Annotated in this window: 37 protein-coding genes and 1 pseudogene; 21 read left to right on the forward strand and 17 right to left on the reverse strand. The window is 42.9% G+C overall.

Features of this window, described 5'->3' with window-relative positions:
- Window positions 1-166 precede the first annotated feature (166 nt).
- The 4 genes from BHV72_RS13505 to BHV72_RS13520 all read right to left on the reverse strand — a co-directional run bounded on the left by BHV72_RS13505 (window position 167) and on the right by BHV72_RS13520 (window position 4,761).
- Window positions 167-1,399: a phage integrase SAM-like domain-containing protein gene (locus BHV72_RS13505; protein ID WP_286856165.1), complete on the reverse strand. Its 1,233-nt coding sequence runs from the start codon at window positions 1,397-1,399 to the stop codon at window positions 167-169.
- A 330-nt stretch (window positions 1,400-1,729) separates the two neighbouring features.
- Window positions 1,730-2,731, reverse strand: coding sequence for a uroporphyrinogen decarboxylase family protein (locus BHV72_RS13510; RefSeq protein ID WP_087413665.1), 1,002 nt, complete (start codon window positions 2,729-2,731; stop codon window positions 1,730-1,732).
- Window positions 2,732-2,949: 218 nt separating this feature from the next.
- Window positions 2,950-3,423 carry a copper resistance protein NlpE N-terminal domain-containing protein gene (locus tag BHV72_RS13515; RefSeq protein ID WP_009120466.1) on the reverse strand — a complete coding sequence of 158 codons (474 nt, stop codon included), beginning with the start codon at window positions 3,421-3,423 and terminating at the stop codon, window positions 2,950-2,952.
- 42 nt (window positions 3,424-3,465) lie between these two features.
- Complete coding sequence (locus BHV72_RS13520) at window positions 3,466-4,761, reverse strand: hemolysin family protein (RefSeq protein ID WP_087413664.1); 1,296 nt, start codon at window positions 4,759-4,761, stop codon at window positions 3,466-3,468.
- 93 nt (window positions 4,762-4,854) lie between these two features.
- Here BHV72_RS13520 and BHV72_RS13525 point away from each other — a divergent pair, with 93 nt between their 5' ends.
- On the forward strand, window positions 4,855-5,673 hold the full coding sequence (locus tag BHV72_RS13525) for an alpha/beta hydrolase (protein ID WP_087413663.1): 819 nt from the start codon (window positions 4,855-4,857) through the stop codon (window positions 5,671-5,673).
- Here the strand turns inward: BHV72_RS13525 and BHV72_RS13530 are convergent, their stop codons facing one another.
- Together BHV72_RS13530 and BHV72_RS13535 are read right to left on the reverse strand one after the other, a co-directional pair.
- Window positions 5,674-6,513, reverse strand: coding sequence for a DUF4595 domain-containing protein (locus BHV72_RS13530; RefSeq protein ID WP_087413662.1), 840 nt, complete (start codon window positions 6,511-6,513; stop codon window positions 5,674-5,676).
- Between the two features lie 8 nt (window positions 6,514-6,521).
- Complete coding sequence (locus BHV72_RS13535; protein WP_087413661.1) at window positions 6,522-7,952, reverse strand: S41 family peptidase; 1,431 nt, start codon at window positions 7,950-7,952, stop codon at window positions 6,522-6,524.
- 171 nt (window positions 7,953-8,123) lie between these two features.
- On the opposite strand from BHV72_RS13535, the gene BHV72_RS13540 reads away from it, so the two are divergent.
- Together BHV72_RS13540 and mnmA are read left to right on the forward strand one after the other, a co-directional pair.
- Window positions 8,124-9,410 carry an O-acetylhomoserine aminocarboxypropyltransferase/cysteine synthase family protein gene (locus BHV72_RS13540; protein WP_087413660.1) on the forward strand — a complete coding sequence of 429 codons (1,287 nt, stop codon included), beginning with the start codon at window positions 8,124-8,126 and terminating at the stop codon, window positions 9,408-9,410.
- 74 nt (window positions 9,411-9,484) lie between these two features.
- The gene (gene mnmA / locus BHV72_RS13545; protein ID WP_087413659.1) at window positions 9,485-10,582 is read left to right on the forward strand and encodes a tRNA 2-thiouridine(34) synthase MnmA; all 1,098 of its coding nucleotides are present in this window, start codon (window positions 9,485-9,487) and stop codon (window positions 10,580-10,582) included.
- Here mnmA and BHV72_RS13550 read toward each other — a convergent pair.
- The 3 genes from BHV72_RS13550 to nhaC form a co-directional block, all read right to left on the reverse strand.
- The gene (locus BHV72_RS13550; RefSeq protein WP_039950174.1) at window positions 10,539-11,201 is read right to left on the reverse strand and encodes a response regulator transcription factor; all 663 of its coding nucleotides are present in this window, start codon (window positions 11,199-11,201) and stop codon (window positions 10,539-10,541) included. The genes mnmA and BHV72_RS13550 overlap by 44 nt on opposite strands.
- 87 nt (window positions 11,202-11,288) lie before the next feature.
- On the reverse strand, window positions 11,289-11,879 hold the full coding sequence (locus BHV72_RS13555; protein WP_195622030.1) for a DUF4251 domain-containing protein: 591 nt from the start codon (window positions 11,877-11,879) through the stop codon (window positions 11,289-11,291).
- 62 nt (window positions 11,880-11,941) lie between these two features.
- On the reverse strand, window positions 11,942-13,378 hold the full coding sequence (gene nhaC, locus BHV72_RS13560) for a Na+/H+ antiporter NhaC (RefSeq protein WP_195622032.1): 1,437 nt from the start codon (window positions 13,376-13,378) through the stop codon (window positions 11,942-11,944).
- A 163-nt stretch (window positions 13,379-13,541) separates the two neighbouring features.
- Between nhaC and BHV72_RS13565 the strand changes: the two genes are divergently transcribed.
- Entirely contained in the window at window positions 13,542-14,615 is a 1,074-nt protein-coding gene (locus BHV72_RS13565; protein ID WP_286856159.1) for a sugar kinase, read from the forward strand.
- 105 nt (window positions 14,616-14,720) lie between these two features.
- On the opposite strand, the gene BHV72_RS13570 is transcribed toward BHV72_RS13565, so the two are convergent.
- From BHV72_RS13570 to BHV72_RS13590, 5 genes are all read right to left on the reverse strand, one after another.
- The gene (locus tag BHV72_RS13570; protein ID WP_009120477.1) at window positions 14,721-15,353 is read right to left on the reverse strand and encodes a hypothetical protein; all 633 of its coding nucleotides are present in this window, start codon (window positions 15,351-15,353) and stop codon (window positions 14,721-14,723) included.
- Between the two features lie 177 nt (window positions 15,354-15,530).
- Window positions 15,531-17,513, reverse strand: a complete 1,983-nt coding sequence (locus tag BHV72_RS13575) for an LruC domain-containing protein (protein ID WP_087413657.1) — start codon at window positions 17,511-17,513, stop codon at window positions 15,531-15,533.
- 138 nt (window positions 17,514-17,651) lie between these two features.
- Window positions 17,652-18,830 carry an MFS transporter gene (locus BHV72_RS13580; RefSeq protein WP_087425232.1) on the reverse strand — a complete coding sequence of 393 codons (1,179 nt, stop codon included), beginning with the start codon at window positions 18,828-18,830 and terminating at the stop codon, window positions 17,652-17,654.
- Window positions 18,831-19,173: 343 nt separating this feature from the next.
- Window positions 19,174-20,184, reverse strand: a complete 1,011-nt coding sequence (locus tag BHV72_RS13585) for a GGGtGRT protein (protein ID WP_004290316.1) — start codon at window positions 20,182-20,184, stop codon at window positions 19,174-19,176.
- A gap of 19 nt (window positions 20,185-20,203) precedes the next feature.
- A complete protein-coding gene (locus BHV72_RS13590) occupies window positions 20,204-20,905 on the reverse strand; it encodes an iron-sulfur cluster assembly scaffold protein (protein ID WP_004290317.1) in 702 nt (233 codons plus the stop codon).
- Between the two features lie 211 nt (window positions 20,906-21,116).
- On the opposite strand from BHV72_RS13590, the gene BHV72_RS13595 reads away from it, so the two are divergent.
- The 6 genes from BHV72_RS13595 to metH all read left to right on the forward strand — a co-directional run bounded on the left by BHV72_RS13595 (window position 21,117) and on the right by metH (window position 26,325).
- Window positions 21,117-21,617, forward strand: a complete 501-nt coding sequence (locus BHV72_RS13595; RefSeq protein WP_009120482.1) for a DMP19 family protein — start codon at window positions 21,117-21,119, stop codon at window positions 21,615-21,617.
- Between the two features lie 83 nt (window positions 21,618-21,700).
- Window positions 21,701-22,126: a hypothetical protein gene (locus BHV72_RS13600; protein ID WP_286856160.1), complete on the forward strand. Its 426-nt coding sequence runs from the start codon at window positions 21,701-21,703 to the stop codon at window positions 22,124-22,126.
- The gene (locus tag BHV72_RS13605; protein ID WP_286856161.1) at window positions 22,071-22,514 is read left to right on the forward strand and encodes a hypothetical protein; all 444 of its coding nucleotides are present in this window, start codon (window positions 22,071-22,073) and stop codon (window positions 22,512-22,514) included. The genes BHV72_RS13600 and BHV72_RS13605 overlap by 56 nt, the downstream gene beginning before the upstream one ends.
- The gene (locus BHV72_RS13610) at window positions 22,515-23,090 is read left to right on the forward strand and encodes a Yip1 family protein (RefSeq protein WP_009120484.1); all 576 of its coding nucleotides are present in this window, start codon (window positions 22,515-22,517) and stop codon (window positions 23,088-23,090) included.
- Between the two features lie 8 nt (window positions 23,091-23,098).
- Window positions 23,099-23,551 carry an SsrA-binding protein gene (smpB, locus tag BHV72_RS13615; RefSeq protein WP_009120485.1) on the forward strand — a complete coding sequence of 151 codons (453 nt, stop codon included), beginning with the start codon at window positions 23,099-23,101 and terminating at the stop codon, window positions 23,549-23,551.
- Between the two features lie 2 nt (window positions 23,552-23,553).
- Window positions 23,554-26,325 carry a methionine synthase gene (gene metH, locus BHV72_RS13620; protein ID WP_286856162.1) on the forward strand — a complete coding sequence of 924 codons (2,772 nt, stop codon included), beginning with the start codon at window positions 23,554-23,556 and terminating at the stop codon, window positions 26,323-26,325.
- Window positions 26,326-26,428: 103 nt separating this feature from the next.
- Here metH and BHV72_RS13625 read toward each other — a convergent pair whose 3' ends face one another.
- On the reverse strand, window positions 26,429-27,766 hold the full coding sequence (locus BHV72_RS13625; RefSeq protein WP_039950177.1) for an MltF family protein: 1,338 nt from the start codon (window positions 27,764-27,766) through the stop codon (window positions 26,429-26,431).
- A 105-nt stretch (window positions 27,767-27,871) separates the two neighbouring features.
- The gene (udk, locus tag BHV72_RS13630) at window positions 27,872-28,477 is read right to left on the reverse strand and encodes a uridine kinase (protein WP_009120488.1); all 606 of its coding nucleotides are present in this window, start codon (window positions 28,475-28,477) and stop codon (window positions 27,872-27,874) included.
- A 104-nt stretch (window positions 28,478-28,581) separates the two neighbouring features.
- Between udk and BHV72_RS13635 the strand changes: the two genes are divergently transcribed.
- From BHV72_RS13635 to BHV72_RS13655, 5 genes are all read left to right on the forward strand, one after another.
- Window positions 28,582-28,881, forward strand: a complete 300-nt coding sequence (locus BHV72_RS13635) for a Dabb family protein (RefSeq protein ID WP_087426934.1) — start codon at window positions 28,582-28,584, stop codon at window positions 28,879-28,881.
- A gap of 24 nt (window positions 28,882-28,905) precedes the next feature.
- Window positions 28,906-30,948, forward strand: a complete 2,043-nt coding sequence (locus tag BHV72_RS13640) for a protein-disulfide reductase DsbD family protein (RefSeq protein WP_009120490.1) — start codon at window positions 28,906-28,908, stop codon at window positions 30,946-30,948.
- Between the two features lie 62 nt (window positions 30,949-31,010).
- Window positions 31,011-31,670 (forward strand): chloramphenicol acetyltransferase, encoded by a 660-nt coding sequence (locus tag BHV72_RS13645; RefSeq protein WP_286856163.1) that lies wholly within the window; start codon window positions 31,011-31,013, stop codon window positions 31,668-31,670.
- Between the two features lie 19 nt (window positions 31,671-31,689).
- Window positions 31,690-32,964, forward strand: coding sequence for a histidine-type phosphatase (locus tag BHV72_RS13650; protein ID WP_087413653.1), 1,275 nt, complete (start codon window positions 31,690-31,692; stop codon window positions 32,962-32,964).
- A 105-nt stretch (window positions 32,965-33,069) separates the two neighbouring features.
- Window positions 33,070-33,753: a DUF2490 domain-containing protein gene (locus tag BHV72_RS13655; RefSeq protein ID WP_373129960.1), complete on the forward strand. Its 684-nt coding sequence runs from the start codon at window positions 33,070-33,072 to the stop codon at window positions 33,751-33,753.
- Between the two features lie 13 nt (window positions 33,754-33,766).
- Here BHV72_RS13655 and BHV72_RS13660 read toward each other — a convergent pair whose 3' ends face one another.
- Window positions 33,767-34,834 carry a DUF4421 domain-containing protein gene (locus tag BHV72_RS13660; RefSeq protein WP_373129962.1) on the reverse strand — a complete coding sequence of 356 codons (1,068 nt, stop codon included), beginning with the start codon at window positions 34,832-34,834 and terminating at the stop codon, window positions 33,767-33,769.
- 174 nt (window positions 34,835-35,008) lie between these two features.
- Between BHV72_RS13660 and BHV72_RS13665 the strand changes: the two genes are divergently transcribed.
- The 6 genes and pseudogenes from BHV72_RS13665 to BHV72_RS13690 all read left to right on the forward strand — a co-directional run.
- Window positions 35,009-35,611 (forward strand): RNA polymerase sigma-70 factor, encoded by a 603-nt coding sequence (locus BHV72_RS13665; RefSeq protein WP_087413651.1) that lies wholly within the window; start codon window positions 35,009-35,011, stop codon window positions 35,609-35,611.
- A gap of 245 nt (window positions 35,612-35,856) precedes the next feature.
- Window positions 35,857-36,843, forward strand: coding sequence for a FecR family protein (locus tag BHV72_RS13670; protein WP_087413650.1), 987 nt, complete (start codon window positions 35,857-35,859; stop codon window positions 36,841-36,843).
- A gap of 261 nt (window positions 36,844-37,104) precedes the next feature.
- Window positions 37,105-40,665 carry a TonB-dependent receptor gene (locus tag BHV72_RS13675; protein WP_087413649.1) on the forward strand — a complete coding sequence of 1,187 codons (3,561 nt, stop codon included), beginning with the start codon at window positions 37,105-37,107 and terminating at the stop codon, window positions 40,663-40,665.
- 18 nt (window positions 40,666-40,683) lie between these two features.
- The gene (locus BHV72_RS13680; RefSeq protein WP_087413648.1) at window positions 40,684-42,054 is read left to right on the forward strand and encodes a RagB/SusD family nutrient uptake outer membrane protein; all 1,371 of its coding nucleotides are present in this window, start codon (window positions 40,684-40,686) and stop codon (window positions 42,052-42,054) included.
- Window positions 42,055-42,106: 52 nt separating this feature from the next.
- On the forward strand, window positions 42,107-43,003 hold the full coding sequence (locus BHV72_RS13685) for a glycerophosphodiester phosphodiesterase family protein (RefSeq protein WP_022219672.1): 897 nt from the start codon (window positions 42,107-42,109) through the stop codon (window positions 43,001-43,003).
- Between the two features lie 21 nt (window positions 43,004-43,024).
- Window positions 43,025-43,213 (forward strand): annotated as a pseudogene (locus tag BHV72_RS13690) (MFS transporter); the annotation flags it as partial.

Below are 43,213 nucleotides of genomic sequence, written 5' to 3' on the forward strand. Positions count from 1 at the left end.
ACGTCATTTTTAAAGTTAAACATCGTGTTATTTCATAATGCAAACAAAGTGGAATTTTCATAAACGGAATTTAAGAATTGTATCAAATGCTATCAAAAACATTTCAAGATACATCTACATTAATGTGTCTGTTTTTAGGTTAGGAACATACAATTTGCATATACTATTATGGAAGGAATTTTGTTAGGAGAGCCGAGTTCTTCCTTCTTTCATCTACTTCGAAACTGGCAAGATAATTTTCTGTAATGGTAATATTTGAATGTCCAAGGCTTTCAGATATATAGGCTATATTGACACCACTGCGTTTTAATACTGTTGCATATGAGTGGCGGGCTGAATAAGTTGTTATTCGAGGAATACCAGTAGCATTCGTTATTTTCCGAAGTATTTGATTACATTCAGTGACGATTTCTCTAATTAATTTCACTTTTTCGAAAGGATCTTCCGTTCCTTTGGCAAAAGGAAAAATGTAGTTATTTGGGGAGATGTCGGTGTTTCCCCATTTATTAATAATAGTTTGCATTTCTGGAGTAATTACCGCATGTATGATTTTACCATATTTAGTGTTTCTTGCGGTTTTGGCACGTATAAAGCATATTTCTCCATTTATAATATTGGAATACTGTAGAAAAACCATGTCTCTGAAGTTGATGCCATTACATAAATAAGAGAAGAACCATAGATCACGATACATTTCAGTTGCTTTTGTTCCGTCTGTATATGTTATTAATTTCTTGATCTGTTCTAAAGTAAGAGCTAATTTTCGTCCGCTGCCACTTGGTACTTCATACTTGCCTTTTCCGAAGGGATATTGGCTTTCTTTAATAATACCATCTTTACGCGCCATGTTCATGATACATTTTAAATTTCGGAAATAGAAACTCATGCTGGAATAACTGCTGCCTGTTGATAACCAGAAATGTTCACATCGATTAAGCCAGTTTATGCTGATTTCTTGGAATGATATTTGTTTGCCTGCAAATTGTTCTATTTTGTGCAAAGTTCCTTTGTAAGAGAAATAGGTGTTAGCCTGCCCATTGCTCTTTAGTTCTTCCATTTTTTTGAGAAACACAGAGTTAACTGATATTCCTGAATATCTGCCGAGTCTGGCATTTAAGATATCAAAGCTGAATTCACCACGAAATGCCAAAGTTTCAACTTGCTGCCTGACAAGAGAAAAGCTGTTTTCTACATTATGGCGTATAGATGACAACTTACGGGTTTTACAGCGAGGTAACTGTTCCCACTCTCTGATAGATACTTCTTGGCCAGTAGAATAGTATTTTTGCTTACGATTATAAATGACTTGTACTTTGATTGGAAATAATCCACTCTTTTTTACTTTTCTTTTGTCTAATACGGTGAGTACGGATATACCGTCTTTTGAATATTTGTACATAGCTAATGAATTTTGATAGTTAATATGATTTTGTGAAGTAGTATGCAGTAACATACAATTTGCATACAAAGTTGGAAAATGTAGGGAAAGCAAAATGCTTTTTATATGAAAAGCAATAACGATTGAATTTTAATTAACTATCGGAGTTTTTTAGCTTTGATATATTTCTTTCTTTTTAGAGATCATAGGATATGTATGTCTAGATGAAACTATATGATACATAAAAAGCGAATGTCTCACAACATTCGCTTTTCTAAAACAATCTAATCCAAATAATCATCTATGAGATAATACCTATTAACCTTACTATGAATTTAAAAAGCCTATGAATTATTCGTGAGTATGATGTGATGATTGTATTGCAGCTCTGACGTTATCCATTGGTGTTTTAGGTAAAATTGTGCAATCGGCTCCTAAAATGAAGCGTTTGCCACCTAAATCATGTTTTAATGCATTAACTTCGTTTATAACCTGTTCTGTCGTCCCCTCTAAAATTGTTCCTTTTCGATACAGTCCACCCATCGCCGGACGTTTAAATAATCGTTCGCAATCTTTGAGGCTAAATGGCTTACCATTTACTTCTATGGGGGCATTAACGATTTGTCCCGGATATGAAATAAAGCGAGTCAAATCATCATAGCTACCCTCATAGTCGCAAATGTGAAGAATATTTAGTTTTGTGTTTGTGTTGCATTCTTGCATAACTTTCAAATCGTATGGCTTTACAAATGTCTCAAAAAAATTAGGTACTTCATAGAATTTTTGTTCTCCGCCTTGAGTTGGGGTATAGAAGCCATCTACACCTATTTGCTTACACGCTTTCACATATCCAATGAGAGCATCTGTGAAGTACCCTAATGCTTGTTTAATACGTTCCGGCCCTTTTTGGGCATAAGCTATTACAGTTTTTGCCCCTACTGTTTGTACCAACATTTGGAAAGGAGAGTAGACTGTCGGAAGTATCATGGTATTTGCTCCGGCTATATCATAAATACCTTTCACGATATGTAAAGTAGGAGTAAAAAAATCATTAGGAAGTGGTCTGATTTTATCCCAATCTTCAGGCTTTTCAATTTGAATACGTCCATAACCTTGCTCAAATTGAATTTTTACAAAATCCATTCCTGTTGAAAGGAAATAACGAAGGTGGGCGTTAATTGCATTTTCTCCTACTTTAGCATCTTTTCCAAAATGCATAAAGAAAGCACTGGGTACATAGGATTTATCTAATGTTCCATCAAGAAACTGCTGCATTATTTCCCTTTTGTTAGTTGGCTTTTGTGCTTGAACCAAGGTCGTGATACATAATAATATAAAAAATAAATTTCTCATATGTGTTTTTCATTTATAAGTTTGATGTTACAAAGATAGCCGGAAGGGTAATGTGAGGCTTTCAATATCGTTTCAATACTTTTCTATTTTGTATCAAACTGTATTTTATAGCTTATTTTTGCCAAAATACTATTGCCGATGTCTCAATGCTGTTAGGATAAAAAAGGAACTAACCTCTCAGATTAGTTCCTTTATGTTTAGCGAATATATACTATTGTTTATTTCACCTGAATAATATCATAATTCAAATCGCTTACAGCCTCTTGCAGACTATCGTTTACCAATCTTAAAGTAGTGTCATTTACAACAACGAAATATACGGGCGCCTCTCCGTCATTAGGCGTCAACTTATATGCGGTTTTCTTGTTGTTATTAACATCTTTCTGAATAACCTGGCGTTTTCCTGTAGAAGTGAAGGATTTATTCTTTCCTTGTCCTTCCGCATCCAGGTAAGTCGTAACTAATGTATAACCGCTTTCACCGTCCGGACCTATACTGTCTACACTCAGCACATACTGAATACCCGGGCCGTCGGCTGCCGGAAGTATACCTTCGTAAACGGCTACTGCAGAGGAATCGTTTGCTGCAACAGTCATGACACCTTCACTCATGGTATCGTTGTTTTGATTTCCTTTTGATTGGCAGGATACCAATGCAGCGGCAATCGCTGCAATCATCATTACTTTTTTCATTGCTTTAATGGTTTAAGTTAATATTAAGAAACGCCAATAGCGTTATTCTTCATTATCATCTCGTTTAATAACGAGCAGTTTATCTACTCTTCCACGATCCATATCCACTATTTCAAACTCCAGGTTTTTATAGCTGAATATGTCACCGGCTTTGGGAACTCGTCCGATGAGGAACATTGCAAGTCCGCTTAAAGTGGTAAAGTCCTCTTCTTTCAAATCATCATAATTCAGTATTCCCATTGCTTCCATAAAGTCATCCAAATTCATTGACGCCTCTACCAGCATGGAACCGTCTGCTCTGGTGATTATATCTTCTTCTTCCGTTTCATTCTCTTCCAAGATATCGCCGAAGATACTTTCCGTCAAATCGTGCAAAGTGATAATACCTTCCGTATTTCCATACTCGTCTACAACAACTCCGAACTTGTTTTTGTTCTTCTTAAAGAGCTCTAAAACTTTTTTTGCATATAAACTTTCAGGAATAAACAGAGGCGGGCGTGCAATTGTACGAAGATTGAACGGCTCTTCGCCACCCAACATCAGAATAATATCTTTGACGGAAACCACTCCTACAATCTCGTCCTTACCGCTTTCCACCAACAGGTACTTGCTGAAATGTTCTTCGTGGATAATCCGCAGAACCTCTTCTTGCGTATCTGTAGGGTGTAATACGATCACATCGCGTCGGTGCGTCATCAGGTCGTTGGCTCTTTTATCCGAGAAGCGGAAAACATCCCGCAGCATTTCGGTTTCGTCTTTGTCGATAACACCTTGTTCAGAGCTTTGGTGTAAGATCATTTTCAGTTCCTCTTGCGTCATTTGCCGTTCTTCTCCGTCTTTCATGCCGATAAGTTTGTTTGTCAGTTTGGTTGAGGCACTGAGCAAGCATACAAACGGGTAGGACACCTTAGTAAGAACAATCATAAACGGACTGAGTAAAGTGGCATAGCGTTCCGGATTGTTTAAAGCCATGGATTTGGGAACCAACTCTCCGATAATCAGTGACAAGTAAGTAATAACAGCTACGGTGGTAATCATGGCCAAGTCTTTGGCATAAGATTCCAAACCGGGTATCATGGCAAATAGCGGAGCAACATCGTCGGCTATGGCCACACCGCCGTATGCACCCGATATGATACCGATCAGCGTAATACCGATTTGAATGGTGGAGAGAAACTTTTCAGGTTCTTCCAATTGTTTCAGAACCCCCTTTGCACTTTTGTTTCCCTTACTTACAAGGGTCTCTAAGCGTGCTTTACTTGAAGATACTAATGCGATTTCATACATGGCAAAGATGCCATTCAAGATAAGTAAAAATAGAATAATAATAAATTCCATGTTTGGATTACAAATAGTTTGTGCGCAAAGATAACGTTTTTCAAATATTTATTGTTAATATTGTCGTCTCTTAAGAAGATTAAACATTTTAACATGAAAAGCAGACATTTTCTATTGGTATTCTTGCTGCAAGTGGTAGCGATAAGTGTACAGGCTGCACGTGTAGATACAGTGTTCGTAAAAAGCCCTTCGATGAACAAGGACATAAAGGTGGTTTATATTCTTCCGGACAAAACTATGGCAGAGCATCCTCAGGCCTGTCCGGTGATATATTTATTGCATGGATATAGCGGTAATGCACGTTCATGGATCGGGTTGAAGCCGGAGTTGCCTCAAATAGCCGATGAAAAGGGTATTATATTTGTATGCCCTGACGGGAAGAACAGTTGGTATTGGGATAGTCCTAAGAACCCCGCTTATCGTTATGAAACTTTTATCTCTTCGGAATTGGTGAATTATACCGATACGCATTATGCTACGATTCCTGAAAAAAGGGCGCGTGCTATCAGTGGCTTGAGTATGGGCGGACATGGCGCGTTATGGAATGCTATCCGTCATAAAGATATATTCGGCGCGGCGGGGAGTATGAGCGGTGGGGTAGATATCCGGCCGTTTCCCAATAATTGGGAAATGAAAAAACAATTGGGGGAGCTTACTGCGAATGAGGCGGTATGGAATAGTCACACAGTAATCAATCAGGTTGATAAACTGGCAAATGGGGATTTGGCTTTGATTATAGATTGCGGTGAGAGCGATTTCTTTCTTGAGGTAAATAAGGAATTGCACAAACGGCTATTGGCATACAAAATAGACCATGACTTCATAACACGTCCCGGAGGTCATACCGGTACGTATTGGAATAACTCTCTGGATTATCACATATTGTTCTTCTGTAAATTCTTCAATAGATAATTATTCAATTACATAGTGTACGGTGCGGATATAATCCGTGCCGTAACTGTTTATAACTTCTTTGCAGGAAGTTATGATATTACGTTTATCAAAAGAATAGGTATACTTTGTAACTTCTTTACTTGCTGTATTTCCGTCAGGGATAATCCGGTCTATTAGAATATTGAAAGGTTCTCCCAGTAATTTCCCATACAAAGCGGCAGAATGTAGAGACAGCGGATACAAGCCGGTAAAGAACAGACAAGGAACTTCTGATACATTATTGGTTTCGTTAGTAGCCTGAGTAGTAGCCGTATACGCTTGCTCGTAAGTATCTACTTTTTGTGTAATGCGCAATGCCTGATAGTTGCTGTAATCTATATCGATGGATGCGTATATTTCGCCGTTTACATTTTCTGTTATGTTTTCCAAATAGTATTCGCCTTCCGGAGCAACGAAGTATGAGAAAATATAGGTACGCGTTGTACCTGTTTCCTGTCGTGTACATGAGGTGGCATATCCGTTGTCATCTAAAAGGTAAGTGGATACATTGCCAAAATTATCTGTTACTACGGCTTGATGCTCATTATAGGTCACCGATGCCGTATTTTCTATTTTCATCGGTTCTCCTTGAACGGAATAGCTTTGTACGGTAGTGAAGTCAGTCAGTTTCCCTTGGCTATATGAGTAGGTCTGGGTGGTAGTAACCGTAGGTGTTCCCGCTTCGTAAGGGCTGTCTTCCGACAATTGTATTTTAGAAAAAGCCATGGCAGGGTTGCTACTGTTGGCGGAATCATTATTGTCTTCACAAGCTGTTAGTACTGTGAACGCAACCAATAATGTAAAGACAATTTTCTTCATTACTTTTATTATTTAATAATCAACCCCTTGCGAATATTCTTTTTGGTAGTAAAACTCTTCACTGCGGTTTCGGTCGTTTGAGATTTCGGTAATTCAATAACCCCTGCTATAACCCCCAGGGCTGTATTGAGCAATATCTCATTGGGATCGCCTAAGGGAAGATAATATTGCAAATAAGATGTTTCGTTGATGGAAATGTCCGGTTTGAAGCCTGTACTGTAATTTGCTTCTCCATTGGAGTTGAATACTTCACATACTACCGGACGTAATGCCCAGGGATATTTCGGATTGATGAAAGTTTCCGTGGCTACATATTCTCCTTTGGTTGTTTGTCCGATAAGGACTATTGTCATATAGGGCTTCAGGCAGTTGATAAGCATTTCCGCAGCACCGGCTGTAGTTCCGCTCGTGATGATATAGACTTTGGGCAGATTCAGATTGGCTCCGCCTTGCAAGAGTTGGGAATCCAATATCAGGTCACGGTTCTTGGAACTTTGCTTGTCATTGTATTGCAGGAAAGCGAAAGGACTTTCCAGTCTATCGGCAGGTACGAGAATGTCTGCGAGAAGTTGCACGCACTCCATTTCTCCACCGGAGTTGTAGCGAAGGTCTAATATAAAATTATTAATGTTAAGCTGTTTGCACTGTTGGGAGAAAGTCCGTAATTCATTGTTATACTTTTCATTGCTTTCTGCAGTACCGGCAGTGAAAGAGTTATATGCTAAATAGGCTATTTTATAGTCAGTACCTTCCAATGCTATAACCCCATTTACATAAACAGGACTTTCCGTCACCGGACGCACGGCCGGTAGCGTAACATCTCCTATTTCCTGTATGACGCCTACTCCCTTATCATCCTCATCATCTTCCGTATCCTCACTGTCTCCGCCTTCGGTTTCCGTATCTCCCTCTGTGTCTTCGTTATTTTCATCTTTTACTATCACATACTTTCCGATGTGCAATGTTCGCACGCCACCATCCATCAGTCTTTCTTCTGTCTTTTTAGTGATGGAGTCGCCGTCCACAAGCATAATCCAACTGCCACGTTCCAGTCCGGCTTCCTCTGCGGGTGAATTCTTGGCTACATACGAAACAAGTGCATTATAAGTCGTATCGCTGGTAGCTATTTTATATAATGTATAATCAAAACCGTAACTTGGCAGAGGGGTATCCATTATCGTGTCAACGGTGGAAAAGCCTTTATCATTCTTCGATAAGATACTTTTTAAGAAAGCCTCCGGACTCTGAAAATAGTTCAGACCTTTGGAAGCAGGAATGTCCTCATACCATAAGTAGACTTCCCGCATCAGGCTGTCCATCCACAGATCGCGTCCTGTCAGCGGATAGTATTCCTTCCAGCGATCTTCCCCGCAGGAAAACAGGCTTGTCAGTACGAGGAGTCCCGGTAATGGGAAAAGTAACAGTTTCCTTAGCTTCATCAGTCTCTATATCATTTGGTTTTCGCCCACAAAAATAGCGAATAGTTCTTTTATCTACCACAAATATGGTATAAAATTCCCTATCATGTGTCATAGGCGGCCTGCTTTTATCCCTCTATCTTTGCAACATTCAACCAAGAGGAATCATTTCACCTATAAATACAAATGACGATGGAAACAAAGAAATTACATTTTGAAACGCTGCAGCTTCATGTGGGACAAGAACAACCTGACCCGGCCACGGATGCGCGTGCCGTACCTATTTATCAGACTACCTCGTATGTGTTTCGTAACTCGGCTCATGCAGCCGCCCGTTTTGGTTTGCAAGAACCTGGCAATATTTACGGCAGGCTGACCAATTCCACACAAGGAGTGTTTGAGCAACGTGTTGCCGCCCTTGAAGGCGGTGTTGCCGGGTTGGCGGTCGCGTCCGGTGCGGCGGCTGTAACCTATGCTTTCGAGAATATCACGCGTGCGGGTGATCATATCGTGGCAGCTAAAACCATTTATGGCGGAACATACAATCTGCTGGCGCATACATTACCGGCTTACGGTGTCACGGCCACTTTTGTTGATCCGGGTGATTTGTCCAACTTCGAGAAAGCTATCCGGGAAAATACGAAAGCCGTCTTTATCGAGACATTGGGAAATCCTAATTCCAATATCATTGATATTGACGCCGTTGCCGAGATTGCCCATCGTCATAAAATCCCTTTGATTATCGACAATACCTTCGGTACTCCTTATTTGATTCGTCCTATCGAGCATGGCGCTGATATTGTGGTGCATTCCGCCACGAAGTTTATAGGCGGACATGGTACTTCTTTAGGCGGTGTTATTGTAGATGGTGGCAAGTTCGACTGGGTGGCTTCCGGTAAATTCCCGCAACTGACCAAACCCGATCCGAGCTATCATGGCGTACGTTTTGTCGACGCGGCGGGCGCGGCTGCATACGCCGTTCGTATCCGTGCCGTTTTATTGCGCGATACCGGCGCCGCCATCAGTCCTTTCAATGCTTTTATTCTTTTGCAGGGTTTGGAAACCCTCTCTCTGCGTGTGGAACGCCATGTGGAGAATGCGCTGAAAGTTGTGGAATTCTTGAGGAGCCATCCAAAAGTGGCGGCTGTGAACCATCCATCTTTACCAAATCATCCGGACCACGCGCTATATCAAAAGTATTTTCCCAAAGGCGCAGGTTCCATCTTTACCTTTGAGGTAAAGGGTGGAGAGAAAGAGGCTCAGACGTTTATTGACAGTCTGCAGATATTCTCATTATTAGCCAATGTGGCAGATGTAAAGTCACTTGTTATACATCCCGCTACTACCACTCATTCGCAGTTGAACGAACAGGAGTTGGCGGAGCAGGGTATCAAGCCGGGAACGGTACGCCTTTCCATCGGGACGGAGCATATAGATGATTTGTTGGATGATTTGTCGCAGGCGTTGGAGAGAATTTAAGCTCGGAACAAAAGAACATTTCGTCCGATGAAACCATTTATTCATCGGATGAAAACTTCAGATACAGTATAAATATGAATATTGCCGTTTTATTATCCGGAGGTGTCGACAGTTCTGTTGTCGTACACCTTCTTTGCGAACAAGGCTACCGTCCTTCCCTGTTTTATATAAAGATAGGGAAGGATGATGCCGATTATATGGACTGTTCGGCAGAGGAAGACCTGGAGATGGCTTCTGCCGTAGCGCGCCGTTACGGCCTTTCGCTGGAAGTCGTTGATTTACATCGGGAGTACTGGGATAATGTAGCCGCTTATGCTATTGAAAAAGTTCGCCGCGGGTTCACTCCGAATCCGGATGTGATGTGCAACAAGCTGATTAAGTTCGGCTGCTTTGAACAGCAAGTCGGCAAGGATTTCGACTTTACGGCAACCGGGCATTACGCCACTACTGTCCTGCGGAATGGAAAGACCTGGTTGGGAACAGCCCTCGATCCGATAAAAGACCAGACGGACTTTCTTGCGCAGATAGACTACCTGCAAGTTTCCAAACTGATGTTTCCGTTGGGCGGACTGATGAAACGGGAAGTGCGTGACATTGCTCTGAGAGCCAAGCTACCCAGCGCCCGAAGACGGGACAGCCAGGGAATCTGTTTCTTGGGGAAGATTAATTATAATGACTTTGTCCGCCGTTTTTTGGGAGAAAAGGAAGGCCGGATTGTTGAGCTGGAAACGGGAAAGATATTGGGTGCGCATCGTGGTTATTGGTTTCATACTATCGGCCAGCGTAAAGGTTTGGGGCTGAGCGGCGGGCCTTGGTTTGTGGTGCGTAAAGATACGGATGGGAATGTAATTTATGTATCGCGCGGATATGATACGGAATTGCAATACGGACACGAGTTCGGTATGCAGGATTTCCATTTTATTACGGAAAATCCGTGGGAAGGTGTCAAAGAAGCGATTCCGGTTACGTTCAAGATACGCCATACTCCCGAGTTTATCAGAGGCAAGCTGTTACGGGATGAAACAGGCTGTCTTATTGTTTCCGAGGAGAAGTTGCAGGGTATAGCTCCCGGGCAATTTGGCGTTGTATATGATGAGGCTGCCAAACTTTGTATCGGAAGCGGGGAAATCAGATATAGTACTCCACCAAATCCACAATGCCCGCTTTCATAGCATATTTCGTAGCTTCGTGGGCGTTGTTCACACTCAGTTTTCTGAAGATATTCTTCCGGTGGCTGTTCACGGTATGGAAACTGAGGTTTCTTTCGGCTGCTATTTCTTTGGTAGTTTTTCCTAATGCAATCTCTTTCAGAATGCTTCTTTCGGCGGGTGTCAGTAGCGCGTCTTGCAGAGCGGGGTGGGGAGCGGCCGGCTGATTATTTCCCGATAGTAATAAGTTGCTGACGTGGTTGCATATGAAACGTTCCTTGCGTGATGCGCATTGCAGTGCGGTGAGTATCTCTTCTCTGGAATTGTCCTTCAACACTACTCCGAACGCCATGCTGCTGAACAAAACCTGTCGCAGAAAGCTGACGCTCAGCTCGTCGGAAAACAGTAACCAGTCCGCCGTCTTGAAGCGTTCGTGCAATACAATCAGTTCATCGGCGCCGGTGAAGTCAAACAGTGTATAGTCCAATATTACCACCGCCTCGGGATGTAACCTCAACTGTTGTATAAGCTCCGCTTTATTGTCGGCTTCCAGCAGCAAGGCGGTGTCCTTCTGTTTGCTCAACAGAAACATCATGCCTGCTTTGGTTATATCTTGATTGTCCGCGATGATAAATTCTCTCATGATGCATACATATAAAAAAACTCCGCTGCAAATGTACACTTTTTAAGTGATTTGCAGCGGAGTTGAGAATATATATTGTAACAGGCTTTACCAAGAACGTCCCTTGAAGATATTTGATTGGTTCAACGGCAACAGGTTGCCACTTAAAGTCATAGTGTTGGAGTTGAAGTTCGGGCTGATGGTAACGGTTGCATTATTGCCGCCGTTGGTCAGCGTAAGGAATATCTGCGCGGAGATGCCGATACCCTGGATGCTGAAATTACAATTGATGTTACCGCGTTTGTCGGTAGACATTTTCATTTCCGATACGGTACCGTCTACTGTTACGCCGCCAATACCGTTAGGACCGGGATAGACAGTGTTGAAAGCCACCTGTACCGTACCGCGTCCCTGATTCACCAATACGAAATTCGTGTTGGAGGTGACGAAAGCCGTTTGTCCGTTGCGGAACATTACCTGATTGGCTTCCAATACAAACTTTTGCGCTTTCAGCGCTGCTACGGCATCATCGTAGGAAACGGCGTCGGATGCCTGTTGTTCCGCTTTCAGGCGGGCGCGTTCCGCGTCTCTCTGGGCTTTACGATCTGCACGGCGTTGCGCGCTACTCTCTTGTGCATACACGGTAGTTGTTACCATGCTTACCAATACTAATGCTGCTAATGCAATAAACTTTTTCATACTTAATTTTTGTTTAGGTTTAAATTATATTGTTCGTTATAAGTTTATTGCAAGAACAATGCCTACCCGGGATTGTTCACTGTTTTTTTAATTATTTTATATCCCGTGGCTGCAACAAGTATACTCATTAGCGGACTGATAAGGTTGAAAAAGCAGTAAGGAAGGTAGGTCAGCGTGGATATGTTTAGGATGGTGGCTTGCGTCATTCCGCACGTGTTCCACGGAATGAGAACCGAGGTTACGGTAACGGCGTCTTCCGTGGTGCGGCTTAGCAAACGGCTTTCATATCCTTTCTTCTCATATATATTGCTGAACATGTTTCCGGTGAGGATAATGCTGATGTATTGGTCTGCCGTAGCAAGATTAAGGAATATTCCCGAACCGACGGTGGATGCCACTACGCTGACGGTGCTTTTCATGAACCGGACAAATACGGAAGTAATGCTTCCCAGCATCCCGCTTGCCGTCATTGCTCCGCCAAAACACATGGCGCAAAGAATCAGCCATATCGTATTCATCATTCCCGCCATGCCTCGTGTGGCAATCAACTCTGTCAACATGGCACTGTCACTTTGGAGGCCGGTACTGCCATATAGGCTCATCATCGTTCCCTCAAACAGATTATTATTCCCGGAAATCTCATGTAGCAGTTCGGGTTGGAATATGACGGCAAAAGCGGCAGCCAGCAAAGTGGATAAGAACAGGGTGATGATAGAGGGTATTTTACGCGCAATCAGTACTCCCGTCAGCACCGGAACAACCAGCAGCCATGGAGTAATGTGGAATTTGGCATCCAGCGATGCGGCAAACTCGGCTATCTGTTCCGTACCGCTGGTTTCGTATGTGAATCCCATTATCGTAAATATAACCAGCGTGATAACGAGTGACGGAATGGTGGTAATCATCATATAGCGGATGTGGCGGAACAACGGAGTCTCTGTGACCGATGCGGCAAGTACCGTAGTATCCGACAGGGGAGATACCTTATCGCCGAAGTAAGCTCCTGAAATGATGGCGCCTGCAATCCAACCTTCCTCAAATCCTTGCGCCTTGCCTATTCCCAACAGGGCGATGCCGATGGTGGCGATGGTAGTCCATGAGCTCCCCGTCATGATGGATACCAGTGCGCAGATAATACAGGTAGAGGCAAGGAAGAAGTCCGGATGTATTATCTGCATTCCGTAGTAGATGAGGGTAGGGACTACGCCGCTAATCATCCATGCACCGCTCAGCGCACCGATAATCAGCAATATGATAATGGCGGAAGATACTCCCGCGATGTTATTGGTAATGGCTATCTCATAATCCTTCCAGGGAATCCGGTAAAAAGCCACTCCTATAAATACGCAAGCGGCCGTAGTAGTAAGTAAGGACACCTGACTTCCGCCGTTCAGCGCGTCACTGCCAAAAGTGCGGATGGTAGCGAACAGCATTCCTATTAAGATAAGGATAGGGAGAAGGGATACGAGAGGAGAAGGTATTTTCTTTGTTGAACTCATGCGATATGTTACTGTAAATATGATGTGACAAAAGTATAACAAAACCATCGAATATCTTTCCTTTTCCCTTTTCTGCAAATAAATATTATTAATTCTTTGCGTTTACTTGGAAATTTGATAGTATATTTGACTTTCCATTGATGCTTTTGAATATATAAGACTTATGAAGAAGAAATCCCTTTCCACCGATAAGAAAGTCGTTACTTTCGGTGAGGTTATGCTGCGGCTTACTACCCCCGGATTCCGCCGCTTTTCGCAGACCAATGAATTTGTTGCTACGTATGGCGGTAGCGAGGCTAATGTGGCGGTGTCCTTGGCTCATTTCGGCATCCCTACGGAATTTGTAACCCGTCTGCCCGATAATGCAGTGTCACGGGCATGTATCGCTTCGCTTCGTGCCGGCGGGTTGGGAACGGACGGCATAGTGTTCGGCGGTAAGCGTTTGGGATTGTATTATTTGGAATGCGGAGCGGCTTTCCGAAATTCCAATGTAGTGTACGACCGGGAAGGGTCATCTTTCGCAACGCTCCGTCCGGGTATGATTGATTGGGAAACTATATTTGCCGATGCCGGCTGGTTTCATTGGTCGGGCATCGCTGCAGCCCTTTCGCAGGAGGGAGCTGACGCCTGCCGTGAGGCTCTTGAAATAGCCGACCGCATGGGACTCACTATTTCCTGCGACTTGAATTTCCGCAGGAAACTTTGGAGTTATGGACGTACGGCCTCCGAAGTGATGCAGCCGTTGGTGCAATACAGCGATGTGATTTTCGGTGCCGAGCCGGAATATCAGGAGATTCTCGGCATACAGCCCGTCGGTTTTAAAGCCGTTGATGCCGGCGATACTTCTTTTGTATCCGACTTACCTGCTTTCGAGGAGTTCGGGCAGACAGTGTCCCGGCTTGTTCCGCGCTGCCGAAAGATATTTCTGGAGTTACGTAATTCTATCACGTCCAATCATAACTTGCTTGCTGCCGTTCTTTATTCTGACGGCGCTTTGAAGCATACAGGCATCTATGATATTGAACATGAAATAGACCGGGTAGGTGCGGGTGATGCCTTTGTAGGAGGCATGATATACGGTTTAATCACTTATCCGGATAATGACCAAAAGGCATTGGAATATGCCCTCGCCGCTTCCGCGCTAAAGAACACTGTTTATGGAGACTTCAACCTGGTAACGGTGGATGAGGTGGAAAGTCTGATGAGCGGCAACACATCGGGACGGGTATCAAGGTAAAAAGAGAAACTTTCAATAAACGACAGCCCCCCTTCACCATTCCGTACTCCCTTGTGACAGGGGGATTAAGGGTGAAGGGGGGCTTTGGTGTTTTTCAATAGTGGTTTATACTTCTACTACGGTTTCCATTGTTTCCGGTTTGGGCTCTGCTGTCAGGTTACGATAAATAACAGCGCTGCATCCAAGTGCTGCCACGGTGTAGACGATGCTGACAATAAACAGAAGAAGCATTGCGAATCCGCCGCTCGCAATGGCATTTATAATCCAGAGAAGGATATAGAACACCAGAACCAACAGGAATGATACTCCGAAGATAGTCCATTTGTATCCATAGGTAGCTTTATTGCTTTGAATCATGGCTTCGCCCGGAGCCACGCCTTTATCCAGTAAGATATAGATGGCAAGTGACCATCCTATGGATATGATGATACCCGGTACTATCATGAAAAATAAGGCGGGAATAATGGCGAGATACATCAAGCCTATCAATGTGAAGTATTCTCCCATGAATTTACGGTATTTTCCGTCGAAGATGAATAGGGGAGAAATAACTTTTCCTTTACTCAATTCAATGGGAATGGTTGCCATGGCGATAGTAGTACCGACATTTAAATAGGGAATCCAGATTGTAAGCAGCCAAAGAACAGTAGCTCCCAGCATAGATACTGCATTTTTGATACCTAAACCGATACCTTCGGAGAGAACTCCTGTCACTGTGATTTTCTTTTGTGTGTCCATGATTAGATGAATTTTGATGAATATTTATTAAATTATACCTGTTTTGACAAATGTATAACATTTATGCAGAAAATCAAAGCATATTGAAATTTCTTTTCTATAAAAGAAGAATACATTACCGGCTGAAAACCGGGTAATGTATTCTTCTTAAATTGCGTTATTTTTTCGGGGAGGTATTTACTTCTTGTACCAGTCTTGTTTTTCCTTGCCGTTGCTGGTTACCCATCCGGAGTATCCGCTATATAATTGGTCGATAGGCGTTTTTTCGTTCTTGATATCCAGCAGTTTGCTAATGTCTGTTTCATTGGCTCCGCTTAGGAAGAACGCGAAAGGATAGTTGCCGGGGCGCACGTAGTAGATGTTTTGCTCCGGATTGGAAGCGTCATCTCTTATTTGGAAATAGGACATATCCATTTTGGAGGTCGGATGTTCTTTCGGAATATGCACTTCCCAACGTTTGCCGTCCGCTTCATTCTTGAAGATGAAAGGCCGGGCTTCCGATGCTGCGCCGGCAGGGGAGTCGTATTTTAAGGTCACCTTATATTCGGTTCCCATATTCTCCTTTACGTCTTCTGTGAGAATGTAAACATGGTCGTCTTCTTCGTAAACAAAGTTGGTTTCACTGAATTCCGTTTCTCCCGGCCTGCGGATGAAACCGGTGACGGAAGAGGTATTTCCGCTTCCGACGAGTTGAAATGCCAGTCCGTTCGTATTTCCCGCATAGTTCTGGAATGTTTTGAAGATGAAGGACTCGGCGTAGATTTGATTGTCCTTGTCGAAAGTCTTTTCGTAGTTATAACGGACGATGACGTCGTTCATATCGTAGTCTCCCTTATTAGGCCAGAGATCTTCAAAAGCATAAATGCCTTTCAGTATTTCCGTTGTAGTCCGGTTATTGTCCGGGTCTACATCGGGATCTACCTCGATAGCGCCTACCGGATTGGATTTTAAGGCCACAACGATGTCGCTGAAGTTATTGTCGTTTATATGGTCTTCAAAAGAAACCATGACAAAACCGTTATATGAGTAGGCGGCGGTACGCGGGGCGTCAAAGGCATTCCCGGAATTGTCAACGCTTAATCCCTGGGAAGTGGCGGCACGGTAGCGCTTGTCGTCATCGAATCCGCTCACTCGGTTGCTCCATGCGTTGTTGGCAATGACAAGTCCCACCTTATAACCTGCGGGAAAAACAGTTGTGGCATCCTCTCGGCTACCGTCGGCTATGTGCGGGTAATACATTAATTTGACGGCTGTGAGGCGGTCTACACCGGCTGTACGGCGTGCGGCGCTCGGATTGTTAATCCAATAACCGTCTTGTGTATTCGGGAAAAGCATGATAACGTCGGCATCTTCCAGACTTGCCGGAGGTGTTTCCGTCGCTTTATAGTAGTAATAGCCCATAGAGCAGTTCCAGCAGGTATTTTGTCCCAAGAATGTTAATGCAATCTCTGCGTCTTTGTCGATGGATATGTCCGAATAGCATTTGAGTTCCTCCGGACAATCTTTGTTGACATTGATAACTTGAGAATGTATTGTGTATAAGCCATCCCGCCAAGTTGCGGCTAAATCGCCTTGATACTGATAGTCGATTTCTCCGTTTCTTCTTCGGTTGTATTCTCCTAACCACGTTTTCCAGCGGTTACCTTGATATTTACCGGGAGTTTCCCGGAAGGAAGTCGCCATGTAGCTGTCATACTCCCGGAGAGTAGGTGTGGTCCGGGTTTCCGCTTCTTTTGCAGGGGCGCTGTCCGATGCCTGGATGCTTCCGTTCGTCACATCTGCTTCAATAAGGGTTTGCGCAAAGAATGCCGGAGTATAGATATATACTTTTTGCAAATAGGCCGGCAGGTCGATAGTACCTTTATAAACGCTGTTATCGGCAGTATATGCTGCAAAGAGCGGGGTGACATTTGTCTTTTTGGTATATGTATATTCATCTTGTTCGACAGGTATCTCATCGTACACTTCAAAATACACATTGGCTTTTACCCCACTGTTGGCATAGCTCACTTCAAGACTCGTCGCTGATTGAACAGTGGAAAAGTCAAAGTCATTAAATTCTTTTTCATCCTCTTCGGGCCCTTGATAAACTTCTTTTTCAAGGCAGCTGCTTAATGCGAATATTGCGATAAAGGCAGCGATAATCCACTTCTTGTCCATATTGCAGAGTTCTTTTTGGGGTTATATGTCTAATACACCGCAAAAATACGATATGAAAACAGAATATACAACTATTTTTCAAGTTATTTGCAAATTAATGGATGATATATACAAGTTTGTGAAGTGGTAATACTTGTTTTATTTCTCTTTGTTGTAAATAGTAATCAGGAGAGACAGCATGGTTAAGGCAGTTCCTATACCGGCTACACCGGCCCAGCCCCACGCTTGCCAACAACTGCCGGCGAGGAAAGTCCCCAATGAACCGCCTATGAAGTAGGTCGTCATGAAAATTGTGTTTACCCGGTTGGACGCTGAAGGGCAAATATCGAATATGCTGGTTTGATTACTGAGCTGGATACACTGCATGCCGATGTCAATCAGTACAACGCCCGCGATGATACCTGCGTAGGTGCTGCCGCAGAAATAGAGTGAAGCCCATGCCAGCAGGATTAGCCCGCAGCCTATGAAGTTGAAGTTACGTATTCCGACCTTCTTCACATATTTTCCTACGAAGGATGCGGTTAATGCACCGGCTATTCCGCACAGCCCCAAAATTCCGATAACATCACTGTTGGCATAAAAAGGGGCTTCTCCCATTTTGAAAGCGAGGCACGACCACATTGCGAGGAAAGAGCCGAATGCAACGCCTGCGCGTACGGAGTAGATGCGTAAGGCCGGATAATCTTTGATAAGGGAAAACAAGGATTTCATCAGGTCGCTGTACTTTCCCTGAAATGTAGGCCGTATATCCGGCAGCACTTTCAGTACGGCAATGGCACATAACAGCATCATGCCTGCTGCGATGAAATACATTTCGCGCCATCCCAATACTTCGCCGACAAAGCCGCTGATAACGCGTGAGGCGAGTATGCCGGTAAGCAGACCGGATATGACAACGCCTACGTTACGCCCTTTATTCTCCGGACGGGAGAATTGCGAGGCTATCGGTACGAAGATTTGCGGTATCATGGAGCAGACGCCGGTAACGAACGACGCTCCCCATATTATGTAGATGTTGGGTGCGGCGGCTATGGCGATGAGCGAAAATATCAGTAGAGTGAAGTTCGTCAGAATAATCTTCTTCCGGTGGTACAGGTCGCCTAACGGTACAATGAACAGCAAGCCGAGGGCATAACCTATTTGCGTTATCATGGCAATGAGGTTGGTCTTGAATTCTGATACGCCCAACTCGTGGCGTATTACGTTCAGCAAGGGCTGGTTGTAGTACAAATTGGCTACCGAGATACCTGCTACGATAGCAAGCGTCCAAAGTATACGCGCCGGTAATCCACCGTTTTCTTTTAATTCTGCTTTCATGCAGCAAAGATAGGAAAAAGCGGGAGAATTTGAATATCATTCTGCCTTTCATGATTTGGAGAGCGGGTTTTTAGGGAAGTTCCCAGGGTGGAACTTAAAGTACCATCAAGTGAAACTGTCTGTTCCACCGTATGAAAACTATTCGTTTCAACCGTTGAAACATATTGTTCCTCACTGGCGAACACTTTGTTTCGCTATGCGGAACTTTTTGTTTTCATGCCTTGAAACAAAGTGTTCAAATGCATAAAAAACACTTTGTTTCATAAGATAGGCAGGGGTATGAAACAAAAGTCCCCATAACCGTAAAGTTATAGGGACTTAAATAATGCGTTATGTAATTAAATTACTTGCTGAGTGCCTGAGCCACGTCAACCGCGCAAGCTACCGTACATCCTACCATCGGGTTGTTACCGATACCGAGGAAGCCCATCATTTCTACGTGAGCGGGAACGGATGAAGAACCGGCGAACTGAGCGTCTGAGTGCATACGGCCCATCGTGTCGGTCATACCGTAAGAAGCAGGACCGGCAGCCATGTTGTCCGGGTGAAGCGTACGACCTGTACCACCGCCTGATGCTACTGAGAAGTAAGGCTTACCGGCAAGAACGCGTTCTTTCTTGTAAGTACCTGCAACAGGATGTTGGAAACGGGTCGGGTTGGTAGAGTTACCTGTGATGGATACGTCTACGCCTTCTTTCCACATGATGGCTACACCTTCGCGAACGTCGTCGGCGCCATAGCATTTTACTTTGGCACGGGGACCGTCGCTGTATGCGATTTCACGAACTACTTTCAGTTCACCCGTATAGTAGTCGAATTGAGTTTGAACATAAGTAAAGCCGTTAATACGGGAGATGATTTGTGCGGCATCCTTACCCAAACCGTTCAGGATACAACGCAGAGGTTCTTTACGTACCTTGTCGGCCTTAGCGGCGATTTTGATTGCGCCTTCTGCGGCAGCGAATGATTCGTGACCGGCCAGGAAAGCGAAGCACTTGGTTTCTTCGCGGAGCAACATGGCGGCCAGGTTACCATGACCGATACCTACTTTACGGTCGTCAGCCACAGAGCCCGGAATACAGAATGCCTGCAAACCGATACCGATGGCTTCGGCAGCATCGGCAGCATTCTTGCAGCCCTTCTTGATAGCGATGGCGCAACCTACGACATAAGCCCATTTCGCATTCTCGAAACAGATGGGCTGAGTTTCTTCACACGTCTTATAAGGATCGAGTCCGGCAGCTTCGCAGATGGCGTTGGCTTCCTCGATGTCTTTGATGCCGTTAGCGTTCAAGGCTTCGATGATACCTTTGATACGACGGTCTTGACTTTCAAATTTTACTTCTCTAATCATAGTTTCTTTCCTCCTTATATTATTCGTGACGTGGATCAATGTGTTTAACAGCTCCCTGTTCGGCAGTGAAGCGTCCGTAAGTACCGGTAACTTTCTTCAATGCTTCGTTGGCATCGGTACCTTTCTTGATTTCATCCATGAATTTACCCATGTGAACGAATTCGTATCCGCAGATTTCGTCGTTTTTGTCAAGAGCGATAGTCTTGATATAACCTTCTGCCATTTCCAGGTAACGGGGACCCTTTGCCAAAGTACCGTACAAAGTACCTACCTGGCTACGCAAACCTTTACCTAAATCTTCCAAACCGGCACCGATAATCAAACCGCCTTCAGAGAAAGCAGACTGAGTACGTCCGTAAACGATTTGCAGGAAGAGTTCACGCATTGCTGTATTGATAGCGTCGCAAACGAGGTCGGTATTCAATGCTTCGAGTACTGTCTTGCCCGGAAGGATTTCAGCTGCCATGGCTGCTGAGTGGGTCATACCGGAGCAACCGATTGTTTCAACCAATGCTTCCTGGATGATACCCTCTTTTACGTTCAATGTCAGTTTACAAGCGCCTTGCTGAGGAGCACACCAACCTACACCATGTGTCAGACCTGAAATATCAACTATTTCTTTTGATTTTACCCATTTGCCTTCTTCGGGTATGGGAGCCGGTCCGTGGTTAGGACCTTTCTTTACAACACACATGTGTTCCACTTCGTGTGAATAAGTCATAATTAGCTCTTTTTTAAGTTATAATTAAAAAAAACGTAGTTCTATGTTTTATTAAACGGTCACAAAGGTAGTCGTTTTCTTGGTTTCTGCCAACCGTTCAATTTGACTTTTTTATTAAAAATAGGTAATAATAAGTTGTAACTCTGTGGAATGTAAAGTGGACTTTGCAGTTTTTGTATTAACTTTGTAGCCTAATCCAATACATATTATTATGGTAGAAGTTACTGATACCGCTCTACAACAGGCTGCGGGCGAAGGAATGGATGCTTTCATCCAAGTATTTACAGATACATATAAGGAAGTAATAGGCGGCGGGCTGACCGCTGAAACGATGCCTCTGCTTACGGGAGAGCAGCATTCGTTGCTGGCGTATCAGATATTCCGTGACGAACTCATGGAAGGAGGCTTCTGCCAGTTGATACAAAACGGGTACGGCGGCTATATTTTCGCTAATCCGTTTGCCAAAGTTATGCGTTTGTGGGGGGTGGGCGATTTAAGTAAGCTGGTGTATGCCGCCAAGAAGATATATGATGCCCATCGTGAAGATTTGGAACGTGAGCGTACCGACGACGAATTTATGGCTATGTACGAACAGTATGAGGCTTTTGATGAACTGGAAGATGAGTTTCTGGAAAAAGAAGAGGAATATACGGCATTGGTTGCCAGTTATGTAGATGAACATTTGGATTTATTTGCGAAAATAATAAAGTAACGGTTGCAGTATTTTTTAAGTTGCTGCATTTACATTATGTGAATTGAATTTTATATCTTTGCAAACTCTAAAAAATAATGTTTATGAAACAATTGAAATTCTTAATGGTTGCCTTTACCTTATTAATGGGCGTTTCTCTGACTTCGTGCCTTAGTGATGATGCGGGCGAAAGCATGTATGACGGAATAGGATATGTACGTACTAAAGGGAACTATTTTGCTGATCCTGATGGAAATATGTATTATCCGACACCTGCTTCTGTTACAGAGATGGAAGCCCAAGGATTTAATATGTTAGGGACTGATTTAGCCTATATTGCTTTTAAAAAAGTAGAAGATACTCCTACGACTAAAACTGTTGATAATATTACTCCCCAAACTTATCGTATAAAGTTAGTTAGCGCAGCTGCTGTTGATTCTTATTATGCAGAAACGGCAACCTCTGTGGAAGGATATGGAGTCAAGTGTATTGGAAAATGCTCCTATTGTTACTTTGGAGCCGACAGATAACTATGGACAGACTTATAAGCCATGGATGTACGGTACGGAGATGCTGGTTTTACCGGTTTCCTGGAAAATGGAGAACAAAGAAGAAATGCTGAAACAGCATACTATGAAGTTGGTTTATATAAATGATGATGAGAATGAAAGCGGTACGGAACTCGTTTTTTATTTGATACATGACAAAGGTACCGATACGAAAACAGATGTTTTTGCTGTTAGAAATAAAGCTTATGATATAGAAAATATCATGGAAAGCTTTAAAGCTAAAAACGGTAGTTATCCTACAACAATTACTATTAAGGCAAAAACGGATGTAGACGGTGCCACTTTACCGGAAAATTATACGGATTATTCTATTTCGTTGAATTGGAGTACACAATCTAAAAGTAACTAATTGAATTACAAAGAACTATTTCATATAGCAATGCAACTGATTTCCTCTCCGGCACGTGCCTGGGAGGAAATTCGTTTGGAAGAGGATAGGCGAAAAGTATTTACGGCTTTTGTCTATCCTATGATTGGTTTATGCGGATTATCCGTCTTTATCGGCTCTTTGGTAGCTAAGGGGTGGGGCGGGCCGCAAAGTTTTCAATATGCCATGACGCAATGTTGCGCGGTGGCGGTATCCTTGTTCGGAGGATATTTTTTGGCGGCCTATCTCATCAATGGGTTGCGTGTCCGTATGTTTGCCATGGGCAATGATATTCCTTTGGTGCAACAGTTTGCCGGCTATGCGCTGGTAGTGCCTTTTCTGCTGAAAATCATAATCGGCATATTGCCCGATTTCAGTATCATAGCCCTGTTGCTTCAGTTTTATATTGTATATGTGGTGTGGGAAGGAAGCGCTATTCTGATGAAAATAGCGGAAAAAGACCGTTTGAGGTTCACCATTCTTTCTTCCATTTTGTTAATAGCTTGTCCGGCAGTGATAGAATTCGTATTCAATAAACTGACGGTAGTGCTGAACTGATTGATTTTATGAAACAAGCTCCTGTAAATATTAAGAATAAACGTGCTACATTCGATTACGAGTTGGTAGATACCTATACTGCGGGCATTGTGCTCACCGGTACGGAGATTAAATCTATCCGTTTGGGAAAGGCGAGCCTGGTGGATACGTTCTGCTACTTTGCCAATGGTGAACTATGGGTGAAGAATATGCATATCGCCGAATATTTTTATGGTTCGTACAATAACCATAATGCACGCAGGGAGCGCAAACTGCTGTTGACAAAGAAAGAACTGGATAAGTTGCAGCGCGGTTCGAAGGACCCCGGTTTTACCATGATACCCGTCCGTATGTTCATCAATGAAAAAGGATTGGCAAAGGTAGTAGTTGCTCTTGCAAAGGGTAAGAAACAATATGACAAGCGCGAGGCTTTAAAGGAAAAAGATGATAAACGCGATATGGCGCGTATGTTCAAGAGATAATTATGGCTTCTATTGAAACGCTGGTGCGTGAGCGCATCCTTGTTTTGGATGGTGCTATGGGCACCATGATACAACAATACAACTTGACGGAGGAAGATTTCCGCGGAGAACGTTTTGCGCAGATTCCCGGACAGTTGAAAGGCAATAATGATATACTTTGCTTGACACGTCCGGATGTAATACAGGATATTCACCGTAAATATCTTGTAGCGGGTGCAGACATTATCGAAACCAATACGTTTAGTTCTACAAGTGTCAGCATGGCCGATTATCACGTACAGGAATATGTGCGTGAGATAAATCTTGCTGCCGTGAGACTGGCGCGTGAAGTTGCCGATGAGTTTACGGCTTTAACTCCCGATAAACCGCGATTTGTGGCAGGATCCATCGGGCCTACCAACAAGACTTGCTCCATGAGCTCGGATGTCAACAATCCTGCTTTTCGCGCATTGACCTACGATGAACTGGCTGCCGCTTATCGCGAACAGATGGAGGCGATGCTCGAAGCCGGTGTAGACGCGTTGCTGATTGAAACCATATTCGATACATTGAATGCCAAGGCTGCGATATACGCTGCGGAGCAGGCGATGGAGGCTATCGGCGTCCGGGTGCCGTTAATGCTTTCCGTAACGGTTTCCGACATAGGCGGACGTACTTTGTCCGGACAGACGCTGGAAGCATTTCTGGCTTCGGTGCAGCATGCGGATATTTTTTCTGTCGGGCTTAACTGTTCTTTCGGGGCTCGTCAATTGAAACCCTTTCTGGAGCAATTAGCCGCTCGCGCTCCTTATTATATCAGCGCCTATCCTAATGCGGGATTGCCTAACAGCCTGGGTACGTACGACCAAACTCCGGCCGAAATGGCGGATGAGATTAGGGAGTATGTCCACGAAGGGCTGGTAAATATAATAGGCGGTTGCTGCGGTACTACGGATGAATATATAGCTGCATACTCGTCTTTGATAGCAGGAGCCGTGCCGCGTATACCGGCTTTGGCGCCCGATAATCTTTGGCTTTCCGGTTTGGAGCTGCTGGAGGTAAAACCCGAAAATAACTTTATCAACGTGGGCGAGCGTTGCAACGTTGCCGGCTCACGCAAGTTTCTGCGCTTAATCAATGAGAAGAAGTATGATGAAGCGCTGAGTATCGCCCGTCAGCAGGTAGAAGACGGAGCGCAGATTATCGACATAAATATGGACGACGGTTTGCTGGATGCGGAAAAGGAAATGACCACTTTCCTCAATCTGATAGCTTCCGAGCCGGAAATAGCCCGTGTTCCTGTAATGATAGACTCTTCCAAGTGGGATGTGATAGTCGCAGGGTTAAAATGTGCACAGGGAAAGTCCATTGTCAATTCCATATCCTTGAAAGAGGGTGAGGAGAAGTTTCTTGAACATGCCCGCACTATAAAACGGTATGGTGCTGCTGCAGTCGTAATGGCTTTTGATGAACAAGGGCAGGCGGATACGTACGAACGCAGAATTGAAGTGTGCGAACGTGCTTATCGTCTGTTGGTAGATAAGGTCGGCTTTAATCCGCAAGATATAATTTTTGACCCGAATGTACTTGCTGTGGCTACGGGTATGGACGAGCATGATAACTATGCGGTCGATTTTATCCGCGCTACCGGTTGGATACGGAAGAATCTGCCCGGCGCTCATGTCAGCGGTGGAGTTAGCAATCTTTCGTTTTCATTTCGGGGTAATAATTATATTCGTGAAGCGATGCATGCGGTGTTCCTTTATCATGCCATTCGCGAGGGAATGGATATGGGCATCGTAAACCCTGCCACTTCCGTACTCTACACCGATATACCCGTTGATATACTGGAACGCATCGAAGATGTCGTCCTCAATCGTCGCCCGGATGCCGCCGAACGGTTGATTGAGACTGCCGAACGCTTGAAAGCCGAGGCGGAAGCCGCCAAGAGCTCTCTTTCTGACGGTCGTTCCCAGCTTCCAGCTCCCAACTCTCAGCTTGCCTGGCGTGAAGATACCGTAGAGGAGCGTTTGAAGTACGCTTTGACAAAAGGTATAGGGGACTATTTGGAAGAAGACCTTGCCGAAGCCTTGAAAGTCTATCCCAAAGCTGTGGATATTATTGAAGGTCCGTTAATGGCCGGAATGAACCATGTTGGCGATTTGTTCGGTGCAGGTAAGATGTTCCTTCCGCAAGTGGTTAAGACGGCGCGTACCATGAAGAAAGCGGTGGCCGTTCTTCAGCCTGTCATTGAATCGGAGAAGCAGGAAGGAACTGCCTCTGCCGGTAGGGTACTGCTTGCTACGGTGAAAGGCGATGTGCACGACATTGGAAAAAATATTGTTTCCGTGGTAATGGCTTGTAACGGATATGAGATAATCGACCTGGGGGTAATGGTTCCTGCTGAAACGATTGTGCAGCGAGCCATAGAGGAAAAGGTTAATATGATTGGACTGAGCGGTCTTATCACTCCTTCGCTGGATGAAATGGTGCACGTTGCCATTGAGCTGGAGAAGGCGGGACTTGATATACCGTTGTTGATAGGTGGCGCCACTACCTCTTCTTTGCACACGGCATTAAAGATTGCTCCTGTTTATCATGCTCCGGTTATCCATCTGAAAGATGCTTCGCAGAATGCGACGGTAGCAGCCCGTTTGATGAATCCTACTCAAAAGGAAGAGTTGGTTAAGAAGCTTTCTAACGAATATCAGCGGTTGCGCGAGAAAAATCAGGAGAAGCAGCTTGAAACAGTCTCTCTCGAAGAGGCAAAAGCCAATCGGCTGAAATTATTTTGAGGTTTTCACCGCAGGGGAAGCTGCATTGTAATCTATTCTCAGGCGGAAGAATAAACTGTTATGTCTAAAAAACGCTGTACTTCCGTTTATCCTTTGCTGTGAATCAGCTTTTTATCTTTTTCTTATACTGTTCAAACCTTGCCGTTATATCCCGAACGAAGTTGTAAGTTTCTATACCGCGGAAATAACCATTCTTACAAACCGGGTCTGTGAAGTATTCCTCGTTACTTTTCAAGAGGATAAAGTTCTCCACATTATCCCGCCATACGTATTTATTCTTGCCGTATTTTTCGGCTAATGCCATGGCATCGAACACGTGTCCGATACCGGAGTTATACGACGCCAGGACAAAATTTATCCGTTCTTCTTGGGGAATTGCCGAGAAGCTCTTGGTGGTAGCGGCGATATATTTCGTGGCAGCCTTGATACTCTCTTCCGCGTCTTGCTCCTTTCCAGGGGGAAGCCCCATGGCACGGGCGGTGGCGGGCATCAACTGCATCAATCCTTTTGCACCCGCCCACGAAACGGCGGTAGTATCGAAGTTGGATTCCGTATAGGCCAGCGATGCCAGCAAACGCCAATCCCAATTGATGTCGGGTGCGTATTTCTTAAAAAGATGGTCAAAATGAGATATTTTTCCTTCCCGCAGAGACAGGATAGGAGAGTGCGGAATGGCTTTGCTGATTTCAAAATACCGCTTCATACTTGCTGTATAAGCCGGCGATGTCATGTTCTCCTCATGCCATTTATCGGCGGCTTCCGCAAGCTGCGGACAATCTTTGCGTACGGCCCACGAAGCCCGTTGGTCGAAACTGATGGACAGTCCGATATTCAGGTTGGGATAGTAGGTGGTGTTGAGACGGGCTACATCATTGTCCGCTACGGTATACGGTATCTTACCTTGCGAAACCTGCATAATCAGGTCTTCTATCGTGATGCTGTCATTACTTACCTTGTGGATATGGATGCCGCCACCCAGTTCTTTGTCCAGATTGACAAGGCGTTCATAGTACTTTCCGGGTTTTACGTATACATCCTTTCCGATGAGTTCCGTTACATCTTTCAACGGTTTGGTACGTCCGCCTGCACGTTGTACAATGACTTGATGGGTAATCACTTCCTCACCGCAATATATCAGACTGTCTTTCCATTCTTTGGTGATGGGCAGGTTATAGGCTATGAGGTCGCCTTCGCCTGCAAGAAGCTTTTCAATCAGGTCATGTACGCTTCCGGCCACTTTAATCGTCAGCTTGACGCCGAGACTTTTGGCAAACTGTTCGCTCAATTCATATTGAAAACCCATGTCCTGACCGCGATAGATAAAGTAGGACGTGGAGCTGTATAAAGTCAATACCACCAGCTCTCCGCTGTCTTTTATCTGCTGCAAATCTCCGATTTCCTCTTGTTCTTTTACCGCATTATGATTGCCGCGGCATCCCATAACGCTGCAAAGCAATATGATTGCAATCAGCAATTGGCAATGGAGAGCTGACAATTTACGCTTGGCTGGGGAAGTATGCTCGGCCATATCTGCAGAATCGGTTGTTTATAAATGCTTTTTGATATACATCGTAAGAATATCAATCGCTATCCGGTTGTTTCCGCCTTCCGGTATGATAAGATCGGCGTATCGCTTGCTGGGTTCTATAAACTGCAGATGCATGGGTTTCAGAATACGGGTGTAACGTTCCATCACAGCCTCGGCCGTACGTCCGCGTTCGATGACGTCGCGCTGAATGACACGGATGAGGCGTTCGTCCGGATCTGCGTCTACAAAAATCTTGAGGTCCATCATGCTGCGCAGCTTTTTGTCGCATAAGGCGAGGATGCCTTCAATAATGACGACTTGTCTCGGCTCGATATGGATTGTTTCAGGCTGACGGGTGCAGGTCAGATAGGAGTAGGTGGGTTGCTCGATGCTTTCACCCTCATGCAACATGGATACGTGCTTGGACAAAAGTCCCCAGTCGAAAGCGTCCGGGTGGTCGAAATTAATATTCTGCCGCTCTTCTACGGGCACATGACTGCTGTCTTTGTAGTAAGAGTCCTGAGGTAATAATACCACTTCACCAGCCGGCAGGCTTTCAACAATTTTACGTACGACGGTGGTCTTTCCCGACCCGGTTCCGCCTGCAATTCCTATTATTAACATCCGTTTAAGTGTATATTTGAAACAAAACGAGTATTTTTGCGGTTTTAAAAAAGCAACCGTTTCAATTGACAAATATAGATATAAATCATTTAAATAACAAAGTTATGGTAAAGCATATTGTATTATTTAAGCTGAAAGACGAAGCTCCCGCTGACGAAAAGTTAGCTGCGATGAATAATTTTAAGAAAGCCATTGAAGCGCTTCCTGCTAAAATATCCGTTATACGTAAGATTGAAGTCGGATTGAACGTCAATCCTGCCGAGACTTGGAACATCGCCCTTTACAGCGAATTCGATACGTTGGACGATGTGAAATTCTACGCTGCGCATCCCGACCATGTAGCTGCCGGCAAACTCATTGCCGGGGTTAAAGAGAGCCGTGCTTGCGTAGACTATGAAGTATAAATTAAAAAACAGAAAGAAAATCAAATGAAGAAAAGTATATTCTCCATTCTTCTGCTGCTCTTCACCGTGGTGGTGCAGGCGCAGATACAAGAACCTGTCAAGTTTAAGTCGGAATTAAAGACTTTACAGGCGGGTGAAGCAGAGGTCGTATTTACCGGAACTATTGATAAAGGCTGGCATGTGTACTCGACGGATTTGGGTGACGGCGGCCCTATCTCGGCAACATTCAATGTCGAGGAGATTACCGGTGCGGAGCTTGTCGGCAAGCTGAAACCGGTAGGAAAAGAGATTGCCGCATTCGACAAGCTGTTTGAAATGAAAGTGCGCTATTTTGCAAATTCGGTTCAGTTTGTACAGAAGTTGAAGCTGACCGGCGGCACATATAAGGTAGAAGGTTATCTGGAATATGGCGCATGTAATGACGAAAACTGTTTGCCGCCTACACAGGTACCGTTCAAGTTCTCGGGTAAGGCGGAAGGCATAGCCGTTAAAGAACCGGCAACAGATGCAACAACCGATACCCGGTCTGCGCAAAAGGACGCTTCTTCCGAAACCGCTCGAGCCGCAGATACGGCTGTTATTGGCGGAGCTGAAGGAACTACCGGAATAAATGTTTCCGATAATGGAACCATAGACCTCTGGAAACCGGTTATCAATGAACTGAAAGCATTGGGCGAAACTACTTCGCAGGAAGATATGTCCTGGATTTATATCTTTATCACCGGATTTGTCGGCGGACTGTTGGCTTTGTTTACGCCTTGCGTATGGCCTATTATCCCGATGACTGTCAGTTTCTTCCTGAAACGCAGTAAAGATAAGAAGAAAGGTATTCGAGATGCCTGGACGTACGGTGCATCTATCGTAGTGATTTATGTGGGTTTAGGATTATTGGTTACCGGACTTTTCGGCGCTAATGCATTGAACTCGCTATCAACGAATGCCGTCTTCAATATCTTCTTCTTCCTGATGCTGGTGGTTTTCGCGGCTTCTTTCTTCGGAGCTTTTGAAATAACGCTTCCTTCCAAGTGGAGCAATGCGGTAGATTCTAAAGCGGAAAAGACCGGCGGCTTGCTTAGTATATTCTTAATGGCATTTACGCTGTCATTGGTATCATTCTCATGCACAGGTCCTATTATCGGTTTCTTGTTGGTGCAAGTGTCTACTACCGGCAATATGATAGCTCCGGCTATCGGGATGCTTGGGTTTGCCATCGCTTTGGCATTGCCGTTCACTTTGTTTGCACTGTTCCCGTCTTGGTTGAAGTCGATGCCCAAATCAGGCGGTTGGATGAATGTAATCAAGGTGACGCTCGGATTCCTGGAATTGGCGTTTGCACTGAAGTTCCTTTCCGTGGCGGATTTGGCGTACGGATGGCGCATACTCGACCGTGAAACGTTCCTTGCCTTATGGATTGTGTTATTTGCTTTGCTTGGCTTCTATCTGTTGGGTAAAATCAAGTTCCCGCACGATGATGACGATACAAAGGTCAGTGTGCCCCGTTTCTTTATGGCATTGGCTTCATTGGCATTTGCCGTATATATGCTTCCCGGTTTGTGGGGAGCGCCGTTGAAGGCTGTCAGCGCTTTCGCGCCGCCTATGCAGACACAGGACTTCAATCTTTATAATAATGAAGTACATGCCAAGTTTGATGATTATGACCTCGGTATGGAGTATGCCCGTCAGCATGGCAAACCTGTGATGCTGGACTTTACCGGTTACGGTTGCGTGAACTGTCGTAAAATGGAGCTTGCCGTATGGACAGACCCGAAAGTCAGTGATATTATCAATAACGACTATGTACTTATAACACTCTATGTAGATAATAAAACTCCGCTTCCCTCACCGGTGAAAATCGTGGAGAACGGAACGGAACGTACATTGCGTACGGTGGGTGATAAGTGGAGCTACTTGCAACGCGTTAAGTTCGGCGCAAATGCGCAGCCTTTCTATGTGTTGATTAACAATGAGGGGGAACCGTTGAACAAGTCGTATTCATACGATGAAAGTATTCCGAAGTACATCGAGTTCTTGCAGACGGGATTGGAAAATTATAGAAAAGAAAAATAATAGACTGAATCGAAGAAAGGATGCTGTATAAGCGTCCTTTTTTCATAATCTTTTTTTTATTTATGAAACACATTATCGACATTGACACTTGGGAACGTCGCGACAATTACGGTTTCTTCCGTACGTTTTTAAATTCATGGTATTCGGTAACGACCGAAATAGATTGTACGGAGGCCAGTACTGCGGCAAAACAATCAAAACACTCTTTTTTTCTTTATTACTTGTATGCGGTTCTTCGTTCGGCCAACGAAGTGAACGAACTCCGTTATCGCATAGACAAGGACGGACAGGTAATTTTTCATGACCGGGTTGATGTCATTTCCCCGATTGCGGTTCCGGGAAAGACTTTTTATACGGTTCGTATCCCTTATCACGAAGACTTCAAACGTTTTTATGCCGAAGCGTATGCTCTGATTACTAATATCCCAGAAGATGGTGACCCTTACGGTGCGGAAAAAACACTGATGCAGCAAGGCGATTACGATGTGGTGCATTTGAGTGCGGTGCCTAAGATGTACTTTACGTCGACTACTTATACCGTTGCCGAAGCCGGTAACGGTTGTAGCCATCCGCTAATGACCGCCGGTAAGGTGGTGCCCCGTGGAGAACGTCTGGTCTTTCCGCTTTCCATATATGTGAATCACGCTTTTGTAGATGGTTCGCATCTGGCTTCCTTTTTTGAAAAGATAGAGAAGTACTTGAAAGAAATCTCACACGAGTAAATTACTAAAATAAACAATTATGAAACGCCTGTTTTTATTGTCAGTCCTTTGTCTTCTGGTGCTTGGCATAAGCGCCCAGACTGCTAAAGAAGAGATTTTCGCGGATGTCCATCGTTCTGCCGCCAATTACTATGCTTATCCGGCGGTTACTGCCGTACAGACTGTTCCGCCTGCCGGTTACAAGCCTTTTTATTTAAGCCACTACGCCCGTCACGGTTCCCGTTTTCTTATTGACCCCGATGATTATGAGCAACCATTGGAAGTAATGCGTGAAGCCGACCGTAACGGGGTACTTACCGGGCTTGGCAAAAAAACGCTTTGTGTACTTGACAGCATGTCACGTATGGCAAAAGGAAGATATGGTGAACTTACTCCGTTGGGTGCACGTCAGCACAGGGGAATTGCCGAAAGGATGTACAAGAATTTTCCCGAAATCTTTAAAGGACAGGTTGAGATTGATGCACGTTCCACAGTGGTTATACGCTGTATTTTATCCATGATGGCCGAATGTAATCAATTACAGGCGTTGAATCCGAAGCTACGGTTCAAAAACGATGCCAGCTATCATGATATGTACTATATGAACTTTAGCGGTGATCCGCATATCAAGGAAATGCGTAAGTCACCGGAAGTGAAAGCTGCAAAAGAGTCTATCAGAAAGGAGCATATACATCCTGAACGTTTGATGAAAACATTGTTTGCCAATACGGACTATTTGAAATGGAAAGTGGATGCAGGCGAACTGATGATTTCGCTTTTCGATGTGGCAAGTAATATGCAGAGTCATGACATCGGTTTGGAACTTTATTCTCTTTTTACAAAAGAAGAGTGCTACGATTTGTGGCAGTTGAGTAACAGAGGATGGTATATCTCTTTCGGACCGTCTCCTTTGACCAAGGGAGAAATGCCGTCTGTGGAAGCCAATCTGTTGGAAAATATATTGAATACGGCAGATACCTGTGTTGTAAGGAAAGGCAGTTATGCCACTTTGCGTTTCGGACATGAATCCTGCCTTCTTCCTTTGGCATGCCTGTTGGAACTGGACGATTGCGGATACCAAACAGACGACCTTGATAAACTTGATGCGATATGGCGTAATTATAAGATTTTCCCGATGGCCGGTAACATACAGTTTGTATTCTATAGAAAAAAGGGAAGTGATGATATTTTAGTCAAAGTCCTGCTCAATGAACGTGAAACGAAACTTCCTGTTAAAAGTGATGTTGCTCCCTATTATCATTGGAAAGATGTGGAGCTTTATTACAGAAATAAACTTGAGGCTTTGAGGAAATAGTCGTTTTTTTCGGTTATAAACGACAGTCTTTAGGTAAAGAAGTCTGATATTACAGAATTATTACAGAATTAATCTTTAGCTTTGCAAGCGTGAGACTAATCTTAAATGATATATTTTGAAGTAATTATGATAAAGAAGACTTCTTGTGTATGGAATTTCTATAAATTATTGGTGGCGGTATTATTTATTGCGCCGGTTTCTCTGTATGCGCAGGATAGAGATTTTACCACCTGGGCAAGTACCGGTTTTAAATATAAAGTAAAACCGGCATTTACCCTGTCCGGAAAGTTGGAGTGGCGTACAAAAGATGATCTCAATAAGACAGACCGTTGGGGATTGGATGTAGGAGGGTCATATTCGGTACTCCCTTTTCTGAAAGTAGCGGCAGGCTACGAAATTCATTATCGTAATCGTGGAGAATCCGGTTGGAAATTTCGTCACCGTTACCATTTTGACGGAACGCTTTCCACCCGCGTACAAAGACTGAAACTTTCACTTCGTGAGCGTTTTCAACATACTTTCGATAGAGGTGGCGATGAGTTTCTTTGGCGTTCACGCGCTAAACTGGCTTATGATATTCCAAAATGCAAAATAGAGCCTTATGCTTCTGTTGAAATGTATAACGGGTTGAATCGCGGGGAGCGGTTTGATGTACAACGTATGCGTTATCGTGGTGGAGTGGTTCTTCCGTTGTCTTCCGATTGGGAGGCGGATGTCTTTTATTGCCGTCAATGGGAGAGTAAAGCACGAAAGGATATAGTAGGAGTGGCTTGTACTTATTCTTTCTGATAAAATCGGATTATCATTGTTTTTTCTTGCGGTGTTCTTTTTTCAGGCAGAAATTGAATCCCGCGTACACTTGTAATGTTCCGAAGCCGTTGTTCAGTGAGAAATTGTTCCGGTAGTAATCGTATGTTCTCCCCACAAATGAAGTACCTATAAAATATTTACTGTTATTATATACCACACCTGCACGCAGGATGAAGTCGATATTGAAATTTTTATACCAATCGTCTGTTTCTCCTTCCGCTTTTCTGATGCGTGAAGTTTTGTAAGCTACAGCCGGATTAAGCGATAAACAGGCAAGGCAGTTACGTGCAAACACCCAATTATAGGCGTAACCGAAGTTGAGGCTGATATTGGTATATTTTATATGGTTTACTTTCATACCCGGGTTCATTGTTTCCTGAATGATGTCGGGTAATTTAGTGTAATCAAAATCCAGATTGTGCGTAGATACGGAGAACCCGGCAATGAAAGAACCTGCATTACGTCGTTGGTTGGTAGACTGGCTGAAAGCGGCGGGATAAGAAAAACGTCTGTTGTTAAAGATATAATATAGATTCAATCCTTTCATTTTTACTTTCAGTCCGTTGAAATCTTCCGAATAATAGGCAGGTATGCGGTCGGAAAACCCTGTTACGTTATGTATCTTGTAGGAGTTTCCCGTACGTTTATAAAGAATATCTACTCCGAATTTGGAGCTGTAAAGGCTGAGGTCGAATTCAGTTCCTCGTTTTTTCCCGCTTTTCTTTCCGTAAAGGCCGTCTGCATCAACAGCCCATCCCAGGAAAATCCAGCGCCAGCCAAAGTAAACGCCTATTTTGTTATGTGGTTTTGGTGAGAAACGTAAACGCTGTGGTTCCGGAGTACCGCTTCCTACGGAATAGTATTCGTAATTGGTGAAATGGTCGAGCATTAGAGCGTAATTATAACGATTAGGACTGATATATGCTGTGTCGAAATCGTTGAAGTTGAGGAGTTTCTTTATAATCCTTTTGAAATTTCCCGTACGTTTGTTGCCTAAACTGTCGGATACAATCAAATTACTTTCTTCGTTTTGAGCGAACAAAGAAAGTGCCAATAACATACATATGCAAAAGCTAATCCCTCTTAGCATCCTATCATTGCTTTATTATACGAAGATATAAAATTTCCGTATAATAAAGAACGGAATATGTTCTTTTCCTTTTTTATTTCCCGGAATTTACATACGTTTGTAATATCATAACGATACCTTTGTACTTAAAATTCAGAAATGTGTATGCACGCAGCAGATATTTTGATTGATGAACATACTCTTGTCCTTCGTTTGATTGAGGGGGATGAAAATGCTTTTTGTGAACTTTATGCTGCCTATAAGAATCGTTTGATATATTTTGCCATGCGTTTTTTGAAGTCGCGTGAATATGCAGAAGATGTTTTTCAGGATGCTTTTGCGGTTGTTTGGCAAACTCGTCGTTTTATTAATCCGGATACTTCATTTTCGTCCTATTTGTATACTATTGTGCGTAATCGTATATTGAATCAGTTGCGTGATTTAGCGAATCAGGATAAGCTGCGAGAACAAATTTTTTCACAAGCGGTGGATTATACCAATGAAACAAAAGATGAGATTCTCGTTAATGATTTGCGACAGTTTATAACTCGTGCATTACAGCAGTTAACGCCCCGGCAGCGTGAAATTTTTGAGATGAGCAGAGAACAACAAATGTCTCATCGTGAAATTGCAGAGAGTTTGGGTATTTCTGTTAATACAGTACAGGAATCTATTTCTACATCATTAAGGACACTACGCACATATTTAAAAAAGAATTCTATTGTTGGTGCCGATCTTATTTTACTTTTTATATGCTTGAATTTATAGAAAGTTGTGAGACAGTTAACATCATCCTCAATAATAAGTTAACAGAATAGTACTAATGATGTTAATAGATTGTAATATAATGAGTTAATATCTTGTGGATATGGAGTTAACTTTCTATCGATGATTTTCAGAAAATCTCTATTCTTAAAAAATATTAATCAGACCCCAGCTCTTTTCTTTTAATGTGTATACTCATATATAAAAGACATAATTTTGACAAACCTTATGTCCTAAAACCATGAGTTATGGAAAATAAAGAAAATAATAAATCTCTGTTTCGCCGTTATCTGGATGATCTATATACTAAGGAAGATGCCCGTAACTTGATGAACGAGCTACAGACTTCAGAATATAATACTGAGATATTTCAAGAACTGGCAGATGATGTATGGGAAGAAGCGGCCCGACAACAATCACAAACCGATCTTGAACGAGAGCAATATAAAAAAGAGGCTCAATTATTACTAAAACATATTGAGCATAAGAAGCGTATGTGGTTGCGGCGCGTTACCCTAATGGTGGCAAGTACGGCTGCGGTGGTTTGTCTTGTTTGGGGTAGTATCAGTTATTTGAATTATATAAATAAACAACAAATAACTTATTGGGAAGCTTCTACTTCTTATGGTGAATGTAAACAAGTTCAGCTGCCGGACGGTACACAATTAACTTTGAATTCTTGCTCGCGTGTTCGTTATCCGGACCATTTTATAGGTAAAGAGCGTAGGGTGGAATTGGAAGGTGAGGGGTATTTCCGAGTGTTTCATAATGAAAAACAACCTTTTGTTGTAAATACTCATCGTTTTGATGTACGTGTATTAGGTACATGTTTCAACGTGAAGTCTTATTCTTCAGATGAAGTTGTTTCGGTAGATGTGGAAAGCGGTAAGGTACAAGTCGATTTACCTGAGGCGATGATGCGGCTGAAGGCTAAAGAACAAGTGCTGATAAATACTGTTTCGGGGGAATATAACAAAAGACATGAAGAGCGCGGTGTAGCTGTTTGGCGGAAAAGAGGTTTGCGATTTAATAGTACTCCGATATGTGATGTAGCCAAAGAACTGGAACGTATGTATAATTGCCGTATTACTTTTGCCGAAGGTCAAGATTTTAAAAATCTTATATCAGGGGAACATGACAATAAGAGCTTGGATGCTGTATTGCAATCTATTGAATATACGAGTGGCATTCATTATAAAAAGAAAGAAAATGAGGTCCTGTTATATAAAGAGTGAAAATATATTAATAAGACCCCAGCTGCTTGAAGTGAGAGTGTATTATATATAAGTTTCGTGAATATTAACCTTTAATCCTCAATAAAAATGATAATATCAACTTAAGCTATCTATTCAAAAAAATAGGAGCTGTCTCTCAGAGAAGCCCCTATTCTGTAATCCGGACAAATATTCATTCGTTTCGACCCGTGTGAATAACGTATCGCGTATTACAAACCTTTGTTTTAAATAATTTATTTAATTACTAAAACGCACAAATTTATGAATAATCTTCCTAATATTAAAAGGAAATCTGGAAATGTACATTCATTTTTAGCTTTTTTACTTTTCATATGCTTTTCATTTACAAGTTATTATATACAAGCGCAAGAAATGAAGAGTATAACATTAAACGTTCAGAACGAAACGGCAGAAAATGTTTTTAATCAATTGGGTATGCAAACAGGCCTGAAGTTCTTCTATGATCAGGAAATCGTTAATGCAGCTCCTCGTATTACCCTCAAAGTATCAAATGTTTCTTTACAGGATGTTTTGGAACGTATTACTTTGCAGACAAAATTGTATTTCAATAGGGATAATCATACAATATCTGTTGGTAAACAGAAAATCGGACAAGATACTTCGAAAGATATAAAACTGAGAAATCTCAAGGGAAGAGTTGTTGACCAAAATGGTGAGCCTATTATTGGTGCCAGTGTCTTGGTAAAAGGTACCGCTAATGGTGTAATTACTGATATGGATGGAAACTATAATTTGATAAACGTACCGGAAAATGCACTACTTGCCTTTTCATATATCGGTTATCAGACGGTAGAGCTGAAAGCAAATGGCAAAGGACTTGATAAAATTATGATGAAGGAGGATAATGAATTATTGGATGAGGTTGTAGTAGTAGGATATGGTGTACAGAAGAAACGTGATGTGACAACAGCTATTGCCAGTATACGTGCCAGTGATTTAAAAGGACAACCTGTAACTTCTATGGCTGAAGCAATGGTTGGCAAAATGCCGGGTGTGCAAGTTTCACAATCTACGGGTGCACCGGGTTCTTCTTTACAAATTAAGGTACGTGGTACGGGCACTATTACTGCAGGAACTTCCCCCTTGTATGTAGTAGACGGGGTACCTCTTGCCCAAGAGCAGCTGAACACCTTCAATATGAATGATGTAGAGTCTATTGAGGTATTGAAAGATGCTTCTTCTGCTGCCATTTATGGTTCGAGAGGATCTAATGGTGTAGTATTGATTACTACTAAGAAAGGCCAGGAAGGACGTGCTACGGTTTCTTATAATGGATATTATGGCTGGCAGACTGTTTCTAAGAAAATAGATATGCTGAATGCTTACGAATATGCCGATTTGGTAAACGATGCCCGAAATAATACCTATGTGGATAAAATGGAGTCTGTAAACCGTAAACGTATCGCTCAAAATCAACAGCCTTTAGGTTTTAGTATTACTGATAACAATGCCATACGTTTACAAAATACAGGTAATGATTATAATACGATTGTTCCGGTTGAAATCTTACCCTATCTGAGAGGTGAAAAGGGATTGGTGGATACTGATTGGCAAGACGAGATTTTCCGTACGGCGGGTATGCAGAACCATTCTGTTTCCGTATCCGGTGGAAGCCAGAAGGTAAAATATTACGCTTCTGTGGATTATTTATCACAAGATGGTGTGATTATTAACAGTGATTTTACGAGATATAGCTCCCGTTTTAATTTGGATGTAACTGAAGGAATTTTTAAGTTCGGGCTTTCTTTAAATCCGTCTGTAACGATAGAGAATGCAGTGAATGCTGATGGTGCTTATAATAAGGATGGCGGTGGTATTATTGCTTCAGCTTTACACAGTGCTCCTATATTTCCTGTTTATAATGCTGACGGTTCTTTCTGTTTTGCACAGAATGCTTGGAGTCCGGATACGCAGACAACGCTCGAAGACGGATCTATTAAAAAAGGAAATAGCCAGACCCAGGTATGGAATCCGGTAGCATTGGCGTTGTTACAAAAGGATGAGACGAAAGCATCTCGTATCTTTGGTAATGTGTATGGAGAAGTGGCTTTTATGCCAGAATTGAGGTATCGTGCCAATTTCGGTATAGATATTTATAATAGTTCGCAAGACACATTTCGTCCATCTACGATTCCTGTTGCCAATACAGAAGGTAACCCGGAGTCAGAACCTGAAGCAACGGCAAAAACTGCTAAGATGTATAATTGGTTGTTTGAGCAAACGATGACCTATAATAAGGATATTAAAGGACACTCTATTTCTGCATTGGCTGGATGGACTATGCAATATCAGCGTGACGAGAGTACATATGCTTTTGCCAACGGATTTATAACAAACAATATTCCTACCCTGAATGCCGGCACTGTAACGCGCGGAAACACGAACGCTTCTGAATGGGCTTTGCTTTCTGGTCTTGCCAGAGTTCAATACAATTATAAAGGTAAATATATGCTTACCGGAGCGCTTCGTGCAGATGGTGCCTCTCGTTTTGGTAAAGAAAACCGTTGGGGGTGGTTCCCTTCAGTATCAGCGGGCTGGCGTCTGACGGAAGAATCTTTTATGAAGTCATTGACCTTTATTGATGATTTGAAACTTCGTGCAAGTTATGGTTTGACGGGTAATTTCCGCATTCCTAATTATGGAGCGCAGGGAGAAGTAGCTTATTATAGTTATGTGTTGGGTGGAAGCAGTGCGGATGTTGTTAAGGGAGCTGCACCCAAGAGCATGCCTAACCCTGAATTACATTGGGAGAAAACAGCCCAGGTCAATGTCGGCTTTGATGCATCATTATTTAAAAATCGTCTGACTTTAGGATTGGATTTATACAATAGTAATACTTATGATTTATTGCTGGATGTTCCGGTACCGATGATGACAGGTTATCAGACTCGTTTGGAAAATATAGGAAAAGTCAATAACAAAGGTGTGGAATTCAATATCGCAACCAATCAGAAGATGGGTGATTTTAATTGGAGTGTATATTTTAATATTTCGAAAAATATCAACGAAGTGAAAGAACTTGGTCCGGGCAATGCGGATATAATATCTTCCGGTTCTGTGAGCAATGCTTATTTTATTACCCGTGTAGGTGAGCCTATCGGTAGTTACTACTTACCCGTAGTAGAGGGAGTCTTTAAGAATCAAGAAGAAGTAGATGCAACTTTGCACTATCTGGATTCTCCGACAAATTACGGTTTGGCAGATACCAAACCGGGAGATTTTAAGTTTAAGGATGTCAATGGTGACGGAGTGCTTGATATTTCTGATACAGACCGTGCTATTGTAGGTAATTATATGCCGGACTTTACTTATGGCTTTGGCGCAACGTTGGCATGGAAAGGCATTGATTTTGGCATTGTATTTCAGGGAGTTCAAGGAAATGAAATCTTAAATCTTTCCCGTCGCTATTTTTATAATCACGAGGGAAATATGAATAATTATAAAGGAGCTTTGAACCGTTGGAAGTCGGAAGATAATCCGGGTAGTGGAATGAATGTACGCGCTAATCGCGTAAGTAAAGGACAGAATGGGACGACATCTACTTGGCATGTAGAGGATGGTTCGTATTTGCGTATCAAGAATATTTCATTAGGATATACATTACCTGAAAATTGGATAAAGAAGGTTTATTTAAAATCGGCTCGTATCTACTGTTCACTCCAAAATCCATTTACATTCACTCACTATGAAGGTTATAATCCTGAAGTTTCTAATCGTAGTGCAGTGACTACCAATGGTGAGGACTATGGAGTTTATCCGTTGGCAAGAACTACATCTATAGGTGTTAACCTCACGTTTTAATCTTAAAAATACTATAATATGAAAAAAATAATAATATCTGTTTTTACAGCGATTGCTCTTTCCGGTTGTAATGATTTTATAGATTTGAAACCTATTGATTTTCCTACAGAAGAGACATTTTATACGGATGTAAAGGGATTAGAAGGAGCTATTATCGGTATTTATGATGAGTTGCAATCAAGTGACCAATATGGTTCTAAATTCATGACTTTAATGGAAGTCCGGGGTGATAATGTTAAGAATGACAATTCAGGTGCCAGTGGTGGTATTACTTATCAAATAGAGGTATTTACAGAGACTCCGGCTAATTCCAATTTGTCGGGCGCATGGCTTTCTTTATATAAAACAATTTATCGTTGTAATCTTGTACTCCAAAACACGAAAGAAGTGCAAATGACTGAAGAACAGAGGACGCAAATAGCAGGACAGGCTTCTTTTATACGTGCATTGTGTTACTTTAACTTGATACGTTTATGGGGAGAGGTTCCTATTATTACAAAAACGCAGACTGTAGCTGAAGCGCGTAATAACAAGCGTTCTCCTGTTAGCGAGGTTTATGACTTGATAATCAAAGACCTGATTGTTGCTAAAGGTTTGCCGGAAGTGTGGGATGAATCAGAACGGGGGCGTGCTACATCTTATGCAGCACATGCTTTGTTGGCAAAAGTATATTTGTATTCCAAAAATTATCAAGAAGTTGTCAATGAATTGACCCCAGTGGTTGCTGATATTAATGCCAAGCGAAACTTGTCTTTGGTACCTATGCCTCAAACTTTTCCTAATAACTTAAAGACTAGTAAAGATATAATTTTCGCAGTCCAGTATTTGAAAGGTGGTGTCGGAGAATCTGCTCATCAGAATAATCGATATAGAAATAATGATAACGGTAATATAATCTCTTTGGAGCAAACTGAATTTGAAAGTAGCGATGATAACCGGAAAGCACTGGTGGCTCCTACGGGAAGCGGGCAACGGCCGGGTAAATTTAATGCTCCGGCAGCAAATAATGAAACAAGTGCTGACTTTCCTGTGATGCGTTGTGCCGAAGTGATGTTGATGTATGCAGAAGCCGTTAATGAACTTTCTACTGTCCCTACACAGGAAGCATTGGATGCTTTGAATGCAGTTCGTACCAATGCTGGCCTTGCGGGAAAGACATTGGAAGAATTGCCCACCAAAGAAACTTTTCGTCAAGCTGTCTATAAAGAACGGCGTTTGGAACTGGCTTTAGAATGTGACCGTTGGTTTGATATTGTACGTACCGGGCAAATGGCTACTGTATTTCCGGGAATAGCTACTTATCGGCAATTGTATCCGATTCCTCAAACGGAAATTGAGAATGTAAATGATAAGACCGGTTGGCAGAATGAGGGTTATACGATTGAATAATTATTAAATTATCCGGGAGAGGTGACCCTCCCGGTTTTAAAAAATAGCAGAAATGAAAAGAATATATACATTATTATACGTTGTCTTCGTTGTATTACAGCTCTCAGCACAAAATCATGTTGAGCAGATTCGCGAAAAGCTGATAAACTGTGATTCGAGCTCTGTGATTGTAGTGGCTCATCGTGGAGATTGGCGTAACTTTCCTGAAAATTCGTTGGAGGCAATAGATAACGCTATTAAAATGGGAGTAGACATTGTTGAGTTGGATGTCAAGAGAACGAAAGACGGTGAACTGATTCTTATGCACGACCGCACACTAGATCGTACTACTACCGGAAAAGGATTGGTTTCTGAAAATACATTGAGCGATATTCGTAAGTTGAATTTGAGAAATGGTTGTAATATCCGTACTATTCATAAGGTGCCGACTTTGGAAGAAGCATTGTTACATGCTAAAGGAAAAATCATGATAAATTTGGATCAGGCAGACCTTTACTTTGATCAGATTTATGAACTTATGAAGAAAACCGGAACTACTAAACAAATTATAATGAAAGGGAGAAAACCAGTCGCAGAAGTAAAGAAACAATTTGGTAGTTATTTGGAAGATGTAATTTATATGCCTATTGTCGACCTTGATGTTGCTGGAGCTGAAAAGCAAATAGAGGCTTTTATTAAAGATATGTCTCCGGTTGCTTTTGAATTGCTATTTGTAAAAGATACAAACTTGATTCCTAAAAAACTTGCAACTACTCTGAATGGACGCTCTTTAATTTGGTATAATACTTTATGGGACACAATGGCCGGCGGACATGATGATGATATGTCTTTGCAAAATCCGGACTCAGGTTATGGCTACTTAATCGATACCTTAGGATGCCGTATTATTCAAACTGACCGGCCGGCCTACTTGCTGGACTATTTACGGAAAAGGAAACTGCATGATTGAGATGTAAGGATTACTTGAAATATGTTGAAGAATATAATAAACTTTTACAGGGTTTCACAACCGAAACTCTGTAACGAAGAATCTTTGTCCGAACCGAAACGGCGTTTGAAGCGTTTGCAATGGTCTACTTTTCTTGCCGCCACATTGGGTTATGGGATGTATTACGTTTGCCGTCTGAGCCTTAACGTCGTGAAGAAACCGATAGTGGAT

This window comes from Bacteroides sp. 43_46 (genome assembly GCF_001915455.1).
Lineage (GTDB): Bacteria > Bacteroidota > Bacteroidia > Bacteroidales > Bacteroidaceae > Bacteroides > Bacteroides caccae.

Excerpts from the sequence above, each read along its gene's own strand:
- BHV72_RS13575 (WP_087413657.1), bottom strand. The coding sequence starts at position 17,513 with ATGGACAAGAAGTGGATTATCGCTGCCTTTATCGCAATATTCGCATTA.
- BHV72_RS13590 (WP_004290317.1), bottom strand. The coding sequence starts at position 20,905 with ATGACTTATTCACACGAAGTGGAACACATGTGTGTTGTAAAGAAAGGT.
- BHV72_RS13510 (WP_087413665.1), bottom strand. The coding sequence starts at position 2,731 with ATGAGAAATTTATTTTTTATATTATTATGTATCACGACCTTGGTTCAA.
- BHV72_RS13650 (WP_087413653.1), top strand. The coding sequence starts at position 31,690 with ATGAAACGCCTGTTTTTATTGTCAGTCCTTTGTCTTCTGGTGCTTGGC.
- metH (WP_286856162.1), top strand. The coding sequence starts at position 23,554 with ATGGCTTCTATTGAAACGCTGGTGCGTGAGCGCATCCTTGTTTTGGAT.
- BHV72_RS13600 (WP_286856160.1), top strand. The coding sequence starts at position 21,701 with ATGAAACAATTGAAATTCTTAATGGTTGCCTTTACCTTATTAATGGGC.
- BHV72_RS13530 (WP_087413662.1), bottom strand. The coding sequence starts at position 6,513 with ATGAAGAAAATTGTCTTTACATTATTGGTTGCGTTCACAGTACTAACA.
- BHV72_RS13525 (WP_087413663.1), top strand. The coding sequence starts at position 4,855 with ATGAAAAGCAGACATTTTCTATTGGTATTCTTGCTGCAAGTGGTAGCG.
- BHV72_RS13520 (WP_087413664.1), bottom strand. The coding sequence starts at position 4,761 with ATGGAATTTATTATTATTCTATTTTTACTTATCTTGAATGGCATCTTT.
- BHV72_RS13540 (WP_087413660.1), top strand. The coding sequence starts at position 8,124 with ATGGAAACAAAGAAATTACATTTTGAAACGCTGCAGCTTCATGTGGGA.
- BHV72_RS13570 (WP_009120477.1), bottom strand. The coding sequence starts at position 15,353 with ATGGACACACAAAAGAAAATCACAGTGACAGGAGTTCTCTCCGAAGGT.
- BHV72_RS13655 (WP_373129960.1), top strand. The coding sequence starts at position 33,070 with ATGATATATTTTGAAGTAATTATGATAAAGAAGACTTCTTGTGTATGG.
- BHV72_RS13670 (WP_087413650.1), top strand. The coding sequence starts at position 35,857 with ATGGAAAATAAAGAAAATAATAAATCTCTGTTTCGCCGTTATCTGGAT.
- nhaC (WP_195622032.1), bottom strand. The coding sequence starts at position 13,378 with ATGAGTTCAACAAAGAAAATACCTTCTCCTCTCGTATCCCTTCTCCCT.
- BHV72_RS13550 (WP_039950174.1), bottom strand. The coding sequence starts at position 11,201 with ATGAGAGAATTTATCATCGCGGACAATCAAGATATAACCAAAGCAGGC.
- mnmA (WP_087413659.1), top strand. The coding sequence starts at position 9,485 with ATGAATATTGCCGTTTTATTATCCGGAGGTGTCGACAGTTCTGTTGTC.
- BHV72_RS13640 (WP_009120490.1), top strand. The coding sequence starts at position 28,906 with ATGAAGAAAAGTATATTCTCCATTCTTCTGCTGCTCTTCACCGTGGTG.
- BHV72_RS13585 (WP_004290316.1), bottom strand. The coding sequence starts at position 20,184 with ATGATTAGAGAAGTAAAATTTGAAAGTCAAGACCGTCGTATCAAAGGT.
- BHV72_RS13660 (WP_373129962.1), bottom strand. The coding sequence starts at position 34,834 with ATGTTATTGGCACTTTCTTTGTTCGCTCAAAACGAAGAAAGTAATTTG.
- BHV72_RS13605 (WP_286856161.1), top strand. The coding sequence starts at position 22,071 with ATGGAGTCAAGTGTATTGGAAAATGCTCCTATTGTTACTTTGGAGCCG.
- BHV72_RS13665 (WP_087413651.1), top strand. The coding sequence starts at position 35,009 with ATGCACGCAGCAGATATTTTGATTGATGAACATACTCTTGTCCTTCGT.
- BHV72_RS13625 (WP_039950177.1), bottom strand. The coding sequence starts at position 27,766 with ATGGGATGCCGCGGCAATCATAATGCGGTAAAAGAACAAGAGGAAATC.
- BHV72_RS13595 (WP_009120482.1), top strand. The coding sequence starts at position 21,117 with ATGGTAGAAGTTACTGATACCGCTCTACAACAGGCTGCGGGCGAAGGA.
- smpB (WP_009120485.1), top strand. The coding sequence starts at position 23,099 with ATGAAACAAGCTCCTGTAAATATTAAGAATAAACGTGCTACATTCGAT.
- BHV72_RS13680 (WP_087413648.1), top strand. The coding sequence starts at position 40,684 with ATGAAAAAAATAATAATATCTGTTTTTACAGCGATTGCTCTTTCCGGT.
- BHV72_RS13675 (WP_087413649.1), top strand. The coding sequence starts at position 37,105 with ATGAATAATCTTCCTAATATTAAAAGGAAATCTGGAAATGTACATTCA.
- udk (WP_009120488.1), bottom strand. The coding sequence starts at position 28,477 with ATGTTAATAATAGGAATTGCAGGCGGAACCGGGTCGGGAAAGACCACC.
- BHV72_RS13535 (WP_087413661.1), bottom strand. The coding sequence starts at position 7,952 with ATGAAGCTAAGGAAACTGTTACTTTTCCCATTACCGGGACTCCTCGTA.
- BHV72_RS13555 (WP_195622030.1), bottom strand. The coding sequence starts at position 11,879 with ATGAAAAAGTTTATTGCATTAGCAGCATTAGTATTGGTAAGCATGGTA.
- BHV72_RS13685 (WP_022219672.1), top strand. The coding sequence starts at position 42,107 with ATGAAAAGAATATATACATTATTATACGTTGTCTTCGTTGTATTACAG.
- BHV72_RS13565 (WP_286856159.1), top strand. The coding sequence starts at position 13,542 with ATGAAGAAGAAATCCCTTTCCACCGATAAGAAAGTCGTTACTTTCGGT.
- BHV72_RS13580 (WP_087425232.1), bottom strand. The coding sequence starts at position 18,830 with ATGAAAGCAGAATTAAAAGAAAACGGTGGATTACCGGCGCGTATACTT.
- BHV72_RS13515 (WP_009120466.1), bottom strand. The coding sequence starts at position 3,423 with ATGAAAAAAGTAATGATGATTGCAGCGATTGCCGCTGCATTGGTATCC.
- BHV72_RS13645 (WP_286856163.1), top strand. The coding sequence starts at position 31,011 with ATGAAACACATTATCGACATTGACACTTGGGAACGTCGCGACAATTAC.
- BHV72_RS13635 (WP_087426934.1), top strand. The coding sequence starts at position 28,582 with ATGGTAAAGCATATTGTATTATTTAAGCTGAAAGACGAAGCTCCCGCT.
- BHV72_RS13505 (WP_286856165.1), bottom strand. The coding sequence starts at position 1,399 with ATGTACAAATATTCAAAAGACGGTATATCCGTACTCACCGTATTAGAC.